Here is a 56939-nt window from a genome sequence, read left to right as displayed (position 1 = left end):
GAACAGGCCTGGCAGCAGGGGCTGACGGAGCCGGATCCCCGCCACGATCTGGACGGCAGCGACGTGATGCGAAAGCTGGTGATTTTAGCGCGTGAATCCGGACTGGCACTGGAGCCTGAACAGGTCAAAGTTGAGTCATTGGTGCCAGAGGAGCTGGAAGCCCTGAGTCTGGACGCCTTTTTTGAGCAAAGTGATGTGCTTGATGAGCGCTTGCAGGCGCGCCTGAGCAAAGCGCAGCGTGAGGGAAAAGTCCTGCGCTATATCGCGCGGCTGGACAAAAATGGTCACGCCGTGGTGGGCCTGGAAGCGCTGGAGCCTGAGCATGCGCTGGCGAACCTGCTGCCGTGCGACAACATCTTTGCGATTGAAAGCCGCTGGTACCGGGACAATCCGCTTGTTATCCGCGGTCCTGGTGCGGGCAGGGATGTGACGGCAGGGGCGTTATTGTCGGATTTGAACCGACTGGCCCGGCTTTTGTAAGATTTTCCCGTTATGAGATAGATCCAAAGGGTAGCCTTGCGCTGCCCTTTTTGTTTCTTGTTGCTGTTTTTTCCCAGCATTGGTGCTGCCTGGCGGGCAATCGGCATAGTAAAACTCTGGACTTGAATAAACTGGGTTTTGATGTTGAGAAAAATTCATGTTAACGCGGTTGACATTAATTTGGTTACAAGACATTCTGTGGACATATAGACGTCTAAATGGTTGTTTGGCGTCAGAGTTCAGAGGGAAGGCCGCAGGCCAGCAGCAGGAAGGTTTCAATTATGGGTTATTCTTACGCCAGTCACTTGGATGCGTTAAATCAAAACATCGCCGATTTGAACGGCGCAATCAATGTTTCATTTGAATTCTTTCCGCCAAGTTCGCCTGCGATGGAAGAAACCCTCTGGTCATCAATCCATCGTCTGAAAACGCTCAAGCCGAAATTTGTGTCTGTGACTTACGGCGCCAACTCAGGCGAGCGTGACCGTACCCACTCGATCATCAAAGACATCAAAGATCAGACCGGCCTGCTGGCCGCACCTCACCTGACCTGTATCGATGCCACGCGTGATGAACTGCGTGCCATCGCCCGTGACTACTGGAAAAGCGGGATACGCAATATCGTGGCGCTGCGGGGCGATTTGCCGCCACAGGGCGGTAAGCCGGATATGTATGCGGTCGATTTAGTCGAGCTGCTGCGTGAAGAAGCGGATTTCGATATTTCTGTGGCGGCTTACCCTGAAGTGCACCCGGAAGCGAAAAGTGCCCAGGCCGACCTGATTAACCTCAAGCGTAAAGTCGATGCCGGTGCCAGCCGTGCAATCACTCAGTTCTTTTTTGATGTTGAAAGCTACCTGCGCTTTCGTGATCGCTGTGTTGCCGCCGGTATTGATGTCGAAATCGTCCCGGGCATCTTGCCTGTGGTGAACATGAAGCAGGCCAAGCGCTTCGCGCAGGCCAACAATGTGAAAATCCCTAACTGGTTAGAGAAACAATATCAGGGGCTGGATGACGATTTACTGAGCCGTCAGATGGTCGGGGCCAGTAACGCGATTGATATGGTGCGGGTACTGAGCCGTGAAGGGGTTAAAGATTTCCATTTCTACACCCTCAACCGTGCTGAGCTGACTTATGCGATTTGCCATACCTTAGGTGTGCGTGCCGAAGCTGACGTCATTGCCTGATGACTGTATCGGGCAGGAAAAGAAAAAGCCGCATTGCGGCTTTTTTTGTATCTGGCTGGCAGATGACGAATCGGCCCTGATGAGTAGCTGAGGAGCCGATAGGTCACTGATGCCAGTGTATCAGGGTCTGCAGGGTTACTCAGCGGCCATGGCGACATTGCTGTCGGCGCTGTCGATATCTTGCAGTTCTACCAGGACTTCTTCCGCCCAGTCGATCCAAGCCTGTCGGTTATGGATACCGCGACGCAGTGTCAGGCGATCGAGGCGCGACTGACGATCCATTTCTTTGTAATTGGCGAAATGGACTTTTTCCAGCTCGTGGTAATGGTTCATCAGGGTGTGTGATTCCTCGATCAGTGCTTCCAACTGGCGCTGCATAGGCAGTGAGTTGTGTACACCGCAAACCAGGAGTTTGGCAGAGAATTCATCACGAATGGTCGGATTGCGGGCAGGCTCCTGGAACCACTCAAACAGCGCCTGACGGCCCAGATCAGTGATAGAGTAGACCTTGCGATCCGGCTTGCCTTCCTGAGGTTCCAGTTTGCAGGTAACCTGATTGTTGGTGGCCATTTTGTTTAGCTCACGGTAAACCTGCTGATGACTGGCTTTCCAGAAATAGCCGATACTGTGAGAAAACTCTTTTGTTATGTCGTAGCCGGTCGCGTCGCGCGAACTCAGCACGGTCAATATGACGTGTGGTAGTGACATCTCTTCTATCCGTTAAAATACTACAAAAAAATAAACCGACCAGGCATAACGTTACCCTTCCGCTCTCAGGCGTTTTTATAATCGTCTTGTTGCAGTGCCCGGTCGAGATCACATAGGATATCATCAATTTATTCTCTGCAACCACTGGAAGCATAAATATTCCATGATGAACAGTGAGCAATTACTTATCTTGTGACGCTCGTCCAATTATGTAGACTGCGCGCAGTGCACAAAGTTTCAATCAAATTGATTCACAGCACTCATATAGACCTTAGTTGAAAGGAAGAAAGTTATGCTGTCTAAATTATGGACAAAAAAACAGGCCACCTGCCGGCGGCCTGTTTGATGTTGCGAAGAGGTGAAGTATTAACCCGTATTACGCATACCGGCGGAAATGCCGGCAATGGTGACCATCAGGGCTTCTTCCAGAATCGGCGATTCGCTCTCCAGCTGGCGGGTACGGTGCAGTAACTCCGCCTGCAGCATGTTGAGTGGCTCAACATACACATTGCGCAGCCGGATAGATTCTGCCCCCCAGGGATCCTGCTCCATCAGGTGATCGCTGTTCTCCACGTTGAGAACCACCTTGATATCCTGTTGCAGTTGATTGCGAAGTTCCTGTCCCAGCGGCCATAAACTCTTATCGGTCAGCCGCTGATCATAGTATTCGGCAATCTGGATATTGGTTTTGCTGTATACCATTTCCAGCATACCTAGTCGCGTTGAGAAGAATGGCCATTCACGGCACATTTCTTCCAGCAGCTCAGAATGGCCCTGATCGATGACATGCTGAATTGCTTTACCGGCACCCAGCCAGGCTGGCAGCAGCAGACGGTTCTGACTCCAGGCGAAAATCCACGGGATGGCGCGTAAGCTTTCTACGCCGCCCTGAGGATTCCGCTTGGACGGGCGAGAACCCAGTGGCAGTTTACCCAGCTCCATTTCAGGTGTGGCGGCGCGGAAATAAGGCACGAAGGAATCATGGCCGCGGACCACCGAGCGATAGGCTTCGCAGGAGACATCTGACAGCACGTCCATCACATCACGCCACTGCTGTTTAGGCGCCGGCGGCGGCAGCAGGTTGGCTTCCAGAATGGCACTGGCGTACAGGTTCAGGCTGTTGACGGCCACATCAGGCAGACCCAGTTTAAAGCGGATCATCTCGCCTTGTTCGGTCACCCGCAGACCACCTTTGAGGCTGCGTGGAGGCTGAGACAGCAGGGCCGCGTGCGCGGGTGCGCCGCCACGACCAATACTGCCGCCACGACCGTGAAACAGGGTCAGTTCAACACCGGCCTCGTCACACACATTGACCAGGGCTTCCATCGCGCGGTATTGCGCCCAGCCTGCCGCGGTGACACCGGCATCTTTGGCTGAGTCGGAATAGCCGATCATCACCATTTGATGATTCTGGATGAAACCACGATACCAGTCGATGCTCATCAGCTGGGTGATCACAGACTCCGCATTATTGAGGTCATCCAGAGTTTCAAACAGCGGGCAGACATCCAGACGGAAGGTGCAGCCGGATTCTTTCAGCAGCAAATGGACCGCCAGTACATCCGAGGCGGTACGGGCCATGGAAATTACATAGGCCCCCAGTGCCTGGCGCGGCTGTTCAGCCACGACACGGCAGGTATCCAGCACTTCCTGTACCGCTTCCGATGGCTGCCAGCTACGTGGCAGCAGGGGACGATTTGACGCCAGCTCACGAACCAGGAAGGCCACTTTGTCCTGCTCGCTCCACTGATCGTAGTCGCCCAGCCCCAGATAGCGGGTCAGTTCAGAAATGACATTCGAATGGCGTGTGCTTTCCTGACGGATATCCAGGCGCACCAGGTGGACGCCGAAGCATTGAATACGGCGCAGGGTATCAAGCAGTAACCCATCGGCAATGATAGACATGCCACACTCATGCAGTGAGCGGTAACAGGCGTGCAGCGGTTGCCACAGCTGATCTATGTCTTCCAGGATGGCCACTTTCGGCACGCTGTCGCTGCCTTTGATCTGAGCATCCAGCACATCGCGGGTCTGGGTCAGTAAAGTCCGCAGGCCTTTGATGATCTCACGATAAGGTTCGTGGGCACCATTGGCCAGTTCGCGCACTTCGCTGTTGCACTCGACCATAGAGAGCTCGCTGACCAGCTCCTGGACATCATTGAGATACAGGTCGGCGGCTTTCCAGCGCGACAGCAGTAAGACTTCGCGGGTAATTTCGGCTGTCACAAACGGGTTACCGTCACGGTCGCCGCCCATCCAGGACGAGAACTTGACCGGTGCCGCGTCCAGCGGCAGGCTTTCGCCAAGGTGCTGGTGCAGTTTCTCATCAAACTGACGCAGAAACTCCGGTACTGCCTGCCACAGTGAATTTTCAACCACGGCAAATCCCCACTTGGCTTCGTCAAGCGGGCTGGGACGTTGTTTACGGATCACATCGGAATGCCAGGCCTGAGCGATCAGTTGCTCCAGGCGGCGCTCGGCTTTCTGGCGCTCACTGTGGGACAGTTCGCTCAGCTCGAGTTTGGACAGGCATTTGTTGATTTGCACCAGCTTGTGAATCATGGTGCGACGCGCAATTTCGGTCGGGTGGGCTGTCAGCACCAGTTCGATATTCAAATCGCGGACCGCTTGCAAGGAGTCGAGCTCGCCGATCTTTTCATCTTTAAGCTTGGCGAACAGCGAGTCCATTTCATCCGGATTACACACCAGCTCCTCGCAATGGCGAGAAATCGTATGATACTGCTCGGCGATGTTGGTCAGGTTGAGGAACTGACTGAACGCGTGAGTCACAGGCAGCAACTGATCGTCCGGCAGGTTCTGCAACTCTGTGATCAGTTTTTCCCGGTCATCGCTGTTGCCGGCGCAGGCCGACTTAGACAGTTTCCGAATGGTTTCTACTTTCTCCAGCAGTTCGCTGCCATGGGCGTCCTTGATTGTATTACCCAGCAAGTGACCAAGCATACTGACATTGCTTTTTAACGCACTGTACTTTTCGTTCATATCGCATCCATATCGTAATTTTGTTACATCCAATCGCCAAGGCGTAGCCAACAATCTAGCCTTCATTGGGGCGAAAGGTCAATAAGTGCACCCTTTTTAGACCAAAATCCCACCAGTTTATCCTGCATAAGGGCGTTACGTGTCTCATTCCTGTAATTTACTTTCTTTATCTTTACAGCTCTAGCGTGCGCTTTAACACTGGTGTTGCGCCAGCAAAGGCATTTTTTCTTCTGCTTCACTTGACACAAAAGGCAGGAAAAGGTAAATATAAAAATTCATAATAAGTGAATAAAAATATTTTCTGCTGTTGTAGGGTTCGCTCGAACCTTTCTCGCCAGAGAATCACGTTTCACAACCCTTTTATCCGAATGACCAGAGGCCATCAGTAGTAGTATGAACCAGGCGATGAATTACAAGCAGTATTCCTTCCGACGACGCTAAGTCTCTATCGCCTGGTGCCTCTGGCACCTTTCTATTGCGCCTGCCGGCGCCACACGCTAATCACAGTAATCATATTTTCTTGATAGTGAATTTCACAACGATGACAACGGGATCCAATATGTTGAACACATCTATCATCGGTGCCAGCGGTTATACCGGCGCAGAGCTGGCCGCTATGGTCCATAAACACCCCCATCTGCAATTGGCCGGACTTTATGTGTCTGAAAACAGTCTGGACGCTAATAAGGCGATCAGTGAGCTGCATGGCCAGTTGCGCGGGCAGATTGACCTGCCACTGCAACCTTTGACGGATGTGGCCGCGGTGGCACAGGCTTCCGATATTGTGCTGTTGGCAACGGCGCATGAAGTCAGCCATGACCTGGCCCCTGTTTTCCTGGCGGCTGGTTGTCAGGTATTTGACCTGTCCGGTGCTTTTCGGGTGAAGGGCGATGAATTTTATACTCAGTATTACGGCTTTGCGCATCAGCACGCGAACTGGCTGGATGCGGCTGTGTACGGTCTGGCGGAGTGGAATGCTGAATCGATAGCCACAGCCCAGCTGGTGGCCGTGCCCGGCTGTTATCCGACCGCGTCGCAACTGGCCCTGAAACCGCTGCTGGCAGCGGGACTGCTCGATACCCAGCAATGGCCTGTGATCAATGCGGTCAGCGGTGTGTCAGGTGCTGGCCGTAAAGCCAGCATGACCAACAGTTTTTGCGAAGTCAGCCTGATGGCATACGGTGTCTTTACTCACCGTCATCAGCCGGAAATTGCCGCGCACCTGGGCACTGATGTCATCTTTACCCCGCATCTAGGCAATTTCAAGCGGGGCATTCTGGCCACTATTACTGCCAAACTGGCACCAGGGGTGACCCCGGAAGCGGTGACCGAAGCGATGGAAGCGGCCTATAACCAGCCGGGTAATCAGGCGGTGCGTCTGCTGGGCAACAACGCAGCACGTTTGCAGGATGTCGTTAATACTTGCTTTTGTGATATTGGCTGGAAAGTGCAGGGGCAGCATGTGATTCTCACGTCGGCTATCGACAACTTATTAAAAGGCGCATCGTCTCAGGCGATGCAATGCATAAATATTCGTAATGGTTTTGCGCCATTGACTGCGCTGGCTGGTTAAGTCTGGCTGTTAGAGGAGAACCGGGATGGAACAGTCGCCGTTAGTAATCAAATTGGGTGGAGCAGTGCTGTCGTGCACCGACACGCTGGAAAAAGTATTTGGTGCCATCAATGCCTATCAGGCCAAGGCCAACCGGCCTTTGGTGCTGGTCCATGGCGGCGGCTATCTGGTCGATGACCTGATGAAAAAACTGAATCTTCCGACGGTTAAAAAGCAGGGGCTACGTGTAACTCCTGCTGACCAAATTGGCGTGATTGCCGGCGCATTGGCGGGCACGGCCAATAAAATGCTGCAGGGCCAGGCCATCAAATCCGGCGTGAAAGCGGTGGGATTAAGCCTGGCAGACGGTGGTCTGTGTCAGGTCACTGAGCTGGACCCTGAGCTGGGTGCAGTCGGCAAAGCCGCACCGGGAAACAGCCACTTAGTGTCCGGCATCATAGCGGCAGGTTATCTGCCGATTGTCAGCTCGATTGGCCTGACGGCTGACGGTGAGCTGATGAATGTCAATGCCGATCAGGCGGCGGTGGCGGTGGCCGCGGCGCTGGATGCCGAGCTGGTGCTGCTGTCGGATGTCAGTGGCGTGCTGGATGGCAAAGGGCATCTGATTGCCTCGTTGAGCGAGCCTCAGGCAGATGCGCTGATCCAGCAGGCCGTGATTACCGACGGCATGATTGTCAAAGTCAAAGCGGCATTTGAGGCAGCCAAAGGGCTGGGACGTGCAGTGGAAATTGCTGGCTGGCGCTACCCGGAACAATTGGTGAATCTGTTTGACGGTGAACAAATCGGCACCCGATTTGTGCTCTGAACCAGCAGAATTGAGTACAAACGCTGGCGGTAACCCGGCGTTTGGATATAAAAATTACCCTTATTTTGTTTGATGTTTCAAACAGTAAAGACTGATATCGCCTGAACGGGTAGACCGTCGAGCAGGCAACAAAGGAGAGTAACAATGAGCAAGGTGAACAAAGTAGTATTGGCTTATTCCGGCGGTCTGGACACTTCGGCCATCATTCCATGGCTGAAAGAGAACTATGACTGTGAAGTGATCGCCTTCGTGGCCGATGTGGGCCAGGGAGAAGAGGAACTGGTCGGCATTGAAGAGAAAGCCCTGGCGTCAGGTGCATCGGCTTGTTATATCGCCGATCTGAAAGAAGAGATGGTCAAAGACTATATCTATCCAAGCCTGAAAACCGGTGCTGTCTATGAAGGTAAATACCTGCTGGGTACCTCAATGGCGCGTCCGATTATCGCCAAAGCACAGGTTGAATGTGCGCTGGAAGTGGGGGCGGATGCCCTGTGTCACGGTTGCACCGGTAAAGGCAACGATCAGGTGCGTTTTGAAAGTGCCTATGCGGCCCTGGCACCACAACTGACTGTGATTGCCCCGTGGCGTGAATGGGATCTGCGCAGCCGTGAAGCCCTGCTGGATTATCTGGCCGAGCGTAAGATTCCAACCACGGCAACGCTGGAAAAAATCTATTCCCGTGACGCGAATGCCTGGCACATTTCAACCGAAGGCGGCGTACTGGAAAACACCTGGAACCAGTCTAATGAGCTGTGCTGGGTGTGGACCAAAGATCCGGAAGATGCGCCGAATACCCCGGAAGAAGTGTCTGTACTGATCGAAAAAGGCGAAATTGTGGCGGTAGACGGCAAAGCCATGTCGCCGTATGAAGCTCTGGTGTACCTGAACAAGAAAGGTGCCGAGCACGGTGTCGGTCGTATCGATATCGTCGAGAACCGTCTGGTCGGTATCAAATCCCGTGGCTGTTATGAGACGCCGGGAGGCACCATCATGATGGAAGCCCTGCGTGCCGTCGAACAGCTGGTACTGGACAAAGAGTCGTTTGAATTTCGTGAAAGTATCGGCCTGAAAGCCTCGCACCTGATTTACGATGGCCGTTGGTTCACGCCTCTGTGCCGTTCGCTGCTGGCTGCCGCGGATGAGCTGGCGCAGGACGTCAATGGCGAAGTGGTGCTGAAACTGTACAAAGGTCAGGTGACTGCTGTTCAGAAACGTTCGCCGAACAGCCTGTACTCGGAAGAGTTCGCTACCTTCGGAGAAGACGAAGTGTACGACCACAGCCATGCGGGTGGTTTTATCCGCCTGTACTCGCTGGCAAGCCGTATCCGTGCCCTGAACGAACAGAAAAAATAATCTAACTAGCGTAAAGCGCATTACTAATAAGACATGTGAGCAAGTCGGTCGTACAGCAAAGGAGAAGTACCATGGCACTATGGGGCGGACGTTTTAGTCAGGCAGCAGATACTCGGTTCAAGCAGTTCAACGATTCCCTGCGTTTTGATTACCGCCTGGCGGAGCAAGACATCGTTGGCTCGGTGGCCTGGTCAAAAGCACTGCGTCAGGTCGGGGTACTGACCGAAGAGGAGCAGCAGAAGCTGGAGCTGGCACTCAATGAGCTGAAGCTGGCTGTGATGGAGGATCCGCAACAGATCCTCCAGTCTGACGCCGAAGACATCCACAGCTGGGTTGAGCAGCAGCTTATCCACCGAGTGGGGGATTTGGGCAAAAAGCTGCACACCGGCCGTTCACGTAACGATCAGGTGGCGACCGATCTCAAGCTGTGGTGTCGTCAGCAGGGACACCAGTTACTTATGATGCTGGATCACCTGCAAAGCCAGCTGACTACGGTGGCCCGTGAGCATCAGGCTACTGTGCTGCCGGGATACACCCACCTGCAGCGTGCCCAGCCGGTAACGTTTGCCCACTGGTGTCTGGCTTATGTGGAAATGTTCGAGCGTGACCATTCACGTCTGAGTGATGCGCTGCACCGGTTAGATACCTGTCCGTTAGGATCCGGTGCACTGGCCGGTACGGCTTACCCGATTGACAGGGAAGCCCTGGCTCACAGTCTGGGTTTCCACCGCGCCACCCGCAACAGCCTGGATTCTGTGTCTGACCGTGATCATGTGATGGAGCTGCTGTCGACGGCGTCGATTTCTATGCTGCATTTGTCCCGTTTGGCGGAAGACATGATTTTCTATAACTCGGGCGAGTCCAACTTTATTGAGCTGGCCGATACGGTGACCTCAGGCTCATCGCTGATGCCGCAGAAAAAGAATCCGGATGCGCTGGAGCTGATCCGCGGCAAGTGCGGCCGGGTCTACGGTTCACTGGCGGGCATGATGATGACGGTCAAAGCGCTGCCGTTGGCGTACAACAAAGACATGCAGGAAGACAAAGAAGGCTTGTTCGACGCACTTGACACCTGGCACGAATGCATGGAAATGGCTGCGTTGTGTTTTGACGGTATCAAGGTCAACAAAGACCGCACCTTAGAAGCGGCAATGCAGGGCTATTCGAATGCTACTGAACTGGCCGATTACCTGGTGGCCAAAGGCATTCCGTTCCGCGAAGCACACCATATCGTTGGCGTGGCTGTGGTGGCGGCTATCGAGAAAGGCTGTGCACTGGAAGAATTGTCGCTGGAGGAGATGCAAGCCTTCTCGCCTGTGATTGCTGAGGATGTGTATCCGATCCTGACGATTGAATCCTGTCTGGAGAAACGCTGTGCCCTGGGCGGCGTGGCGCCCAATCAGGTCGATCACGCCATTTCGCAGACGGAAAAACGGCTGTCGAAACGCCATGCACCGGGTGTGAAAGTGCGTGGTGCACGCCTTACCGATCTGGACGCCATTGAAGGTATGGTGGCGTACTGGGCCGGACTGGGTGAGAACCTGCCTCGTCCGCGGAACGAACTGGTACGTGATATCGGCTCATTTGCGGTGGCAGAAACTCAGGGCGTGGTCACAGGCTGTGCATCGCTTTATGTCTATGACTCAGGTCTGGCGGAAATCCGCTCGCTGGGTATTGAGGCCGGTTGGCAGCATCAGGGGCAGGGCAAGGCACTGATACAGCATTTGCTGGAAAAAGCCAGCCAGATGGCCATCAAGCGGGTGTTTGTGCTGACGCGTGTGCCTGAATTTTTCATGAAGCAGGAGTTTATTCCGACCTCAAAATCGCTGCTGCCAGAGAAAGTCATGAAAGACTGCGATATGTGTCCGCGTCAGCATGCCTGTGACGAGGTGGCACTGGAAGTCAGATTGGATCAGCAGCATGTGATTCCGAGCGTCAACGTCGCCTGATAAGCACACTGCAACTGTGAGTGAATAACAAAGCGCCGGTTATCCGGCGCTTTTTTGTCACCCCTAAACTACCGACTATGGCGGTGGTGATTGTTTCCCGTCAATGTTATTGGGGTTGCATTAACAGCCGGGGCCGCAGTCCATGCAGTGTTTGATCATTTCAGGTCCCAGATGCAGTTTGGCGTTGAGATCACGCAGTGCGGTACGGACACCTTCCTCGATCACCGGATGGTAGAAGGGCATATCCAGCATTTGTGCCACTGTCATTTTGCTCTGGTGTGCCCAGGCCAGTAAGTGCGCCAAATGCTCAGCATTTGGCCCTATCATCTCTGCCCCCAGAAAACGGCCTGTGCCATGTTCGCCGTAAAGGTTCAGTATGCCTTTGTTACGCAGCATCACCCGCGAACGGCCTTGATTCTCGAACGAGACAGTACCTACCTCAAAGCAGCCACAGTTACCGAGCCGCTCGGTAATCTCGCGGCGACTTTCCCCCACCATGGCAATTTGCGGCTCGGTGAACACCACGGAAATTTTCGAGCGACGCAGTCCGGCGCGAATATCCGGGAAGCGGCCGGCGTTGTCACCGGCGATCCGACCCTGATCGGCTGCTTCGTGCAGCAGAGGCAGCTGGTTGCTGGCATCACCGGCAATGAAAATCGACGCCACTGAGGTTTGCAGGGTGAAATGATCGGCGATCGGTACGCCGCGCTCATCCAGTTCCACACTGGTGTTGTCAAGCGCCAGTTTGTCGGTGTTCGGGCGACGGCCAGTTGCGGCCAGCACATAGTCAAACATCTGAGTTTCCAGCTCGCCCGATTTGCTGAGGAATTGAATCTCAACCCTGTCGCCAACACGTTTCATGCTTTCGACTTTGACATCGGCATCCAGGTACAGCTCGTCATTGAAGGCGGTATTGGCATATGACATGACCTCATCGTCTGTCAGCGGGCCAACCTGGCCGCCGAGACCGAAGATCTTGACCTCAACCCCGAGGCGATGCAGCGCCTGACCCAGCTCCAGTCCGATCACACCCGGACCGAACACGGCAACCGAAGCCGGCAAATCGTCCCAGTTAAAGACATCATCGTTAATCACCAGGCGATCACCCAGCTCATGCCATGCGCCCGGATAGGCAGGTCGGGAGCCGGTGGCAATCACAATCCGCTGGGCTTCAATGCGGGTGTGGCCGTCGACCTCAAGCGTTGTGTCATCGATAAATCGGGCGTAGCCGCTGATTTTGTCTTCTGCAGCAATCTCATCGACGCTCTCCAGCACGAAGCCGACGAAGCGGTCACGCTCACGTTTGACACGGTCCATGACTTCGCTGCCGTTGATCTGAATCTCGCCTTGTGGATGAACACCAAAGGCGGGGGCTTTTTCAATGTTGTGGACGCTTTCGGCCGCCGCAATCAGCAACTTTGAGGGCATGCAACCCACACGGGCACAAGTGGTGCCGTATGGGCCACCTTCTATCATGACCACGCTGTCTGTGTGCGCTTTGGCTGCGCGGTAAGCGCCCAGACCAGCCGTTCCACCACCAATGATGGCCACATCCACGGTTAAGGTTTTCATCTTTTCTCTCCAACGACATTCAGTTCAAGGGTGTGCAATACCGGCAGGGCGCTTAGCCCTGCCTTGGGGCATGGATTAGCCCAGGTAGGCTTCCAGCTCTTCGCTGCCACCGATGTGCTTGCCACCAATAAAGACCTGAGGCACAGTGCTACGACCAGAGACAGCGCGCAGGCTTACCGTGGTGGCATCTTTACCCAGAATCACCTCTTCAAACTGAAGACCCTTGTCGATCAGGTTTTGTTTCGCCTTGGCACAGAAAGGACAGCCAGGTTTAGTGAAAACGGTGACCGACTCCTGCAGTTTATGATCAGGGGCGATGTAGTTCAGCATAGTATCAGCGTCAGAAACATTGAACGGGTCGCCCGGCTCGTCGTTCTCGATAAACATTTTTGTGACAACGCCGTTTTTCACCAGCATGCTGTAGCGCCATGAACGGTCACCGAAGCCCAGATCGTTTTTCTTCACCAGCATCCCCATGCCTTGCGTGAATTCTCCGTTGCCGTCCGGGATGAAAGTAATGTTGTCTGCATCCTGATCGGTTTTCCAGGCATTCATCACAAAGGTATCGTTGACTGAGACACACAGGATGTCATCCACGCCGTGTGCAGCAAAGACGGAAGCCAGCTCGTTGTAACGCGGCAGGTGGCTTGACGAACAGGTCGGCGTGAACGCTCCCGGCAGGCTGAACACGACAACGGTTTTGTTGCTGAACAGCTCATCGGTTGTGACGTCAACCCACTGATCGCCCTGGCGGGTACGGAAAGTAACCTGTGGAATTGCGTGACCTTCTTTTGATGTAAACATGTTGTTCTCCTGATAGATGTTTTAATTTCAATATTTTGTGGAACGTTTTTGTCTTGTTCCTGTTGATGGAGCTAGTATGCGAAATTTGGATTGATAGCTCTAATCGTTTGCTGTTATCTTATTAATCGTTAATTTCTATTAAATGAAATGGGAACCGATTGATGAATATCCGAGACCTCGAATATCTGGTGGCTCTGTCTGAGCACCGTCATTTTCGTAAAGCGGCAGAGGCGTGCTTTGTCAGTCAACCGACCCTGAGCGGCCAGATCCGTAAGCTGGAAACCGAGTTAGGGGTGTCTTTGCTGGAGCGGACCAGCCGCAAGGTGCTGTTTACGGATGTCGGGCTCAGTCTGGTGACTCAGGCGAGAAAGGTGCTGCACGAGGTCAAGGTACTGGCAGAGATGGCCAGTCAGCAGGGGGAAAGTATGGCCGGCCCGCTGCATGTCGGCTTTATTCCCACGGTCGGCCCTTATTTATTACCCCTGATTATTCCAGCACTTAAAGCGGCTTTTCCCCAGTTAGAGCTGTATCTGCATGAAGCGCAGACTCAGGTGCTGGTGCAGCAACTAGAAGAAGGTAAACTGGACTGCATCATTCTGGCTGCTGTAAAAGAAAGTGAGCATTTCAAAGAGCTGTCTCTTTACCATGAACCTATGGTGTTGGCGGTGCCAGAGGGGCATCCCTGGGCCGATAAAAGTGAGCTGCCAATGCAGGAGCTGAATGGCCATACTCTGCTGATGCTGGGGGATGGGCACTGCCTGCGCGATCAGGCGATGGGGTTTTGCTTTGCTGCCGGTGCGAAGGAAGACGGCAGTTTCAAGGCGACCAGCCTGGAAACCCTGCGCAATATGGTGGCGGCCGGCAGTGGTATTACCTTGCTGCCTAAGCTGGCAACGCCTCACACGGCCAAGCGGGATGGCGTGTGCTATCTGAAAGCCTGCGATCCTGAACCGAGCCGTTTGATTACACTGGCCTACCGTCCCGGCTCGCCGCTTAAAGGGCGCTATGAGCAGCTGGCAGAGCAGATCAGGCGCAGTATTAGTCTGCACCTGGACAGCTGAGATAAAACAAGCGCGCCCAGGGGCGCGCTTGTTTTTCCTTATTCAGAATCCGTGTTCAGCACAGTGGGTCAGAACAGTTCGTCCGAGCTGTCGGATTCAAAAAGGCCGCCGTCGCTGCCCCCTTCACCGACATAATCTTTCGGTTCACTTCCCTGAATGAAGTACTCGAACATAGAGGTAAAGTCATTTTTCTTGGTCAGCTTGCCCGTGTCACGGTCGATACGCACCTGAACAATGTTGGGCGGTAACTGCTTGCGTTGTTCCGGCACATCCTGCAGCGCCTGCTCCATGAAGCCAATCCAGGCGGGTTGCGCCGTTTTGGCGCCGGCTTCTGCACCGGCCGTTTGATCATCAGTAATGTTAGGGTTAGTGCTGGTGCGGCCCAGCTCGCGGCTGTGATTATCAAAGCCGACCCAGGCGGTGGCAACGATACCCGGCCCGAACCCTGTATACCAGGCATCTTTGGAATCGTTGGTGGTGCCGGTTTTCCCCCCGATATCACGGCGTTTCAGTACCTGACCCCGCCAGCCTGTGCCGTTCCAGCCGCTGCCGTGGCGCCAGTCACCGCCACCCCAGATATTGCTTTCCAGCATTTCACGGACCAGAAAAGCGTTCTGCTCGGTGACAACTTGTGGCGCGATACGAATCGGTTGCTGGTCGGCTTCAGTGGCACTGCCCGTCGGGCCCAGCTCTTCTTCACTGATGGCGATGTCATGCATCACAGCGCGGCTGGCCACCACATGGTTACCGGCCAGCTGTTCTTTTCGCTGGCAATCATCATTACAGACAACATTCGGATGGGCCTGATACACCAGGTTGCCGTAGGCATCTTCTACCCGTTCGATGAAATAAGGCTCAACAAAATAGCCGCCATTGGCAAACACAGAGAAACCCTGCACCATTTCCAGCGGAGTCAGGCTGCCGGCACCCAGAGCAATGGCTTCTGCCCGGGGGATATCTTTACGCTTGAAACCAAAGCGGGTCAGGTAGCTTATGGTGTCATCCAGCCCGACATCCTGCAGGACGCGGACCGCCATGACGTTTTTCGACTGCGCCAGACCGATACGCAGGCGGGTAGGGCCATTGTATGTCGGCGGTGAATTTTTCGGACGCCAGGCGGTGCCCATGCTTTTATCCCAGCTGTTCACCGGTGCATCGTTGATCAGGGTTGCCAGTGTCATGCCAGAGTTGAGGCCGGCTGAATAGATGAACGGCTTGATGCTCGAACCTACCTGGCGGATAGACTGGGTGGCGCGGTTAAATTTGCTGTGTACGAAGTTAAACCCGCCCACCATAGCCTGTACGGCACCATTGTATGGCGAAATGGCGACAAAGGCAGTGTTGGCATCGGGCACTTGGCTCAGCACCCAGCTCTCGCCTTTGTGCTGCACCCAGATTTGCTGGCCGGGTGCCAGGATCTCAGTGGCTGTTTTCGGTGCCGGGCTCTGGCTGGAGTCGGTAATGAAGCGACGCGCCCATTTCATGCCGTCCCAATCCAGATTCTGATGCTGGCCGCTACGCAGGATGACCTCCGCGTTTTTCTGGCCGACCTTAACTACCACGGCAGGTTCCAGTTCACCGTAGCTTGGCTGTTTGGCCAGATGATCTAGAACCATCTGCTCATCCCACACCGCCTGTTCCGGCATCCACAGGGTGGCTACCGCACCACGGAAGCCATGGCGCTGGTCATAATCCATCAGGTTTTGTATGGCGGCATGTTGCGCCGCCCGCTGCAGTTTGGGGTTGACAGTGGTGAAGACTTTCATACCGGAGGTATAGGCATCTTCGCCGTAACGATCCAGCATCCAGGCTCTGGCGCGCTCGGCAAAGTAAGGGGCATTCAGCGCAATTTCCGCACCGTGATAACGGGCTACGATTGGCTCTGCTTTGGCCTGTTCGAATTCGGTCCGGGTGATGTAGCCTTCATCCAGCATACGGCTCAATACCACATTGCGGCGTGTGGTTGCCCGATCCAGCGAGTAGATAGGGTTCATGGTGGAAGGCGCTTTCGGCAGGCCGCCAATGATGGCGATTTCGCTCAGCGTCAGCTGGCTGACATCTTTACCAAAATAGACCTGTGCCGCTGCACCAATACCGTACGCCCGGTAACCCAGGTAAATTTTGTTCAGGTACAGTTCCAGGATTTCATCTTTGCTCAGCAGCTGTTCAATGTGAACGGCGATGAAGATCTCTTTGATTTTACGCATGATTTTTTTCTCATTGCTGAGGAAAAAGTTACGCGCAAGCTGCTGGGTAATGGTACTGGCGCCTTGCTTGGCCGATCCTGAGGTCGCCACCACAAAGGCCGCACGGGCGATGCCGATAGGGTCAATGCCGGGGTGGTCATAATAGCGGCTGTCTTCGGTTGCGATCACCGCGTTGATCATCTGCTGAGGTATTTGATCCAGAGTCAGCGGGATGCGGCGTTTTTCACCAAACTGGGAAATCAGTTCGCCGTCAGCACTGTAGACCTGCATAGGTGTTTGTAACTCAACGTTTTTAAGCGTTGCGACATCAGGGAGATTCGGTTTCAGATAAAGGTAGAAACCAAAAATCGTGCTGACTCCAAGAATGATGCAAATGATTGCAAAAATAAATAATCGCTTTATGAACTTCACTTGAGAATTCCCGTTACACCTTCGTTAGGCCATCCGCGCTATTTCAGTCAGTAGTATAAAGATAACTCAAATAAATTTAACGCCGTCAGAGGTGTTTATTCGAATAATTTTGCCTTGTCTTTACCAGGGGAGCATACCACGCCATGTTGCACAAGCCAGTCTGGACCGGGATAGATATCGGCCACCATAGTGTAAAGGCGGTCGTGCTTAAGCAAAATAAAGGGCGGCTTGCGTTATTGCATTACGCTGAAGTCGTTTTGTCTCCTGCAGAACTTGCCGGGACGTCCCCCGGTGGCGGGTTCCATCACAATAGCCTTTCCGGACCTATCTTGTTGTCAGCCTTGCGTAAAATACGGACTCTGCTTCCAAAGCGTTCTGTTCGCACTGTGCTGTCACTGCCGGACAGTGAGGTGGTGCAGCGGGAACTTACGCTCGAACAACGCTGGGGACAGGATATCGGAAGCGAACTGGCAAAGATACTGGCGGATACCTTGTCGATGGAGCCGGAGGCACTGAGCCTGGACTATTATCCATCCCCGACTCCCGGGCAGGAGGCGGCGGACAGCGGATTGCGCTTTCAGGTCTTTGCGGCCAAAACTCACCTAGTAGAAGCAAGAACCCAGAGTGTGCGTGAGGCGGGTTTTGAACCTGAGATCATGGAATTGCAGGCACGTGCACTCTTGTGGCTGCTGGAATATTGTCATCGGCAGGCAATCACGGCTATGGGAGCGAATCCTGCGCTGGTTTGTTTGGGAGCTGAGGAAGCGGATCTGGCCGCTGGTTTCTCGCACAACCTGCCGCTGCATCGTACCTTTTTGCTGAGCCGGTCTGGTAATGCGCCCTCACCGGAACTGATCCGGCAACTGCAACATTATCATTCCCTGTCGCCGTTAACCGGGCTGTGGCTGACGGGCCGATCTTTGTCTGACAAGGAATTGGCAATGTGGCAGCAAGCGTGCGGATTGCCAGTTGCTTTTTTGACCCCCGGGCAGGTGTTTCCTTTACGACACAACTCGACGGCGGTGGCTGTGCCGCTGGATACCGTCTGGGCCAGAGCGGCGGCTTTGGCGGTCAGAGGGGCGCTGACATGTTGATCCCGGTCAATCTCTTGCCCTGGCGTGAAGCGCAGCGTATCGCGCATGCCCGCCGGTTTTGGTACTGCCTGGCGGCGACAGTGGTGCTGGCGGTATTGAGCATGGGGAGTTTGCGATTTTATTACGGGGAACGGACGGCGCGCCAGACAAGCAGTAACGATCGCATTCAGCAGCAAATACTCGCGCTGGCGCCCGATCTTGCCAAACTGGCTGATTATCAGCGTCAGCATCAGATGTACCAGTCTCGCTTGGCGGCGGTTAGTCGCTGGCATCATGCGCGTTTTCCCTTGATTCACCTGCTTAATCATTTGCCTGATCTCCTGCCGCTGTCCGCCGGGCTGGAGAGGCTGACACTGAAAGGTAATGCCATAGTGCTGGCCGGTCAGACCCGGCAACTGGCGGCGTTGCCGGACTTTCTGGCCCGGATCGAGCGCCAGGAATGGGTGAGTCGCAGCCAGCTGCATTCTGTGCAACGCGATAACTCGGCGGGATCTGGTGAGCCGCTCACAGCCGGCGACGGAGCCTTTCAGCGATTTTCCGTCACTATGACTCTAATGTCGCCGCTATTGGGGGATGTTCATGACTGACTGGCGGGATCTGACACTGGAGTCGATACCCGGCTGGCCACTGCGTTATCAGTTGGTTGCCTGTCTGGGGCTGCTGGGGATGCTAAGTCTGGTGTTTTGGCATTGGAGTATTAAAGCGGTGATCCAGCAAGAGTATGAGCTGCAAGAGCAAGCCCGGTCACTGAGGACGCAGCTTGCCTGGCAACGCACACAGGCGGAGTTATTGCCTGAGTGGTCGGCGCGGACAGATAAGATGATGGCCCTGTACCGGCAGCAATCTGCCCGGCTGCCAGATAAATCAGCCTGGCCGCAAGTACTGGCGGAAATTGAAATACTCAGTGTGGATGCCGACGTAGCCTTGCAGCATCTCCGCTGGGGGAAAAGCGAAAATCACCAGTGGTACAGTGTGCAGCCTTTGCACTTTGAATGGCGGGGCGACTATGACTCGTCAGGGACATTGTTAGCCGGGCTGGCATCCATGCGCTGGCTGCTGGTGGTCAATGAGCTGACAATGCAGTCTGTCGACGGGCAATCAACTGAGCTGCGGGTCACTGGAAGTGCGCACCTGTACCAGATACCTGAGCCGTCCGGAGACACGATTCTGACTGATGAGCAGAGACTGGAGATGCACCAATGATCACTTTTTTCCTCCGCCATTTATTCCTCCGCCCCTTTTTTTACCGTTTCTTTCTTTATCGCATGGGCAGCTTTGCTTTGCTGTTAGTGGCTGTGCCCGTCACAGGGTTCAGTCTGGCAGAGGCGCCTGAATATAACGTCAGTCCGCTTGGTTCTCCGTTTCAGCGCTTTGAGGCGACTGAGGCCGAACCTGTAGCGTGCCAAGCATCGGCAAGCGACATGCTGGTTAAGGGGCTGATGATGAAGGGCAGCGTCAAGGATGAGTACGGATGGGCGGCGCTGCTGAGTGCTGAGGACGGGCGGCTGTTCAAAGCCAGGCCAGATCAGGTTATCGGGCCCAGAGTCAGAGTACTCAGCGTGGATGCCGGGCAAACCGGATTAATTTTACAGACCCGCGGTGTGCCCGGTTGCCCTGTTGTGACTCATCACATTCTTCATCTGTCTCGGCGGGGTGGGCGGTTGATTGCGCCAGAAAACCCCTCCTGACTCCAGTCTGAGCAGAATTATTCAGGAAAGAAAAACATGCATACTTTTTGTGCACTGTTCATGCTGACATACTGCATGATCTCTGTGCTTGGCACTGCCTCGGCAATGGCAGGGTCTGAGGGACTATCTTCTGCGAATGGGAAGCGATTGTCGCTTAATTTTCAGGATGTCCCAGTACGCCAGTTATTACAGGTGATGGCTGAACACCAGCAGCATAACTTGGTGGTTTCCGATGAAGTGCAGGGCAATATTACCCTGAATCTCAAAGATGTGCTCTGGTCTCAGGCGCTGGATATTGTGTTGCAGATGAAAGGACTGGCCTATCAGCGGCACGGCAATATCATGGTGGTGGCGCCAAGAGCGGCAATGGCTGCTCAGGAGCCGCAGGCTATCCGTCAACCCTTGCAGGGCGGGGAACTTAAAACCGAAGTGGTTCTTATCCGTTACGCTAAAGCCACGGATTTAGCGGACATGCTGGCAGGTAAACCCGGCCAATCGGGGTTGCTGACCGAGTATGGTGCTTTGCATGTGGATGACAGAACGAACGCTCTGGTTGTCAAGGAAGTGGCTGACAGCATAGAGACCCTGCTTGCTATCATTGACGCCTTGGATAAACCGGTCAAGCAGGTGCAGATAGAAGCGCGCATTGTCAGTATGAATGAGAAGGATATCACGGATCTTGGCGTACGTTGGGGGATGTTAGATACCAGTGGCAGCGTGACGCTCGGGGGTTCCATTGAAGGAAACCTGGCGGCGCTGGGGGCTGATAACCTTAAACCGGATGTCAGTGATTATCTCAATGTGAACCTTGGCGCTCAGGCTGGCGCTGCCAGAATGGCCTTTCAGGTGGCCAGGTGGGGGGATCAACTGCTGGATCTGGAATTGTCGGCCCTGCAGGCTGAGGAGAAAGCAGAAATCATTTCCAGCCCCCGACTGGTCACAACGAACAAAAAAATGGCCTATATTGAGCAGGGGACAGAGATTCCCTATCTCGAAGCCTCGTCAAGTGGCGCGGTGTCTGTTTCCTTCAAGAAAGCGGTGCTGAGCCTGATGGTGACGCCGCAGATCACCCCGGATGACAAGCTGGTGCTGGATCTTGAAGTCACACAGAATAAGCCCGGCGAGACGGTGATGACAGGCACAGGAGAAGCGGTGGCGATTGATACCCAGCGGATTGGCACCCAGGTGCTGGTGGACAATGGCGAGACCATAGTCCTGGGCGGCATTTTCCAGCACCAGTTCAGTCAGGCCGTGCGTAAAGTTCCCTTGCTGGGGGACATCCCCTTACTGGGCAGTCTGTTCAGGCAAGAGCTTGAACGTGATACCAGACGTGAATTATTAATTTTCGTGACCCCGAAAATCCTCCGATAGTGAGGCCAGGCGCAGGCGCAGGGGGTGTTTATTTTGCTGAGATTAGACGCTTGACTGAGACTGGCTATTGCCAAACAGCAGTGAGTCCTGAGATAATTTTCGGTCTTATCACGAATGAAATGTGAGGAAGTTGGCGCCTCAGGCTTGTAAATCAATAGCCTGTGGGCGGTTTTGTCTATTTTTTAATCGCGCGTATATTTGCTAAACATGGCTGAAAAACGAAATATTTTCTTGGTAGGACCAATGGGGGCCGGTAAGAGCACCATTGGCAGACACCTTGCACAGCAGTTACATATGGAGTTTCTTGACTCAGATACTGTGATCGAAGAGCGTACCGGCGCCGACATCAGCTGGGTCTTCGACGTAGAAGGCGAGGAAGGCTTCCGTGCCCGTGAAGAAGCGGTCATCGACGATCTTACCCAGGAGCAAGGCATAGTCCTGGCGACCGGGGGAGGCTCGGTGAAAAGCAAAGAGAGCCGAAACCGTCTGTCAGCTCGTGGTATCGTGGTGTATCTGGAAACCACCATTGAGAAACAGCTGGCACGTACTCAGCGTGACAAGAAGCGCCCTCTGCTGCAAACCGACAAACCTCGTGAAGTGCTTGAAGCGCTTGCAGAAGAGCGTAATCCATTGTATGAAGAAGTAGCGGATTACACAGTACGTACCGACGACCAGAGTGCTAAGGTCGTTGCTAATCAAATTATCAAAATGCTGGAAGAGCGTTAACGACGGAGAAACAACGAGTCATGGAGCGGATTACAGTCAGTCTGGGTGAGAGAAGTTACGATATTTCAATTGGCACCGGATTACTGTCTGATCCGGACTATTTCACCTCTGTGACTGGTCGACGGGTTGTTATCGTCAGTAATGACACTGTCGCCCCTCTTTATGCCGACACACTGCAGGCCACGCTCAGTCCACTGGCAAAGGACGTGGCCCTGCTCAACCTCCCTGACGGCGAGCAGTACAAAACCCTCGATACTTTTAATCAAATCATGACATTTCTGCTGGAAGGCAGTTACGGCCGCGACGTGGTGCTGGTAGCACTGGGCGGTGGCGTGATTGGCGATGTCGTGGGCTTTGCCGCTGCCTGTTTCCAGCGTGGGGTGGATTTTATTCAGGTTCCGACCACCCTGCTGGCGCAGGTGGACTCATCGGTCGGCGGTAAAACGGCCGTCAATCACCCTTTGGGTAAAAACATGGTCGGGGCATTTTATCAGCCTCAGGCGGTGATCATTGACACTGACTGTCTGAAAAGCCTGCCTGCCCGCGAGTTTGCTGCCGGTATGGCGGAAGTGATCAAATACGGCATTATCGTTGATCAGGATTTCTTCCAATGGCTGGAACAACATCTGGATCAATTGCGTGCGCTGGATGCCAAAGCATTGAGTCAGGCGATTGCCCGATGCTGCCAGATCAAAGCGGATGTGGTTGCTGCTGACGAGAAAGAGTCAGGTGTGCGCGCGCTGCTGAATCTAGGTCACACTTTTGGTCATGCGATTGAAGCTGAGATGGGGTATGGTAATTGGCTTCACGGTGAAGCTGTTGCTGCCGGTACGGTACAAGCAGCACAAACGGCTTGTCTGTTAGGTTTGATGACATCAGCAGAAGCGGAAAAAATCCGTTCATTGCTGGTGCAAGCTGACCTGCCGGTCGTTGCACCGGAAACTATGAACTTTGACCATTATATCAAGCACATGATGCGGGATAAGAAAGTGTTGTCAGGTAAGCTCAGGCTGGTATTACCGACTGGAATTGGTCGTGCTGAGGTCGTTTCTGATGTACCGAATGATATCCTGCGTCAGGTGATAGAACCCTGATGTTGTAATAATACATGACGATAGCCGCTTCTCTGACGTCTCTGGATCTGGACAGCCAGATCCAACTGCTTTCCCGGGTACAGTTTCTGACCCGATTCAGCTCCCATTTGATCCAAATCAGCGGCGAACCCGGGGCCGGTAAATCCTGGCTGGCGCAGCGGTATCTTGAGCAATGGGCCGACTCAGACGGTATTAACAATACCCGACAGGCCTTGCTGATGTGTCACCCGGCACAGAATGACAACCAGCACAGAACCATATTGCTTAACCAACTGATCCCGGGCGCAGTGTTTAACGAGAGTGATCCCCTGCACCAGAGTGTTGAGCGTCTGCTGGCTGGAAAACCGGTCGAGCTGCTGCTTGTGATCGATGATGCCCATATGCTCAGTCCGGCACTGATTGGCGAGCTGTGGGCTCTGGTGGTGAAAGCACAAGATTCAGCAGACTGGCAGGTGAATGTACTACTCTTTAGTCAGACTGGTCGGTTAACCAAAGCCTTGCATCAGGTCTCTCATGGTCAGGGACAGACGCCACTGGAGCTGGAAATTCCCTTACTGTCTGAACAGGAAGTACAGGCGTTTCTGGAATTGGTTCTGGCCACCCATTCACTCGATGCCAACCAACGTCGGGCCCTCAAAGCGCAGGCGGAGGATGTGGCGCCGACACCCGGCGCGTTGTCGGCACTCAATCACACGGAGGTGGTGAATATGGCCAATACAAGCTCCAGAGCTTTTTCCCCGGCCGCACTCTTGCTGTTGTTGCTGGTTATTGCGGCGGCCGGCCTGGTGTTCTGGTACTTCCCCGATCAGACGGCATCATCTCAATCCGATACGGAATCACTCAGCCCGGATATGACGGCAGCAGATGAAGTGCTGGCGCAGTCGGCTGATGGCCTGGCTGTGTTGCCGGATGAGCATGATGAGCTGCCACTTGCAACGGACAGCGGAGCCGCTGGCCTCACAGATAATAGCGATAGCCAGATAGCAGAAGCGGGGTCGTCCGCACCTGCTGAGGCAAATGCGGAGATCTTACCTGAGCCGGTCAAGATTGAAGGATTGACCGTTGGCCGCAGCAATACCGCAGGCCAGCGCGTGGTGGTACCATCGGATGTGGTGGATGCCATGCTCACCGAGCAGGAAACCGGTGGCTCAGGCGAGCTGGCAGTGGCAGCCCAGGGCGCTCTCAGTCAGGCGGCTAATACTCCCGCGGCTGAGGGGGGAGAAACCGGCATTCCCGCCGCCGCTTCGACGCCAGAGCCAACGGCAGACGCGGCTCCAACAGCACCGCAGCTGACCGGCCTGCAGGCAGCAATGGCAGAAGATAAAGATACCCTCAAGTCGGTCAATAGCCGTCATTATGCGCTGCAGCTGGCCGCTATGCATTCGCTGGACGCCACCCGCAGTTTCCTCAATGAATACGGGATTGAAGATACCGCCCAGGTGTATCAGACCCAGCGGCAGGGCGTGCGCTGGTATATTGTGGTCACCGGTGATTACAGCAGCGTAGCTGCCGCCCGCCGGGCACAGGCGCGGTTACCGGCGAAAGTGCAATCGGTGCAGCCTTGGGTGAAATCTTATACGCAGATTCACCGTGAAATCGACCGGGTTCAGTAACCGCATGGCGCCCGGTCGGCAGTAATTCAGTTGTTAGGGGGATAATTGTCCCCAAGCAGTATGGGTCAGGTGAGAAATAGGTTACAATCCGCCACCTTTGAAAAGACAGTCGTTATGGGTGGTAGGTTAACCAAATGAAAAAGCAGCGTGCCTTTCTGAAATGGGCCGGAGGCAAGTTTTCTCTGGTCGAGGACATCAGACGACATCTGCCACCTGCACGAAAACTGGTTGAACCTTTTGTCGGTGCGGGCTCTGTGTTTCTTAACACGGACTACGACGACTATCTGCTGGCTGATATCAATCCGGATTTAATCAATCTTTACAATGTGATTAAGCATGAACCCGAGCGTTATATCGAAGACGCTCGGCAGTATTTCACCCCGGAATACAACCAGAAAGGTGCCTATCTGGCTATCCGCGAAGCGTTTAACCAGACTCAGGATACCTACCTGCGTTCCCTGTATTTTCTCTATATGAACCGCCATGGCTTTAATGGCTTGTGCCGTTACAACAAGAAAGGCGGCTTTAATGTGCCGTTTGGTTCGTATAAAAAGCCTTACTTCCCGGAAGCAGAAATGTACCACTTTGCGGAAAAGGCCAAAAAAGCGACCTTTATCTGTGAAGGCTACCACCAGACCTTTTCCCGCGCCCGCAAAGGCAGTGTGATTTATTGCGATCCGCCTTATGCGCCGCTGTCAACAACGGCCAATTTTACCTCTTATGCCGGTAATGGTTTCAGTCTGGACGATCAGGCGGCACTGGCCGATGTGGCAGAAAAAGCCGCCACAGAGCGTGACATTCCGGTACTGATTTCCAATCACGACACTACGCTGACCCGCCGCCTGTATCACGGCGCGGCGTTGTCAGTGGTGCGGGTAAAACGCACGATCAGCCGAAACGGCGGTGGCCGCAATAAAGTGGACGAGCTGCTGGCGCTGTTCAGCCCGCCACAAAACGACTGATGATCACCAGCATTCCCACAAACAGAAAGATAGCGACCAGTCCTGCCAGAATGAAGGGCAGGGCACTGGGCTGGCTGAAATCCTGTTGCCGGCTGTGATCGGACTGAACCCCCAGCAGAGCAGCGCCCACGCTGCGCCACAGGTTGTTTTTCTTTGATGCGGGTTTGTGCTTCATGAGTAACTCCTGTCGTCTGCGCTTCCTTACGCTTTAGCTTAGCCTGTAAACACAGAGAGGGCTGCGGAACAAATCGGTAAGACATCGGGGTGGATATCGGGTAGAATTTTGCCCATTTACTGCCCCGTATAGCTATACCGCGCGGGAACCCACTCAAGTACAGAGGCTGAACATGACGGATTTTCTGATCGCTCCCTCCATTTTGTCTGCCGATTTTGCCCGTTTGGGTGAAGACGTTGAAAAAGTGCTGGCCGCCGGTGCCGATGTTATCCACTTTGATGTTATGGATAACCACTACGTCCCTAACCTCACCTTTGGTGCCCCCATCTGTAAAGCGCTGCGTGATTATGGCATTACTGCGCCGATTGATGTGCATTTGATGGTCAAGCCGGTGGATCGCATTATTCCGGATTTTGCCAAGGCCGGCGCGACTATGATCACCATTCATGCCGAGGCGACCGAGCACCTGGACAGAAGCCTGCAACTTATCAAAGACCACGGCTGTCAGGCCGGTGTGGTATTCAATCCGGGCACGCCGCTGCATTATCTCGACCACGTGATGGACAAGCTGGACATGATTTTGCTGATGTCGGTCAATCCGGGTTTTGGCGGGCAGTCTTTCATTCCGCATACCTTGGAAAAGCTGCGTATGGTGCGCGAGCGGATTGAGGCCTCTGGCCGTGAAATCCGGCTTGAAATTGACGGTGGGGTGAAAGTGGAGAATATCCGCGAAATCGCTCAGGCTGGTGCTGACATGTTTGTGGCCGGGTCGGCGATTTTTGGTCAGTCGGATTACAAAACCGTGATTGACGAGATGCGGGCAGAACTGGCCAAGGTGAAGCGTTAATGAAAATTGAAGGCATTACCTTTATCGCGTTTGATCTGGACGGCACCTTGCTCGACAGTGTACCGGACCTTGCCGACGCTGCTGATAAAACCATGCAAGCGCTGGGCTTACCCGGCGTGACCGAAGCGCAGACCCAGACCTGGATAGGCAATGGTGCTGAGACTCTGATTGGCCGCGCCCTGAGTCAGAGTATTGAACTGGACCCGGCGCTGGATCCCGAGCTGCATCAAAGAGCACTGGTGATGTTTAACCGTTTTTATCGCGAAGGCGGTCACAAGAAGACAGTGCTCTACCCGGGGGTGACAGAAACGCTGGAAACCCTGCATCAGGCAGGGATCCCTATGGCGATTGTCACCAACAAACCCTCACAGTTTGTGCCGCATATTCTTGCAGAGTACGGGATCAGCCAGTATTTTACCGATGTGATCGGCGGCGATACCTTCCCGAAGAAAAAGCCGGACCCTTACGCGCTGCACTGGCTGATGGAAAAACATTGCCTGAGTTGCAGCGAGATGTTGATGGTCGGCGACTCCCGTAATGATGTTCTGGCGGCTCAGGCGGCCTCATGCTATGTTGTCGGCCTGACTTATGGCTACAACTATGGCCTGCCGATCAGTGACAGTCACCCGGATCGGGTGCTGGATCAGTTCAGCCAGTTGCTGGATGTAGTGGCTATCGCCTAATCGCAGCGTTGACTCGATCGGCGTCAGGTTTAGCCGGTCACTTATTGTTTTCAGGCGGCATAGGTGCCGCCGGATATGTTTAGGACAAACAGGAATATCCCATCATGAGTAAACCCATTGTATTTAGTGGCGTACAGCCTTCCGGTGAGTTAAGTATTGGTAACTACATGGGTGCGCTGCGTCAGTGGGAACAAATGCAGGATGAGTACAACTGCCACTACTGTGTGGTGGACCTGCATGCCATCACAGTCCGCCAGGACCCGGCAGCGCTGTGTGAAGCCACGCTGGATGCGCTGGCGTTGTGTCTGGCGGTGGGCGTCAGCCCGGAAAAGAGCACCTTGTTCGTTCAGTCGCATGCCCGTGAGCATGCTCAGCTGGCCTGGGTGCTGAACTGCTACACCCAGATGGGCGAGCTGAACCGTATGACGCAGTTTAAAGACAAATCACAGCGCCATTCGGAAAACATCAATGCCGGCCTGTTCTCTTATCCTGTGCTGATGGCGGCAGATATCCTGCTGTACGGCGCGCATCAGGTGCCTGTGGGCAATGACCAGAAGCAGCACCTGGAGCTGGCTCGTGACATCGCGATTCGCTTCAACAATCTGTATGGCGATACTTTTGTGGTGCCTGAGCCTTACATTCCGCCAGTTGGCGCGCGTGTAATGAGCCTGCAGGATCCGCTGAAGAAGATGTCCAAGTCAGACGACAACCGCAACAATGTGATTGGTCTGCTGGAAGACCCGAAAGCGATCACCAAGAAGATCAAGCGTGCGGTAACCGATTCTGAAGAGCCACCACGTGTGGTGTTTGATATCGAAAATAAACCTGGGGTGTCGAACCTGATGGGTATCATGTCGGGTGTGACAGGCAAGAGCCTGGCCGACATTGAAGCCGAGTACAGCGATAAAATGTACGGCCATCTGAAGAAAGATACCGCCGAAGCGGTGGTGGCGATGCTGGAGCCGCTTCAGGCGCGCTATCACGCATACCGTGAAGATCGCGCTTTCCTGGATCAGGTGATGAAAACCGGTGCCGAGAAAGCCTCTGCACGTGCCGCCGAGGTGCTGAAGAAGGTTTACCAGGCCGTGGGTTTTGTTGCCCGCCCTTAATCATAAATCTCATTAAGCGTACAAATGTAAGCAGAAGGCAGCACCTTCTGCTTTTTTTGTGCCCGTTTACCGCAAATTACCCCTGCTGTTTTTTAGAGTAAGATCACTAAAATGAAGTCATATGGTGCATATGTGTAGTGTTTGTTAATGCTGTCACATTTATGAGATGTATAAGTGTTAAATAATGCATTCCTTTTTAGATATAGATCTCAATAAATGTAAAGGATTGCAGACATGCTACGAACCACACTTTTGCCATTGGCGGCTGCCGTGGGCTTATTGCCTGTGCAGGCAATGGCCGACACCTTTAGCTGTGACACGCAAACCCTGACCCCGATTTATCAGCTTCAGGGAGACGGCCTCAAGAGCCCAGTGATCCCTGACGGCCAGTACACCAGCTCAGAGGCCTATTACGTGCGCGGGGTGGTGACGGCCAAAACGGACAGCCTCTATAAAGGCTTCTTCATGCAGGATCCGCAGGGTGATGACAACCCTGACACTTCTGACGGTATCTTTGTCTACACCGGCACTAAGGTGGCGGCGGATGTGCAGCCGGGAATGACGGTGTGTCTCAAAGCCAGGGTTAAAGAGCACTACGACCTGACGCAGTTGCTGGCCGAGCAGGACAAGCTGGTGATCGAAGCGCCGGGCGTTGTACCGGCACCTGTTGCCATTAGCGTCAGAGACGGTGAGCAGCTGGCTGATGCCATGGAACGCTATGAAGGCATGCGTGTCCGGCTGGTAACAGACAGTCAGCTGAAAGTGACCCGCAATTTTGGTTTTGATTACTCCTCGTACCGTAACAATATGGTGCTGTCACACGCTGCGCCGCTAATGAAACCCACTCAGCTCTATGTGGCCGGCAGCGAGCAAGCCAAAGCACTGGCGGCAGCGAATGACCGCAATCAGCTCTACATTGATACTGATGCCAAGGCGCCGGATGGCGTGATGCCTTATTTTCCGGCACTGGATGCCGAGCAGGGCTATATTCGGGTGGGCGACACTGTCGTGAATCTTGAAGGGGTGATTGGCTACAGCTACGGCGAGTACCGTCTGCTGCCCACTAACACCCTGTCGGCAGCGGATTTTATCCACCATGACGATCGTACCCCGGCCCCGCAGGCGGTGCCGGATACGCAGCTGAAAGTCGCCAGTTTCAACGTGCTTAATTTCTTTACCAGCGACAGTGACATAGGCGGCGCGCTGAATGCGATGTGTAAAGATCAGGCCGATGCCGATGCGGCCAATGGCTGCAACCGTGGTGCCAACACCCTGAGTGATTTCCAGCTGCAGCGCAGCAAGATAGTCAATGCGCTGACTGCTATGAATGCCGATATCGTCGGTATCATGGAAGTGGAAAATAACGGTTTTGGTGATGACAGTGCGCTGGCCAATCTGGTCACCACGCTGAACCAGCAGTTCAGTGATCCGGCGGATCACTACAGCTTCATCACTATTGAGCAGGCTGACATGCACCAGGGCCGGTTTCTGGGCTCGGATGCCATCACAGTGGCGCTGATTTACCGTCCGGGCAAAGTACAGCCGGCGTCAGCGGCGCAGGTCATTCGGATGCCGGAGCAGCACTTGTCCGGTGAGAGTCCTCAGGGCGAGACGAAACAGCTGGATAAGTACCAGCGTGACAGCCTGATGCAGACTTTCGCGGTGCAAGGCGCGGCGGACGCGCAGCCATTGACCGTGGTGGTGAATCACCTGAAATCCAAAGGCTCAGGTTGCTACGAAGATTGGGTCAGGGGTGAATTTGACAGCGATCCGGCTGATTTACAGGGCCACTGTAATGCGTTCCGGGTCTCTGCCGCTATGGTACTGGCTGAGACACTGAAAAATATCGAGGGTGATCTGCTGGTGCTGGGTGATATGAATGCGTACGCCAAGGAAGATCCTATCCGCATTCTGACTGACTATGATCCGGCCAGTGCAGAGCGCAAGATACTGTCGGCTTCCGGCACTTCGGTAGCCGGTAAAGTGCTGCATGAGCACGGTGTGGAAGCAGGCAAAGGGCTGGGCCTGGTGAATCTGGCCGACAAAGGCCACGACGTGCCGGCTTATTCCTACAGCTATGAGGGAGAGCTGGGCAGTTTGGATCACGCACTGGCTAACCTGTCGCTGGCCGGGAAAGTGGCGGGTATTGAAGAGTGGCACATCAATTCGGTCGAAAGTAGTTTGTTTGAGTACTCAGATAAGCACACAGGGGATCTGGTGAAATCGGCCGGGCCCTTTTCTGCCTCAGACCATGATCCTGTGGTGGTCAGCCTGCGCTATGCACAGCCTGATCCGCGCCGGTTTCAGCTGACGTTCAAAAACAAGAGTGCCCATCCCGTTTATCCGGTATTCAATCGCTGGTACTGGGACAGTACACAAACATGGCTGATGCCGGGCAAGCAGCGTCGCTACCGGGAGGACAATGTGTTCTTAAACCATGTCGGCATTGCTGCCGGCGATCAGGTGAGCCTGAGCCTGCTGGCTTACGGGGTGTTCGAAGTGCCTTGCAGCTACGCGCCGCTGCGCTTAACCGGCCGCCTGAAAGCTGTGTATAACGGTGACAGCTGTCAGATGAAGCACTGATCCTGCGCTTTTGGCGCTAAAAAGGCCGGCAGGAGGCAATCCTGCTTGCCTTTCTCCCTCCCTGTTGCAAAATAGGGCGCCGATTTTGCCAGGGCAGGGAGACTTATGCTGTTGATCATTGATAATTACGACTCTTTTACCTACAACCTGTACCAGTATTTCTGTGAGCTGGGTGCTGAGGTGAAGGTGGTCCGTAATGATGAGATAGATCTGGCGGGGATTGCTGCGCTGGCGCCGTCCCATCTGGTGATCTCCCCTGGCCCGTGTACCCCGGATGATGCCGGTATTTCCCTGGCGGCGATTGCTCATTTTGCTGGCAAACTGCCGATCCTGGGAGTCTGCCTGGGACATCAGTCGATGGCGCAGGTCTTTGGCGCCAAAGTCGTGCGCGCCCGGCAGGTTATGCATGGCAAAACCTCCCCGGTGCGACACAATAACCACAGTGTGTTTTGCGGTCTGAATAATCCCCTGACGGTGACCCGTTATCACTCGCTGGTGGTGCAGGCCGATAGCTTACCTGACTGTTTCGAAGTCACGGCATGGACAGAAAAAGACGGCAAGCCGGATGAGATTATGGGCATCAGCCATCGCACTTTGCCGCTGGAAGGTGTTCAGTTCCACCCGGAAAGTATTCTTACTGAGCAGGGTCATCAGCTGCTGGCTAATTTTCTGCGTCGCTGAAACCGGCTTTTACCTCTCTTGTTATCTGCCCCTTTCTTTCTCTTTTTTCGCTGCCAGGCCTTGTCAAATGTGGCCTGGCTAATGAGCCATTAGTCTTTCTAATGGGTGTTTTTAGCGATTTTGGCTGTCTCACAAGCGCGATCTGCATCACTTTTCTTAACATTGACTGAAAAATATTCATCCGGCCTTTGTCGCAAGCTTATGCATTTGGCCAAATCATGAACAGGGGCATTGATTCCTACAGGGAAAAACACCTTTCCTTAAAATCGTCTTAATAAGTTTTCCTTACTCGCGCATAAATATGTATCCATCGCAGTTATATGACGCACTTTCCGCAAAGGAAAAACATTTTCTGCTATTGGAATCGGTTAAAATTATGTAAATACTATGCGCAAAGCGATATACACAGAAGGAAAGTATAATGGCGACGGATCAAAAAGTAGGACGTCAAACCTTTGATGAGGTCATGGTACCTTGTTATGCCCCAATGCAAATCATCCCGGTGAAAGGTAAAGGTGCCCGTGTGTGGGACCAGGATGATCGTGAGTACATCGATTTCGCCGGTGGTATCGCGGTGAGCTGCTTGGGCCATTGCCACCCGGCTATGGTGTCAGCACTGAAAGAGCAGGGTGAGAAAATTTGGCACCTGAGCAACGTCATGACCAATGAGCCGGCACTGCGCCTGGCGAAAAAACTGACGGAAGTCAGCTTTGCCGAGAAAGTCTTCTTTGCCAACTCTGGTGCTGAAGCGAACGAAGCCGCACTGAAACTGGCGCGCCGTTATGCCGCCGACAAATTCGGTCCGGAAAAAGATGAAATCATCGCCTTTAAACAAGGTTTCCACGGCCGTACTTTCTTCACTGTGACCGTAGGTGGTCAGGCGGCATACTCTGACGGTTTCGGTCCTAAGCCTCAGGCTGTCACACACCTGCCTTACAACGATCTGGACGCGCTGGCAGCACACATCTCTGACCGCACCTGTGCTGTCATGATGGAGCCGTTGCAAGGTGAAGGCGGTATCGTCTCTCCGACTCAGGAATTTATCCAGGGTGTGCGTGAGTTGTGTGACAAGCACAACGCGCTGCTGGTTTTCGATGAAGTACAAACAGGTAACGGCCGTACCGGTGAATTCTATGCGTATCAGGGTCTGGGCGTGACGCCTGACATCCTGAGCACAGCGAAATCGCTGGGTGGCGGTTTCCCGATTGGTGCCATGCTGACCACCACTGAGCTGGCACAGCACCTGAAAATCGGTACTCACGGTTCGACTTACGGCGGTAACCCGCTGGCCTGTGCCGTGGCAGAAGCTGTGGTTGACGAAGTCAGCAAGCCGGAAGTACTGGCCGGTGTTAAAGAGCGTGAGCAATGGTTCCGCGACGGGATTGAGAAAATCAATGCTCAGTACCCTATCTTCGCTGAAGTACGCGGTAAGGGCCTGTTGCTGGGCGCAGCCCTGAATGCTGAGTGGCAGGGCCGTGCACGTGATGTGCTGCTGGCTGCTGGTGAAGAAGGTCTGATGGTGCTGGTAGCCGGTACCAATGTCGTGCGTTTCACGCCTTCTCTGGTGATTGAAAAATCGGATGTCGAAGAAGGTCTGGCCCGTCTGGAACGTGCCATCGCCAAGCTTTACAACCAATAATAAGACAAGGGCAGGCACAATAGCTTGCCCTGCTTGCTGCCCCGGGTGTCGCCCGGGGTAGTTTTTAGAAGAGAAAGAAATTACAGATATTCAGAGTTAGCAACCTGTGTTGCTACCTGCATCAGGAGGGAGTTCGATGCTGGTTATACGTCCAATTACAAAAGCTGATTTACCTGCACTGATGATGTGCGCTGACGAATCAGGTCACGGCTTCACATCATTGCCGGTTAATGAGGAGATCCTCAGCAATCGGATCGCGCATTCAGTGGAAAGCTTTAATAAAGACGTCACTGCACCGGGTCCGGAAGGCTACCTCATGGTGGCGGAAGACACTGAGACAGGCGAAATTGCTGGTACGACCGCCCTGGAAGCGGCAGTCGGACTGGATAACCCATTCTATACTTATCACCTCAGCACCCTGGTCCATAATTCACATCATCTGGATGTGCACAAAGTGCTGAAGGTACTGACGTTCGGTAATGACTACACGGGTGTGAGTGAACTGTGCACCTTATTCCTGCGTCCTCAGTGGCGTCAGGGACTGAACGGTAAGCTGCTGTCCAAGTGCCGTTTCCTTATGCTGGCCGAGCACAGCCACCGTTTTTCTGACACTGTGATTGCCGAAATGCGCGGTGTATCAGATGAGCAGGGAAATTCCCCGTTCTGGGAATGGCTGAAAGAGCACTTTTTCTCGATTGATTTTGTCGAAGCCGATTACCTGACAGGTATCGGTAAGAAAGAATTTATTGCCGATCTGATGCCGAAATTGCCCATTTACGTCAACCTGCTGAGCAAAGATGCCCAGGCCGTGATTGGGCAGGTACACGACAATACGCGCCCGGCGCTAAAATTGCTGGAAGCAGAAGGTTTCGTCAACCGCGGTTATGTCGATATTTTTGATGCCGGCCCCACGGTGGAGTGCGATCTTCGCCATATTGAGTCGGTCCGTGCATCTCAGCGCTGTACGGTTGAGATCGGTGAACATCACAGCTCGCATAATTACATCATCAGTAATACCCGTTTTGCCGGTTTCCGTGCAACGGTAGGTAAAGCGGCACTGGATGGTGAACGTAATCTGGCCATCATTTCTCCGGAAATGGCCAAGGTGTTAGAAGTGAAAAACGGGGATCAGGTTCGCCTGATTGCTCAATAACTAGGGTGGAATACAAAATGACACAATGGATAGCAGGTAACTGGCAAGCCGGTCAGGGCGAAGCGATGCAGTCGCTGAACCCATTCAGCGGTGAAGTGATCTGGGAAGGTAAGAGTGCCACAACCGAGCAGGTTGAGCAGGCTGTGGCCAGCGCGCGTCAGGCACTGGTTACCTGGCGTCATACCCGTCTGGAAGAGCGTCAGGCTATCGTTGAGCGCTTCGCTGCCCTGGTCAAAGACAACAGCGAGCACATTGCCCGCACTATTGCCGAAGAAACCGGCAAACCGCTGTGGGAAACGCGTACTGAAGCCGGTGCCATGGTGGGTAAGATTGCCATTTCTCTGCGTGCTTACAATGAGCGTACCGGCGAGCGTGAAAAAGACGTGGCAGGTACCAAAGCTGTACTGCGTCACCGTCCGCTGGGCGTGATGGCCGTTTTCGGTCCGTATAATTTCCCCGGTCACCTGCCAAATGGCCATATTGTACCTGCGCTGCTGGCGGGGAACACTGTGGTGTTTAAGCCTTCTGATCTGACGCCAAAAGTGGCGGAAGCAACCATCAGATTATGGGAGCAGGCGGGTCTGCCAGCCGGTGTGCTTAATCTGGTTCAGGGTGCACGTGCAACCGGTGAAGCCCTGGCACAGTCTGCCGGTATTGACGGTCTGCTGTTTACCGGTAGCGCTAATACAGGTCATATCCTGCACCGTCAGTTTGCCGGCCAGCCGGGTAAAATGCTGGCGCTGGAGATGGGCGGCAACAACCCTATGGTTATCTCCAAGGCGTACGGTGATCTGAAGTCTACTGTGTACACCATTATCCAGTCGGCTTTCATCAGTGCCGGACAGCGTTGTACCTGTGCCCGTCGCCTCTATGTCCCTGAAGGGGCAGAAGGTGATGCACTGGTTACGGCGCTGGTCGAAGCGGCCAAAGCCATTAAGGTGGACGGTCCGTTTGCCGAGCCGCAACCTTTCATGGGCCCGCAAATTTCGACCCTGGCTGCCGATAATATCGTGGCAGCCCAGGAGCGTCTGATTGCTATGGGCGGCGAGCCGCTGCTGAAAGCCGATCGCGGTCAGGGCGCCATAGTGACTCCGGGCATCATTGAAGTTAGCAAGATAGCCGAACTGCCGGATGAAGAATACTTCGGGCCGCTGCTGCAGGTGGCGCGTTATCAGGAACTGCCTCAGGCGGTCGAGATGGCGAACAATACCCGTTACGGCTTGTCAGCCGGTCTGGTTTCTACTGACGACAGTGAGTGGGAATACTTTATTGATCATATCCGTGCGGGCGTCGTCAACCGTAACCGCCAGTTGACTGGTGCCAGCGGCGATGCGCCGTTCGGTGGTCCGGGTGCCTCGGGTAATTTGCGTCCGAGTGCTTACTACGCTGCGGATTATTGTGCATACCCAATGGCATCTATGGAAGGTGAGGCAACCGAATTGCCGGCCCAGCTGTCTCCAGGGATCCAACTGTAATTCATACTTAACCCGTATTTTCGAAGGGGAACCGCATCATGGAAAGAGTGGAAAAATTGTTTGATGCCCTGTGGCAGGACTTTACTACCCGTCTTTGCCCGTCGGCGGCGCAGGTACACGATCTGCTGACAGAGGAAGAGCCTCTGCAGAATGATCATATTGCGTTGCGTACCTTTAATCTGCCTGGTGTCAGTCTGGATGTTCTGGCTGCACCTTTTATCGCCATTGGCTACAAGCCTTGCGGTATCTATCATTTCGAGCAGAAGAAACTGTACGCGGAGCACTTCGAGCACCCTAATCCGGCTGCCCCGAAAGTGTTTATCAGTGAACTGCTGGTTGGTCAGTGCTCTGCACAACTGCAGAACACGGTGCGTGCGCTGGTAAAGCAGATCCCTGACGGTGCAATGGATGATGCGTCTTTCCTCTATAACGGCCGTTTGTGGGAGCTGGATTTTGCGACCTATGAAATGCTGGCCGCGGAAAGCGAGTATGCCGGCTGGGTGGCCGCTCACGGTTACGGCGCCAATCACTTTACGGTAAGCGTCAATCAGCTGGAGCAGTTCACGGAAGTGGCGGCGGTTAACAGCTTGCTGCGCCACAACGGGTTCAGCATTAATGAAGCCGGCGGCGAAGTGAAAGGCAATCCGGCAGTGATGCTGGAGCAGTCATCCACTATGGCTGACCGTGTTGATGTGTCCTTCATCGACGGTGTTCGCACAATTCCCGGTGGTTTTTATGAGTTTGCCAAGCGCTACCATCAGGCGGACGGGGAACTTTATCCGGGCTTTGTCGAAGCGTCAGCCGACAAAATCTTCGAAAGTACCAATATGTGATTCAGCCTGACTGAAAAACACCTTAAACAGCGGCCTTTTGGTCGCTGTTTTTTTAGGTCAGGCTGTTGGTGTCAGTGCTGCTGATCCAAAGGCAGCACCCAGGCATCGTTGTCACGACTCAGGATCCCGGCGTGCAGACCGGTTTCCTGTTCCAGTAACTGACGGGGTGACTGAAACCCTGTCATTTCCACTGATGCTGTGAGGAAGCGGCCCATAGTGACCACAGGGCGGGTTGGCACCTGGCTGTGCTGCGCATTCGGGGCAAAACGTTCGATATCCATATCGCTGCATCCACATAAAACTGATATGCCAAATGTAGCAATAGGAATGAGGAAGGCAACTGAAAAACTGTGAGGTGACTAGAGGAACACGATGCAAAGCCGGGGGAGGGTGTGCAAATGCAAGAAAAGCCGCACTGGCGGCTTTTCTTATACTCACATTGGCTGCATCACAGCTGAGTGATCAGCGAGTGCCGTAAACCACTATGGTTTTGCCGTGGGCAGAAATCAGGTTCTGCTCTTCCAGCATCTTGAGGATGCGGCCAACGGTTTCACGGGAACAGCCTACGATCTGGCCGATTTCCTGACGGGTGATTTTGATTTGCATGCCGTCCGGGTGGGTCATGGCATCAGGTTGTTTGGCCAGATTCAGCAGTGTCTGGGCAATACGACCGGTAACATCCAGGAACGCCAGGTCGCCAACTTTCTGGCTGGTGACTTGCAGACGACGAGCCATCTGAGCAGACAGTCGCATCAGAATATCCGGGTTGACCTGGATCAGCTGACGGAATTTCTTAAAGGAAATCTCTGCCACTTCACATGGTGTTTTTGCACGAACCCAGGCAGTACGCTCCTGGCCTTCTTCAAACAGGCCAAGCTCACCGATGAAGTCGCCCTGGTTGAGGTAGGACAGAATCATCTCTTTGCCTTCTTCGTCCTTGATAAGAACGGCAACGGAGCCTTTAACGATGTAGTAGAGGGTCTCTGCTTTCTCGCCAGCATGGATCAGTGTACTCTTTGAAGGGTACTTATGAATGTGGCAATGAGAAAGGAACCACTCCAAGGTTGGATCTGTTTGCGGTTTACCTGGAACCATATTACTAACTTCCTCTGCAGTGTGTTGCCCAACAACGTCATTCCTTGAATTGGGGTTGGGTATAACAATATCATTGTTTGCCAACTAGGATATTCAGTCAACGGCTGGGCTGCAAGCGCATGTGAACATTCAGTCCAAGAGTTTAACTTTTTTCGACACGCATTGCTTGATATTGGGTGACGATAAATGCACATTTTGGACGCTTTACTGTGCACATGATCACACAGTTGTGACTTAGTTTTTAAATGCGGGTTTGAGTAGTAAGGAGCATCGCATGCAATCACGTGTTAAATGGGTAGAAGGTTTGACTTTTGTCGGCCAGTCAAACTCGGGCCACAGTGTGGTCATGGACGGCAACGGCGGCAATACGGCACCGAGTCCGATGGAACTGGTGCTGATGGCAGCTGGCGGTTGCAGCTCCGTCGATGTGGTCGACGGCCTGAAAAGTGCCGGCCAGGCCACCACGGCCTGCGAAGCAAACATGACCTCAGAGCGCCGCGAGCAGGCACCGCGTTATTTTACCTCGGTCAATCTGCATTTCGTGGTGACAGGCCATGATCTTGATGAAGCGCTGGTGGCCAAAGCGGTCGGTGATTCGCTGGAAAAATATTGCTCTGTGTGCCTGATGCTGGGCAAAGGTGTCACGCTGACACATTCTTATGAAATCGTCGCCGCTTAATGGTGTTTCGGGAAAGCCGTGTCGGTTTTCCCCCTTATTTTTCGGTGAGTAGTATGATCATCCCCTGGCAAGAATTGGATCCCGAGACACTCGATAATTTGATAGAACACTTTGTTCTGCGCGAAGGCACGGACTATGGCGAACGCGAGCTGAGTCTGGAGCAGAAAGTCGCCAGAGTCAGGCAGCAACTGGACAGCGGCGAGGCCGTGATTATGTTCTCTGAACTCCATGAGACGGTTGATATTAAACTGCGCCGTTCACTGAGCGCAGAATAAAGCTGCCATAATGAAAAGCGGCAGCAGAAAACGGAAGCTGACGCCGATGAACGGGCCCGTGAAACTTGACTGCTTTCTCTGGCCCTGTTACTAACTGATTCCGTTAGGATTAACGACAAGGTATGTCATGTCTGCAAAACACCCGATCATTGCAGTAACAGGTTCCTCCGGAGCAGGAACGTCCACCACCTCAGAAGCCTTCCGTAAAATGTTTAACATGTTGAACATTCATGCGGCCTGGCTGGAAGGGGACAGTTTCCACCGGTTCACCCGTCCTGAAATGGATGTGGAGATCCGCAAAGCCAAAGAGCAAGGCCGTCATATCAGTTATTTTGGCCCGCAGGCCAACGACTTTGCTCAGTTGGGCAACTTTTTCCGCCAGTATGGCGAAGACGGCAGCGGCAAGTTTCGCCGTTACCTGCACACCTTTGACGAGGCCGTGCCGTATAACCAGATGCCGGGCACATTCACCCCCTGGCAGGATTTGCCGGAAAATACCGATCTGCTGTTTTATGAAGGGCTTCATGGCGGTGTGGTGGACGGTGATGTCAACGTGGCACAGCATGTGGATCTGCTGATTGGCATGGTGCCTATTGTTAACCTGGAGTGGATTCAGAAAATCGTCCGTGATACCCGGGATCGCGGCCATTCCCGCGAGGCGGTGATGGAGTCCATTGTTCGCTCGATGGATGATTACCTGAATTACATCACGCCACAGTTCTCCCGTACCCATATCAACTTTCAGCGTGTGCCGACGGTGGATACCTCGAACCCTGTCAGTGCCAAAGCGATCCCCAGTCTGGACGAGAGTTTTGTGGTGATCCGTTTTCGCGGCATCAAAAACGTGGATTTTCCGTATCTGCTGGCGATGATTCAGGGATCGTTTATGTCGCGCCACAATACCCTGGTGGTGCCGGGCGGTAAAATGAGCTTTGCGATGGAGCTGATCATGCGGCCACTCATCCAGCAGTTAATTGACACCGGTAAGATAGGTTAATACTGACAAAACAACGCCTGATTGCAGGCGTTGTTTTGTTATGCCCCCAGTTTGTCCCTGAACCAGGCCGGCACTGTGTGATCCAGCCAGAAGCTCGGCGCCCGCCAACTGCCGCTGATAAATCCTACGTGGCCGCCATGCCGGGTCAGGTGATAGTCAATGTGCGGCGGCAGCGGTTGTCTGGGTATCACGGCCTTGGTCATAAAGGGATCGTCGGCGGCATGAATCACCCGCAACGGCGTCGTGACCAGGGCCAGTTTGCCCAGTCCGCTGCAGCGCAGGTAGTAATCCTCGGCATTGCTGAAACCATGCAAGGGTGCGGTGACGGCATCGTCAAACTGGCGCAGCGAGCGTAGCGCTGTAATCTGATCGGCCTGAAATGGCAGAGTATCCGGTAATGACGCCATTTTTTTTAGCACATTTTTTTTCATAGAGCCCAGCAGGTAGCGCTGATAGACACGCGAAAACCCTTGCTGTATCCGGTCAGAGCAGGCCGCCAGATCCAAGGGCGGTGAGATGACCTGAGCGGCAGTGAGTTCCGACGCGGCGCCGGTTTCGGCAAGATAATTGACCAGCATGTTCCCGCCCAGCGAGACACCGACTGCCAGCAGGGGATTGTGGGGAAAGCGCTCACGCAGGAGGCGGATAAAAAAGGTGGCGTCTGAGGTTTCCCCCGAATGATAGCTTCTCGCCTGACGGTTAATTTCGCCGCTGCAGCCGCGAAAATGCATCATCACCCCCAGCCATCCCTGCTGTTTGGCGGCAAACAGCAGGCTGTGGGCGTAAGGGCTGCGAAAACTGCCTTCCAGGCCGTGAAAGAGGATCATGACAGGTTTGTGCGCCGGATGGTGAGACGGTGTGCCGGTCCAGACCAGATCGAGAAAATCATCATCCGGGGTCTGAATCCGCTCTGCCAGCGGCTCGAACCGGGCCTGACGACGGATAATCCGCGGCAGAATGGTTTGTATATGGGCGTTACGCAGGCCAGCGGCGGGCTCAAAATGATGCATCAGTTTCTCTCTCACAGCGGAAAATCAGGGTATGGCTCCTGAGCCAGCAGCTCAGCAAGGATTGCCAGACCTTGTTCCAGTTTATCATGATTGTGCGGCGCGCTAATGGCCAGACGCACAGCCTGGGGTATGGTGCTGCCCGGCGGCGTAAACAGCTCAGCCGATTTGACTATCACCTCTCTGGCTTGCGCTGCGGCGACAAAATCACTCAACCGCCAGTTGTCCGGCAAGGTGAGCCAGGCATGGAAGCTCTGCGCGTGATGCTGAATGTGATAAGAGTGCAGATAGCGGTCGAGCAACAATTTTCGCTGGGCTATGTCTTCCCGGATCGCGGTCAGCAGCCGATCGGCATCGCCCTGGTGGATCAGCTCGCAGGCCAGAGCACTGAGCAGCGGGCTGATCATCAGGCAGTGATGGTGCAGCGCCGTGTTCAGTCTGTCCTGATGTTTGCCCGGCACCTGGATATAACCCAGTCGTAAACCAGGGGCGAGGCATTTAGACAGGCTGCCGAAGTGGATCACTTGCTCACTGTCGAGGTTGACCATCGGCGGCGGGGCGTCGACAGGCAGCAGGCCATTGACATCATCTTCAATCACCAGTACCTGATGGCGGCGGCACACCGCCAGAATCGCTTCGCGCCTTTCCCGGCTCATGACTGCCGTTGTCGGATTTTGCAGGGTAGGCGTGCAGTAAAGCATCCGCGGCTGATACAGGCGACAGGCGGTATCCAGACTCTCGGGTATCAGGCCTTGCTGATCCATTTCCACCGCTTTGACATTAAGCTGCATCTGACGGGCCAGCCCGAGAAAGCCGGGATAGACCACTTGCTCGGTCAGCAGAGTATCGCCGCTGCGGCAGAACACAGACAGCACCAGCTGAATGGCATGCTGCGCGCCGGAGGTGAAATGCATACGCGCCGGGTCGAGCAGAATGCCATGGCGGTTGAGCCAGTGGCAAATCACGTCTCTGTGTTCGCTCAACCCTTGCGGATCCTGATACAGCATCAGGTGGTTGAGCTGATCCGCTTGCTGTGCGAGTGTCTGCATGGCCTGTGCCAGCGGCGCTGATCTGTCGAGATAAGGCGGGATGTTATAGCCAAAATTGCACTCATCGGGTGCCTGAGAGGGGTAACTGAATACCCAGCCCGGACGGTTACTCTGGCAGACATAAGTGCCGGCTCCCACCCTGGCTTCCACCAGCCCCCGGCGTTCGGCTTCGGCATAGGCGCGGGTAATGGTCCCGACCGTCACCTGCAGTTTATCGGCCATGGCTCTGTGCGTCGGCAGCTTGCTGCCAGCTGTCAGCAGGCCGGATTCAATCAGATGTGCCATGGTTTCGGCCAGGCGACGGTATTTTGGCAGCCCATCGTCACATCTTTCGAAGAAATCTTGCTGAATGATCTCGATTGTCATGGTGACAATAAATCCTTTGATCGCAAATTACACCCTTGGTAGTCTGCATTTTGACCGCTTTGGCGTGGTTAAAGCAAGTGAAAGTTGGAATTGTATCGGTACAATAAGGCGTGAATCACGGAGTGGCAGATGAACCTGGAATGGCAATTTTTGATGTCTCTGGCCGCATTTGCGGCCACTATGACCGGGACACCCGGGCCGAACAATATGATGGTGACGGCCTCAGGGGCTAATTTTGGTTACTGGCGCACTGTGCCGCACATGCTGGGCATTGGCGGGGGGCTGGTGAGTATGATTCTGCTGGTAGCGGCTGGGCTGGGGGTGCTTTTCGTGCGATACCCTGTGCTGCATGAAGCCCTGCGCTGGCTGGGCAGTGGCTATTTGCTGTATCTGGCCTGGAAGATTGCCTCTTCCGGGGGCAGGGTTCAGGCTGAAGGCAATGACGCCAGACCTATGCCTTTTCTCGCGGCGGCTCTGTTCCAGTATGTTAACCCTAAAGCCTGGATGATGTCGGTGACCGCGATCAGTACCTTTACCATGAACGGGGATGGGTACTGGCTGTCAGCGGCGGCGGTCGCCCTGATTTTCTTTGTGGTGGGCTTTCCCTGCGTCTCACTCTGGGCCGGATTTGGCACCATGATTGGCCGCTGGCTGAACCAGCCGAAAGCCAGACGGATATTCAATCTGGTGATGGGAGCGCTGACCGCAGGTTGTGTGGTGATGATATGGTAAGGCAGCCGGGCTGCCTTGATCATACTGCTTTCACCACGGTGGTCAGCCGCGAATCGCTGCTGTCAGGCTGGCGGCATTCAGATGCTGGCAGTACTGGCCCAGGTTGTCGGCTGGCGGCGGCAACGCGGCTCTGGCCTGCTGCGCCTGATGGTTCAGACAGCGAATCAGATCCTGTTGCTGGCTTTGTTCCAGCAGCAGCTCAAAGTCCAGCATCTGCTGATAACCAGGCTGATCCAGCTGAGGTTTCAGCGCGCGGCGCAACTGGCGGTAGGCTTTGAGCTGGCTGTCGCTCGCGGCCAGTGCTTTATCCAGCTGGCGGATTTCTGTCTCTGACAATGAGTACTGCTGGCTGTCGAGCCAGAGCAGTAACAGGGCCAGATTAACGTTGCCACGGAAATCGTCCTGAAGTTGCAGGCAGGCCTGGCTGACGCCGCCCAGGCTGTAGTGCTGCAGACAGAAACGCCAGAACTGATCAGGCTGAAAAGGCTGACGTGTGGTGTGTTCAGAATTTGACATTGAATTCCTGTTCCATACTTTCCAACTGCTCATGCAGTTCCATCCATTCCATCTCAACCTCTTCCAGTGCAGCTTTGGCCTGACTCTGGTCAAGCAAGGTCTGGTTCAGTCGCGCTTTGTTGTCCGCTTCATAGATGCTGGCATCAGACAAGGCGGCTTCCGCTGTCGCCAGTGACTGGCTGAGCTTTTCCATCTTCGCTTCCAGTTTGTCAACCTGCTTGCGCAGTGGTGCGGTTTGTTTGCGGAACTCAGCTTCCAGGCGTTTCAGCTCTTTGCGTGAAGCGGCACTGTTGTCTTTGCTGGCGGTGTCCGGCTTACTGGCTTGCTGCTCGCGGCGCTCACTGCGCTGCTGCTCTGCCAGCCACTTGTGGTAATCATTGAGATCGCCGTCGAACGGTTCGACTTTTCTGTCATGCACCAGATACAAATCGTCTGTGGTCGCGCGCAGCAGATAGCGGTCGTGGCTGACGATGACCATCGCCCCTTCAAAGGACTGCAGGGCCAGCGTCAGCGCCTGGCGCATGTCGAGATCCAGGTGGTTGGTCGGTTCATCAAGCAGCAGCAGGTTCGGGCGTTGCCACACGATCAGTGCCAGTACCAGGCGGGCTTTTTCTCCCCCTGAAAAGGGGCCGACCAGATCCAGTGCCTTGTCGCCTTTGAAGCCAAAACTGCCGAGGTAGTCGCGCAGTTGCTGTTCTGTTGCCTCAGGGGCCAGGCGGTTCATGTGCTGGAGCGGGGTTTCATCCAGACGCAGGGTTTCCAGCTGGTGCTGGGCAAAATAACCAATTTTCACCCCTTGCGAGTACGTCAGCTCGCCGGCCTGTACCGCCAGTTCACCTGAGAGTAATTTGATCAGGGTGGATTTACCGGCACCGTTACGGCCCAGCAGACCAATCCGGCTGCCCGGTACCAGATTAAGGCGGATCTTATCCAGAATGGGGGTGTCACTATAACCGGCCGCGACCTGATCCATCATCATAATCGGGTTAGGCAGCGAGTCCGGCTCGCGGAATTCAAAGTTGAACGGGTTGTCGAACTGGGCCGGCAGCACTTTTTCCAGCCGCTCCAGCGCCTTGATCCGGCTTTGTGCCTGCCGGGCCTTGCTGGCTTTATAGCGGAAGCGATCGATATAGGACTGCATGTGCGACATTTGCTTTTGCTGCTTCTGATACATCGACTGTTGCAGAACCAGTTTTTCCGCCCGCTGATTTTCAAACGATGAGTAGTTGCCTGTGTATTCGTTCAGACGCTGGTTTTCGACATGAATAATGCGCCCGACCACAGGATCGAGAAAATCGCGGTCGTGTGAAATCAGTACCAGGGTGCCCCGGTAATTCTGCAGCCATTTTTCCAGCCACAGTACGGCATCCAGATCCAGGTGGTTAGTCGGTTCATCAAGCAGCAGTAAATCGGAACGGCACAGCAGAGCCTGGGCAAGATTAAGGCGCATCCGCCAGCCACCGGAAAACTGCGTCAGGTTCCACTCCATCTGGGCTTGCGAAAAGCCCAGGCCATCGAGCAGCTCGGATGCCCGGGCTTTGATGCTGTAACCGCCAATGGCGTCGAGCTTGTCGTGCAGCAGGGCTACTTTGTTGCCGTCATCGGCCTGTTCTGCCGCCTGCAGTGCCTGCTCCAGCTGGCGGTATTCCCGGTCACCGTCAATCACATAATCCAGTGCGGTACGTTCTAAAGCCGGTGTTTCCTGTGCTACCCAGGCCAGTTCCCAGTGCGATGGAACAGAATGTTGTCCGGCATCGACGGTCAGCTCGTTTTTGATCAGCGAAAACAGGGTGGATTTGCCACAGCCATTCTTGCCCACCAGCCCGACTTTATCGCCAGGATGAATAGTGGCAGTTGCCTGATCTAAAAGGACATTTCCGCCCCTGAGTAATTGAATATCAGAAAAAGTGATCATCGCCTGTTACTACCGGCTGTTGCCGCTCCACAACAAATAGGTTTCTGGTGCGGCAGTCTATACTAAACCTCGGTTAACTGCGAACAAGGCCGAAGACCCGGGAACGGGCAGCGCATTATTTTGCTGTTGAAATCTCAGGAATTAAGCGATCTTTTGGCGTCAGAATTCGGTATGATGTTTCAAGAGCCGGGACATCCCGTTAATGCTCATGATGTTACTCAGGGAAATGAGGACCAGGCCTATGGAGCACGCCCCACCACGCATTCTGCTGATTTACGCGCATCCGGACCCCGATGCGTCTGTTGCCAATAAAGCCATGCTATCGACAGTGGCTAACCTGTCTCATGTGACATTTCACGATCTGTACGGCAAGTACCCGGATTTTTTCATCGATATCACTTATGAACGTGCCTTGCTGGCTCAGCATGATGTTTTGGTTTTTCAGCACCCTCTTTATATGTACTCATGCCCTTCGCTGCTCAAGGAATGGATTGATGTGGTGCTCAGCAAAGGGTTCGCCCACGGGGATGGCAAGGCCACCAAGGGCAAATACTGGCGTTCAGTGATCACTACGGGCGGGGCAGCCGAAGCCTACACGCCGGATGGTTATAACCGCAGCAGTGTGGGCGACATCCTGAAACCGTTTGAACTCACTGCCGAGCTGTGCCAGATGCACTGGATACCGCCGCTGGTGCTGCATTGGGCACGACGGGTGCCGGATGCTGAACGGCGCGAACATGCGCAGTTGTACCGGGAGTGGCTGCTCTCACCATTGGCTGAGACAGGCGCCGACAGGGAGAAGCGTTATGGCGTCTGATGTATTGAGTGCCGGTGTGGTGTTTCTGGCGGCGGCCGTTGTGGCTGTGCCTGTAGCCCAGCGCCTCGGGCTGGGGTCGGTTTTGGGCTATCTGCTGGCCGGGATCGGCATTGGTCCCTGGGGGCTGGGGCTGATCAATGATGTGGAGGAAGTGCTGCATTTTTCCGAGTTCGGGGTCGTTCTGCTGCTGTTTCTGATTGGACTGGAACTGAACCCCAGCAAACTCTGGCAGATGCGACAACCCATTTTGGGCTTAGGCGGCAGTCAGGTGGTACTGACCAGTTTAGTGATTGCCTCTCTGGTGCTCTTGTGCGGCCAATTTGTCGGAGCGGTGGATTGGCGGGTAGCCCTGGTGATAGGTATGGGGCTGGCGTTATCTTCCACCGCGATAGCACTGCGGATCATTGAAGAGCAGGGCATAGGCGGCTCGCAAACCGGGCAATCCGGCTTTGCTGTGCTGTTGTTTCAGGATATCGCCGTGATCCCTATGCTGGCGGTGTTGCCTCTGCTGGCAGGCAGCGATGGCGGCACCTGGCTGGATTTGGGCGCCATGGTGGCAGGCATAGCCGTGTTGCTGGTCGGCGGCCATTTTCTCCTGCGACCGTTGTTTCGCTGGGTCGTGATGTCCGGGGTGCGTGAGCTCTTTACCGTCACGGCTTTGCTGCTGGTGATAGGTATTGCTCTGGGCATGGAAATCCTCGGCCTGTCTATGGCTCTTGGCACCTTTCTGGCCGGGGTGCTGCTGGCGGAAAGCGAATACCGCCATGAGCTTGAAATCGCCATCGAGCCGTTTAAAGGACTGCTGCTCGGGTTGTTCTTTATCTCTGTTGGTATGGCGGTCAATCTCGGCCTGCTGCTGGAATACCCGTTACAAATTCTCGCGGCTGTGGTGGCTTTGGTGACGGTTAAGGGTTTAATCCTGTATCTGCTGGCTCGCTTGTTCGGTATTCAGGCCAAGTCGCGCAGCCAGATGGCGGCCATTCTCAGTCAGGGCGGTGAATTTGCTTTTGTACTCTTTACTGCTGCACGCAGCGAAGGGTTGTTAGAGGCGGATTTGAGCAGTTTCTTACTGGTGGTGGTGAGTCTGTCTATGATGACCACGCCTTTGATCTTACGTTTGCAGGATAAATGGTTCATACGTACTTTTAAGGTTGAAGCCAGTGATGAACCAGAATCCGATGTGATCGATCGCGAACCCAGGGTGATCATTACCGGGTTTGGCCGTTTTGGTCAGGTCGTCGGCAGGCTGCTGTTTGCCAATAAAATCCGGGTCACTATATTAGAACGGGATCCAAGTCAGATTCAGTTCCTGCGTAAGTTTGGCTATAAGGTGTATTATGGCGATGCCAGCCAGCTCGATTTACTGCGTGCGGCCGGCGCAGAAAAAGCAGAAGCTATCATTATCTGTACCGACAATCCGGAAGAGGTGATGCAGGTGGTTGTCCTTTGTCAGCAACATTTCCCGCGCCTGAAAATACTGGCACGCGCCCGCAGCCGGGTGGAAGCGCATCAGTTGCTCAGCCACGGGGTGGACAGGTTTTCTCGTGAGACCTTTGCCGGCGCGCTGGATCTGGGGCGCCAGGCTCTGGTTGCACTGGGTATGCACCCCTACAAAGCCAAACGGGCAGAAGCACATTTTCGCAAATTAGATACCACCGCCTTGCGGGACTTGTTACCCCAGCATTCGGAAGATGTCCACTTAGCCACCCGGGCCAGAGAAGCCCGTAAAGAGCTGGAAGAGATCTTCGATCGGGAAATGCGGGGCGAACGTGAGCGACACAATGGCTGGGACTGACCGGCCCTCGAATTAACAGAACCTGGCAGTAGCAGGAAAGGAACCATGAGTAAGAAACGTTTTATCGCCGGGGCGGTATGCCCGGCGTGCCAGCAGCAAGACACCCTTCGCTGGTGGCTGGAAAATGAAGTAGAGAAAGTCGAGTGTGTGGCTTGCCATCATACCGATACGCGCCTGCCTAAATCGGTTGAAGACAGCAAACATGTTGCGGGCTCGACATCAGAACAGGTGATCGGCATTTTCAAGCCGGAGTAAAATCGCCGGCACGAACAAAATTGGCGTCATAGCGGGCAGATCCGGTATGATGGCGGATTAAATCCCTGCTCAAATTCGGAGTAAACATGAAAGTCGCTAAAGACACAGTAGTAAGCCTGGCTTATCAAGTGAAAACTGAAGAGGGCGTCGTTGTTGACGAGTCAACCACTGAGGCGCCGCTTGATTACCTGCATGGCCATAACAACCTGATCGTTGGTCTGGAAAATGCACTGGAAGGTCGTGAAGTTGGCGATAAGTTCGAAGTGACTGTGGCGCCAGAAGACGCGTATGGCGAACACCATGAAGAAATGGTTCAGCGAGTACCGGCTGAAGTCTTCCAGGGTGTGGATGAAATTACTGTGGGAATGCGCTTCCTGGCGGATACGGATCAGGGTCCTATCCCTGTTGAAGTGACCGAAGTGGATGGTGATGAAGTGGTGGTTGACGGTAACCACATGCTGGCGGGTCAGACGTTGACTTTCAACGTTGAAATCGTTGCTACTCGTGCGGCGACCGAAGATGAGGTTGCTCACGGCCATATCCATCAGGAAGGCGGTCATGACCACGATCACGACCATGATGGCGGTTGCTGCAACCACTAAGCCATCTTGTCATGACGACAAAAACGGGAAGCTCAGGCTTCCCGTTTTTGTATCATCAGTTTATCAGTGCCTTCTGCGCGGCATCAGTAATGCGGTGGCGGGGTCTCTTCACTTTCACTGGCGATATTGGACGCCTGAGAGCCTTGCACTTTGCCTGCTAAATAGCGTACCTGTACCAGCAGTTTGTCGAGCAGAAACTGCTGCTGGGTCAATGCACTATTTAGCTCTTCAATGGTCTGTTCCTGAAAAGCCTGCTTCATTTCCAGCTCATCAATCTGAGTCTGTAGCTTTTGTTCGATATCTGTCATTGTCAATGTCGGCTGCTGTTTACTGTGTTCAGTCAGTGATATACCAGTCCTGGGCGATGCCGGCTGAGCTGCCTGAGCGAACGTCACCGTCTGGTGTGATGGCGACATCATACACCACCGCCGACCCCGGACGCTCGTTTTCTTGTGTAGCGGCTTTCCAGTAAGCTTCTCTTTCGCCGGTTGAAGTGTTCCACAGCTCTACCCGTTTGGAAGGGGTACCTGTTGCCAGAAAGCTGCCGTCATCAGAAAAACGTGAACTGGAAAAGTTTTGCTGCCTCAGGCGAATGGCCAGTGCCGACTGTTTCTGGCCGTCGGACAAATCCCAGAGAAACGCCTGGTTACCGTTGTCTGCGGTGAAAGCCAGCTTGCCGTCTCGCTGCAGCGCGACCTGGTTGACTCGCGTCGGGTGCTCAAACCGGTAAAGAATCTGGCCGCTGTCCGTATCCCAGAGGTAGGCCAGATTGTCATCCCCACCGGAAAGGGCATAACGGCCGTTGGGGGAGAGGGCGACGGCATTGACTTTTTCTCTGTGGGCAAGGAACTCCAGTCGTCTTCCGTTGCCCAAGTCGACGAACAGCGCTTTGCCGTTTGACAGTGCCAGCAGTACCTGTTTGCCGTCATTGGCGATCGCCGCATCACGTATGATGCCGTCAGAGACAGACCATAATCCCTGTGCCTGACCCCAGGCCAGATCCCATACCGCAAAGTTTTGTGCGGTTACTGTAATGGCAAATCGCTGATTGTCGGATATCTCGCTGTTTGTCACTGTTGTGTGATGTGGATCTTGAGAACCTAAATCAGCTAACTTTTTGTTTTGCTGTAGATCCCAGAGCACGATACCTTGTTGGACGGAATAAAATAGCGCAAAGCGGCCATCCCGGCTCAGGCTGAATGTGGTGGCACCGTCAGCGGCCAGATCCCAGCGCTGGCGTTCCGGGCCGGAAATATCACAACCGGCCAGCGTAAAGAGTGCCAGAATGAAAGTTGCTGCTAAAAATGATTGGCGCATGGGTCGTACTTTCCGTTTTAAGACTATTGCGTCCCGACTGTGACGCATTTGTGTCCGACGCAGTGAATGACGGTAAGAAAATAGTTGGTATTAGTATATTGATATGGCATGGTTTTAACATAGCTGTGTAGAACCTTGCGTAAAATTAAGAGCTTAGACTCTGAATAAATGGAGAGATACATGAAACCAGTTCTGAAACCAGTTCTAAAAATGTCTGTGTTGGCAGCAACAATTCTGCTGGCGGTAGGCTGTCAGGATGAGAAAACGTCAGCACCGGCAGAGACGGCTGAACCAGTGGCAGTTGAGCAGCAGGCTGCGACAGATGCAAAGGCATTCGAGTCTGATGATCAGAAAGCGGCTTATGCTATCGGGGCTTCACTGGCGCAATATCTGTCAGCTAACCTGGAACAGCAAAAAGAGCTGGGTCTGGATCTGAAAAAAGAAGATGTACTGGCTGGGGTGAGCGATGTCTTTGCCGGTAACAGCCGTATGAGCCAGGAAGAAACACAGCAGGCGTTGCAGGATCTGGATCAGCGTGTTTCTGACATGATGGCGAGCAAAGCCAAAGAAGAAGCTGAAAAAAACACCAAAGCCGGTGATGACTTCCGTGCTGATTTCGAAAAACAAGAAGGCGTGAAGAAAACCGAATCTGGCCTGCTGTATCAGGTTGAGACTGAAGGTAACGGCGAGATGCCAAAAGCAACCGATACAGTGCAAGTGCACTATAGCGGTACACTGATTGACGGCACGGAATTTGACAGCTCATATAAGCGTAATCAACCGGCCACTTTCCCGCTTAATCAGGTGATTCCGGGCTGGACTGAAGGTGTGCAGCTGATGCCGGTCGGTTCTAAGTTCAAGTTTGTTATCCCGCCAGAGCTGGCTTACGGTTCGCAAGCCAACCCAAGTATTCCGGCAAACTCTACTCTGGTGTTTGAGGTTGAGCTGCTGGATATCGTCAAAGCGGAGCAGGACGCAGAAGCCACTGCAGAGCAGTAAGCATTGCGTTTAATAAGACATTCAAGCCCGGCTGATGCTGGGCTTTTTGCATTTATAGCGCTGATTTAGGATCATTTTTGTGCGCTGCAGATTTCATTTTCTGAAGACCTGTTTTCATATTCTGATAAACTTGCAAGCAAGAATTGAATTTTTCCCCGTTTCGTTTAAATCGAAGCTTGCCTTCAACAACAGTGGAGCGGGAACAAGCAAGGAAGACTGAAAGTGGTATCGACCGATAACTTTGGCACTGAAGTCATGGTGGAAAGTGACTTAATAGAGACCCGTACTTTTACTGAGCACGACTTTGTTATATTACGCTCATACGAAGCCGTGGTTGATGGACTGGCTACCCTGATAGGGCCTTTTTGTGAAATAGTGCTGCATTCACTGGCTGATCTGAATACCTCGGCGATCAAAATTGCCAACGGCGAAAATACCGGCCGCAAAGTGGGTTCGCCTATTACTGATCTGGCTTTGCGCATGCTGCGTGACATTGAAGGGTCAGAGCGCAATTTCTCCCGGGCCTATTTCACCCGTGCCAAGGGTGGCGCATTGATGAAGTCCATCACGATTGCGATTCGCAATGCCGACGACAATATCATAGGTTTGCTGTGTATCAACGTTAACCTGGATGCTCCTTTTTCCCAGATTCTGCAATCCTTCATGCCAACCGATGAGGCCAAGCAGGCCGCTTCCAGCGTAAATTTTGCCAGCGATGTTGATGAGCTGGTGGATCAGACGGTTGAGCGCACGATCGAAGAAATCAATGCCGACAAGAATGTCTCGAATAATGCCAAAAACCGTCAGATAGTGATGGAGCTGTACGACAAAGGGATCTTCGATATTAAAGATGCCATCAACCGGGTTGCTGACCGCCTGAATATCTCCAAACACACTGTCTACTTATATATACGCCAGCGCAAAACGGAGGATGGCGAAAAATGAGCCTGACGTTTGCCCTGGTGGTCGATGGGCCGGCCTACGGGTCGCAGAATGCACGCAGTGCTTATCAGTTTGCTCAGGCCGTTATTGCCAATGGGCACAGATTGCAACGGGTATTTTTCTATCAGGATGGTGTTCACAACGGTTCTGCACTGGCCGCACCGGCGTCGGATGAGTTTGACTTACTGGCCGCCTGGCAGCTACTGGGCCGTGAGCATCAGGTCGAGTTGCAAACCTGTGTGGCCGCAGCGTTGCGCCGCGGGGTGGTCAGCGAACTCGAAGCCAGCCAGCATGCGCTGCCTGGTTATAATCTGGCCGTTGGCTTTGAACAGGCCGGGCTGGGCGGGCTGGCCGAAGTGTTATTGAGTGCTGATCGCGTGATTCAGTTTTAATTATCCCGGAAAGTATTATGTCTGTCGGATTTGTTTTCACCACCGTACCACAGGGTCTCAACAGCGGCCGTGAAGGGTTAGATGCCGTACTGGCAACTTCTGCTTACAGTGAAGAGTTGCAATTGTTCTTTATTGGCGATGGGGTATGGCAACTGCTTAAAGGCCAGCAGGGTGCGGCGGTGCTGGGGCGTGAATACAGTGCCGCCTTTAAAATGCTGCCACTGTATGATCTTGAAGATGTGTTTGTGTGCCGCGAGTCAATGGCGGAGCGCGGGCTCACACTGGATGATTTGCTGATCGAGGCGGAACTGCTTTCTCCGCAGGATCTGACCGCAAGACTTCACCGTTGCCAGAAAATTCTCAGTTACTAGTTTCTCGGCAACTTATGCTGCGTGCAGTATTCAGGACTTTCTATGTTACACATGATTTTTTCTTCTCCTTTTCAAAATCGGGCTTTACAGCAGTGCGTTGCTCAACTTTTACCCGGTGATGAAATTGTGTTGCTGCAAGACGGCGTTGTCGCCGCCACCTCACCGGGTCAGCTTGAATCTGCATTGAAACAAGCGGCGGCCGTGTACGTACTGGAGACGGATTTACTGGCGAGAGGCCTGGCAGGGCGGGTTGCCGCGGATGTGGATGTGATTGATCACAACATGTTGGTGGAGTTGACGGTACGTCATCCTAACTGCATGAAATGGGCCTGAATAAACGCGGTTAAAAAGGATTCAACCGGCCGGAAAGAGGGTGGTTAAGAAATGATCATAGATGTGATCGCTGTATATATCTTGACACCTTATAGTCCGACGCCTAAAATTTCGCGTCCTCCTGTTGTTGGGAGGCAGATTTTTCACCTTTACGAAAGTAAATAATCAGGAGCTATTTAATGGCAACTATTAACCAGCTGGTACGCAAACCACGTGCAAAGCAAGTTGTTAAGAGCAACGTGCCTGCGCTAGAAGCGTGTCCACAAAAACGTGGTGTATGTACTCGTGTATACACTACTACTCCAAAAAAACCAAACTCCGCACTGCGTAAAGTATGTCGTGTACGTCTGACCAATGGTTTTGAAGTAACGTCATACATCGGCGGTGAAGGCCACAACCTGCAAGAGCACAGTGTTGTTCTTATCCGTGGTGGTCGTGTTAAAGACCTTCCAGGTGTTCGTTACCACACTGTTCGTGGTGCACTTGACTGTGCGGGTGTTAACGACCGTAAACAAGGTCGTTCTAAGTACGGTGTGAAGCGTCCTAAGTCTTAATGGAATCCGTTAAGTAAGGCCAAACACTAAATTATTTGTAATTTTGAAAAAACTGAAAAGTTTTGGATAAAACCTGAAGAAGACAACGGAGAATTTCCATGCCACGTCGTCGCGTAATTGGTCAGCGTAAGATCCTTCCAGATCCTAAGTTCAAATCTGAATTGCTGGCAAAATTCGTCAACATCCTGATGGTTGACGGTAAGAAATCTACTGCAGAGAAAATTGTTTACACTGCACTGGATTCAATGGCTGAGCGCTCTGGTGAAGAGCACCTGTCAATTTTTGAAAAAGCTCTTGATAACGTTCGCCCAGCGGTAGAAGTTAAATCTCGCCGTGTAGGTGGTTCAACTTACCAGGTACCAGTAGAAGTACGTCCTGTGCGTCGTAATGCTCTGGCTATGCGTTGGTTGGTTGAAGCTGCGCGTAAGCGTGGTGAAAAATCTATGGCTGCTCGCCTGGCTGCTGAAATGCTGGACGCTGCCGACAACAAAGGTTCTGCTGTTAAGAAACGTGAAGACGTTCACCGTATGGCAGAAGCGAACAAAGCGTTCGCACACTACCGCTGGTAATTTCATTATTAGCGAATGGGCGCAGCAGGCTTGGCCTGCTGCGCCCGTACCATTTTCTAAGGATAACCTTAGTAAGAGGATTCAACCGTGGCTCGCAAAACTCCTATTGAGCGTTACCGTAACATCGGTATTTGCGCTCACGTAGACGCCGGTAAAACAACCACGACCGAGCGTATCCTGTTTTACACAGGTCTTTCCCATAAAATTGGTGAAGTACACGATGGTGCAGCTACCATGGACTGGATGGAACAGGAGCAGGAGCGTGGGATTACCATAACCTCTGCTGCCACTACAACCTTCTGGCGTGGTATGGACGCTCAGTTTCCTGAGCATCGCATCAATATTATCGACACCCCAGGACACGTTGATTTCACTATCGAAGTAGAGCGTTCCCTACGCGTACTTGATGGTGCAGTGGTTGTTTTCTGTGGCTCATCCGGTGTTGAACCTCAGTCTGAGACAGTATGGCGTCAGGCTGACAAATACGAAGTACCGCGTATGGTCTTCGTCAACAAGATGGACCGTGCAGGTGCTGATTTCCTGCGTGTGGTTGAGCAAATCAAAGTTCGTCTTGGTGCAAATCCAGTACCTATTCAGCTGAATATTGGTGCGGAAGAAGAATTCAAAGGTGTGATCGACCTGATTAAAATGAAAGCGATCAACTGGAATGAAGCCGATCAGGGCATGAGCTTCACTTATGAAGACATTCCGGCAGACATGCAAGAGCTGGCCGAAGAATGGCACACGAATCTGGTTGAGTCAGCGGCTGAGGCATCAGAAGAGCTGATGGATAAGTACCTGGAAGAAGGTACCTTGTCAGAAGATGAAATCAAAGCCGGTCTGCGCCAACGTACGCTGAACAATGAAATCGTACTGGCAACCTGCGGCTCTGCATTTAAGAACAAAGGTGTTCAGGCTGTACTGGATGCGGTTGTGGAATTCTTGCCATCACCAACGGAAGTAAAAGCAATCCGTGGTGAAGATATGGATGGCAATGAAGTGATCCGCCACTCAAGCGATGAAGAACCTTTCGCTGCGCTGGCGTTTAAGATCGCAACCGACCCGTTCGTAGGCACTCTGACATTTATGCGTGTTTATTCCGGTGTTGTGAATTCAGGCGATAGCGTCTACAACACGGTGAAAGATAAGCGTGAGCGCTTTGGCCGTATCGTTCAGATGCACTCCAATAAGCGTGAAGAAATTAAAGAAGTTCGAGCTGGCGACATCGCGGCAGCAATTGGCCTGAAGAACGTTACTACCGGTGATACTCTGTGCGACCCAGAACACAAAGTGATTCTGGAGCGGATGGAATTCCCAGAGCCAGTGATTCAGATTGCTGTTGAACCAAGGTCGAAAGCCGACCAGGAAAAAATGGGTATTGCACTGGGTAAACTGGCTGCAGAAGATCCATCATTCCGGGTAGAAACCGATGAAGAATCTGGCCAAACCCTGATTTCGGGTATGGGTGAGCTTCATCTGGATATCATCGTTGACCGTATGAAGCGTGAGTTCAGCGTTGAATGTAACGTTGGTAAGCCTCAGGTTGCTTTCCGTGAAACTATCCGTGGTAAAACGGAAGTGGAAGGAAAGTTCGTACGTCAATCTGGTGGTCGCGGCCAGTACGGTCACGTCTGGCTGAAGATTGAGCCTTCCGAGCCGAATGCAGGTTTCGTCTTTGTAGACGAAGTCGTCGGTGGCACAGTGCCGAGAGAATATATCGGTGCAGTTGCCAAAGGTATCGAAGAGCAGATGAAAAATGGTGTGCTTGCCGGTTATCCGGTACTGGACGTCAAAGCGACGCTGTTCGATGGTTCATACCACGATGTTGACTCGAGCGAAATGGCGTTTAAGATCGCCGGTTCTATGGCGTTCAGGAAGGGGGCACTTGATGCGCAACCAGTTATTCTTGAACCTATGATGAAAGTTGAAGTAACCACTCCGGAAGACTGGATGGGTGATGTAGTTGGCGATTTAAACCGTCGTCGCGGCATCATTGGCGGTATGGATGAAGGCCCTGCTGGGCTTAAGATTATCCGTGCCCATGTTCCGCTTTCTGAGATGTTTGGTTACGCAACGGATCTTCGTTCTGCTACCCAAGGCCGTGCTTCCTATTCAATGGAGTTCAGCGAATATGCTGAAGTTCCGAAGAATATCGCCGATGGAATCATCGCTGAACGCGGCTAAACATTAGCAGAAATATTGCGTCAGCTTCGGTTGCCGCATAAAATACAACTTCTGACGCGTCCCACCAATATGTGGGGCGAATCACAACTAGGAAGGAACACGATCGTGTCTAAAGAAAAATTTGAACGTACGAAACCGCACGTTAACGTTGGTACTATCGGCCACGTTGACCACGGTAAAACCACTCTGACTGCTGCAATCTGTACTACTTTGTCTAAAGTATACGGCGGTTCTGCGCGTGACTTCGCATCTATCGATAATGCGCCAGAAGAGCGTGAGCGTGGTATCACTATCTCTACTTCTCACGTAGAGTACGATACTCCGACTCGCCACTACGCGCACGTT

56 protein-coding genes (1 of these 56 running past the window's edge) are annotated in these 56939 nt (G+C 53.6%); 42 read left to right on the top strand and 14 right to left on the bottom strand.

What is annotated here, in order from left to right:
* Both KCG43_RS09065 and metF read left to right on the top strand, forming a co-directional pair.
* Positions 1-480: the 3' portion of a bifunctional aspartate kinase/homoserine dehydrogenase II gene (locus KCG43_RS09065; protein WP_218384442.1), read on the top strand. It extends 1926 nt beyond the left edge of the window; 480 of the gene's 2406 nt are visible here — the last part of the coding sequence; its start codon lies off the left edge, out of view; its stop codon occupies positions 478-480.
* A gap of 281 nt (positions 481-761) precedes the next feature.
* The gene (metF, locus tag KCG43_RS09060; RefSeq protein ID WP_192015950.1) at positions 762-1664 is read left to right on the top strand and encodes a methylenetetrahydrofolate reductase; all 903 of its coding nucleotides are present in this window, start codon (positions 762-764) and stop codon (positions 1662-1664) included.
* 135 nt (positions 1665-1799) lie between these two features.
* Here metF and KCG43_RS09055 read toward each other — a convergent pair whose 3' ends face one another.
* Positions 1800-2372, bottom strand: coding sequence for a PadR family transcriptional regulator (locus tag KCG43_RS09055; RefSeq protein ID WP_120513767.1), 573 nt, complete (start codon positions 2370-2372; stop codon positions 1800-1802).
* A gap of 366 nt (positions 2373-2738) precedes the next feature.
* Positions 2739-5372, bottom strand: a complete 2634-nt coding sequence (ppc, locus tag KCG43_RS09050) for a phosphoenolpyruvate carboxylase (RefSeq protein ID WP_218384440.1) — start codon at positions 5370-5372, stop codon at positions 2739-2741.
* A 559-nt stretch (positions 5373-5931) separates the two neighbouring features.
* Between ppc and argC the strand changes: the two genes are divergently transcribed.
* From argC to argH, 4 genes are all read left to right on the top strand, one after another.
* The gene (gene argC / locus KCG43_RS09045) at positions 5932-6945 is read left to right on the top strand and encodes an N-acetyl-gamma-glutamyl-phosphate reductase (RefSeq protein ID WP_192015948.1); all 1014 of its coding nucleotides are present in this window, start codon (positions 5932-5934) and stop codon (positions 6943-6945) included.
* Between the two features lie 25 nt (positions 6946-6970).
* Positions 6971-7750 carry an acetylglutamate kinase gene (gene argB, locus KCG43_RS09040; protein WP_046220340.1) on the top strand — a complete coding sequence of 260 codons (780 nt, stop codon included), beginning with the start codon at positions 6971-6973 and terminating at the stop codon, positions 7748-7750.
* Positions 7751-7894: 144 nt separating this feature from the next.
* Positions 7895-9103, top strand: coding sequence for an argininosuccinate synthase (locus KCG43_RS09035; RefSeq protein ID WP_192015947.1), 1209 nt, complete (start codon positions 7895-7897; stop codon positions 9101-9103).
* A 71-nt stretch (positions 9104-9174) separates the two neighbouring features.
* Positions 9175-11052, top strand: a complete 1878-nt coding sequence (gene argH, locus KCG43_RS09030) for an argininosuccinate lyase (protein ID WP_218384438.1) — start codon at positions 9175-9177, stop codon at positions 11050-11052.
* A 120-nt stretch (positions 11053-11172) separates the two neighbouring features.
* Here argH and KCG43_RS09025 read toward each other — a convergent pair whose 3' ends face one another.
* Together KCG43_RS09025 and KCG43_RS09020 are read right to left on the bottom strand one after the other, a co-directional pair.
* Entirely contained in the window at positions 11173-12624 is a 1452-nt protein-coding gene (locus KCG43_RS09025) for a dihydrolipoyl dehydrogenase (RefSeq protein WP_218384436.1), read from the bottom strand.
* 75 nt (positions 12625-12699) lie between these two features.
* A complete protein-coding gene (locus tag KCG43_RS09020) occupies positions 12700-13428 on the bottom strand; it encodes a glutathione peroxidase (RefSeq protein WP_192015944.1) in 729 nt (242 codons plus the stop codon).
* A 161-nt stretch (positions 13429-13589) separates the two neighbouring features.
* On the opposite strand from KCG43_RS09020, the gene oxyR reads away from it, so the two are divergent.
* A complete protein-coding gene (oxyR, locus tag KCG43_RS09015; protein WP_027250629.1) occupies positions 13590-14489 on the top strand; it encodes a DNA-binding transcriptional regulator OxyR in 900 nt (299 codons plus the stop codon).
* Between the two features lie 68 nt (positions 14490-14557).
* Here the strand turns inward: oxyR and KCG43_RS09010 are convergent, their stop codons facing one another.
* Positions 14558-17107: a PBP1A family penicillin-binding protein gene (locus KCG43_RS09010; RefSeq protein ID WP_218384433.1), complete on the bottom strand. Its 2550-nt coding sequence runs from the start codon at positions 17105-17107 to the stop codon at positions 14558-14560.
* 143 nt (positions 17108-17250) lie between these two features.
* Here KCG43_RS09010 and pilM point away from each other — a divergent pair, with 143 nt between their 5' ends.
* The 9 genes from pilM to dam all read left to right on the top strand — a co-directional run bounded on the left by pilM (position 17251) and on the right by dam (position 25655).
* Positions 17251-18201, top strand: a complete 951-nt coding sequence (gene pilM, locus KCG43_RS09005; protein ID WP_218384431.1) for a type IV pilus biogenesis protein PilM — start codon at positions 17251-17253, stop codon at positions 18199-18201.
* Positions 18195-18788, top strand: a complete 594-nt coding sequence (locus KCG43_RS09000; RefSeq protein WP_218384429.1) for a PilN domain-containing protein — start codon at positions 18195-18197, stop codon at positions 18786-18788. Before pilM ends, KCG43_RS09000 begins: the two co-directional genes overlap by 7 nt.
* Complete coding sequence (locus KCG43_RS08995) at positions 18781-19404, top strand: type 4a pilus biogenesis protein PilO (protein ID WP_218384426.1); 624 nt, start codon at positions 18781-18783, stop codon at positions 19402-19404. The genes KCG43_RS09000 and KCG43_RS08995 overlap by 8 nt, the downstream gene beginning before the upstream one ends.
* A complete protein-coding gene (locus tag KCG43_RS08990) occupies positions 19401-19889 on the top strand; it encodes a hypothetical protein (protein ID WP_218384424.1) in 489 nt (162 codons plus the stop codon). Before KCG43_RS08995 ends, KCG43_RS08990 begins: the two co-directional genes overlap by 4 nt.
* Positions 19890-19925: 36 nt before the next feature.
* The gene (locus KCG43_RS08985) at positions 19926-21260 is read left to right on the top strand and encodes a type IV pilus secretin PilQ (protein WP_218384422.1); all 1335 of its coding nucleotides are present in this window, start codon (positions 19926-19928) and stop codon (positions 21258-21260) included.
* A 207-nt stretch (positions 21261-21467) separates the two neighbouring features.
* Positions 21468-21986 carry a shikimate kinase AroK gene (gene aroK, locus KCG43_RS08980; protein ID WP_027250635.1) on the top strand — a complete coding sequence of 173 codons (519 nt, stop codon included), beginning with the start codon at positions 21468-21470 and terminating at the stop codon, positions 21984-21986.
* A 20-nt stretch (positions 21987-22006) separates the two neighbouring features.
* Positions 22007-23080, top strand: a complete 1074-nt coding sequence (aroB, locus tag KCG43_RS08975; RefSeq protein WP_218384420.1) for a 3-dehydroquinate synthase — start codon at positions 22007-22009, stop codon at positions 23078-23080.
* Between the two features lie 14 nt (positions 23081-23094).
* Positions 23095-24693, top strand: a complete 1599-nt coding sequence (locus KCG43_RS08970; RefSeq protein ID WP_218384418.1) for an AAA family ATPase — start codon at positions 23095-23097, stop codon at positions 24691-24693.
* A gap of 134 nt (positions 24694-24827) precedes the next feature.
* On the top strand, positions 24828-25655 hold the full coding sequence (gene dam / locus KCG43_RS08965; protein ID WP_192015935.1) for an adenine-specific DNA-methyltransferase: 828 nt from the start codon (positions 24828-24830) through the stop codon (positions 25653-25655).
* On the opposite strand, the gene KCG43_RS08960 is transcribed toward dam, so the two are convergent.
* Positions 25633-25830, bottom strand: a complete 198-nt coding sequence (locus KCG43_RS08960; protein WP_192015934.1) for a DUF2970 domain-containing protein — start codon at positions 25828-25830, stop codon at positions 25633-25635. The genes dam and KCG43_RS08960 overlap by 23 nt on opposite strands.
* A 172-nt stretch (positions 25831-26002) precedes the next feature.
* On the opposite strand from KCG43_RS08960, the gene rpe reads away from it, so the two are divergent.
* The 9 genes from rpe to KCG43_RS08915 all read left to right on the top strand — a co-directional run bounded on the left by rpe (position 26003) and on the right by KCG43_RS08915 (position 36833).
* On the top strand, positions 26003-26677 hold the full coding sequence (gene rpe / locus KCG43_RS08955) for a ribulose-phosphate 3-epimerase (RefSeq protein WP_218384416.1): 675 nt from the start codon (positions 26003-26005) through the stop codon (positions 26675-26677).
* Complete coding sequence (locus tag KCG43_RS08950) at positions 26677-27360, top strand: phosphoglycolate phosphatase (protein ID WP_218384415.1); 684 nt, start codon at positions 26677-26679, stop codon at positions 27358-27360. Before rpe ends, KCG43_RS08950 begins: the two co-directional genes overlap by 1 nt.
* A 104-nt stretch (positions 27361-27464) precedes the next feature.
* Positions 27465-28469 (top strand): tryptophan--tRNA ligase, encoded by a 1005-nt coding sequence (gene trpS, locus KCG43_RS08945; protein ID WP_218384414.1) that lies wholly within the window; start codon positions 27465-27467, stop codon positions 28467-28469.
* A 234-nt stretch (positions 28470-28703) separates the two neighbouring features.
* On the top strand, positions 28704-31052 hold the full coding sequence (locus KCG43_RS08940) for an ExeM/NucH family extracellular endonuclease (protein WP_218384413.1): 2349 nt from the start codon (positions 28704-28706) through the stop codon (positions 31050-31052).
* A 105-nt stretch (positions 31053-31157) separates the two neighbouring features.
* Complete coding sequence (locus KCG43_RS08935) at positions 31158-31733, top strand: aminodeoxychorismate/anthranilate synthase component II (protein WP_192015929.1); 576 nt, start codon at positions 31158-31160, stop codon at positions 31731-31733.
* Positions 31734-32154: 421 nt separating this feature from the next.
* Positions 32155-33372, top strand: a complete 1218-nt coding sequence (locus tag KCG43_RS08930) for an aspartate aminotransferase family protein (RefSeq protein WP_192015928.1) — start codon at positions 32155-32157, stop codon at positions 33370-33372.
* Positions 33373-33508: 136 nt separating this feature from the next.
* Positions 33509-34525: an arginine N-succinyltransferase gene (astA, locus tag KCG43_RS08925; protein WP_192015927.1), complete on the top strand. Its 1017-nt coding sequence runs from the start codon at positions 33509-33511 to the stop codon at positions 34523-34525.
* Positions 34526-34542: 17 nt separating this feature from the next.
* Positions 34543-36000, top strand: a complete 1458-nt coding sequence (astD, locus tag KCG43_RS08920) for a succinylglutamate-semialdehyde dehydrogenase (protein WP_218384412.1) — start codon at positions 34543-34545, stop codon at positions 35998-36000.
* Between the two features lie 38 nt (positions 36001-36038).
* Entirely contained in the window at positions 36039-36833 is a 795-nt protein-coding gene (locus KCG43_RS08915; protein ID WP_218384411.1) for a DUF1338 domain-containing protein, read from the top strand.
* A 71-nt stretch (positions 36834-36904) separates the two neighbouring features.
* Here the strand turns inward: KCG43_RS08915 and KCG43_RS08910 are convergent, their stop codons facing one another.
* Entirely contained in the window at positions 36905-37114 is a 210-nt protein-coding gene (locus tag KCG43_RS08910; RefSeq protein WP_218384409.1) for a hypothetical protein, read from the bottom strand.
* A 181-nt stretch (positions 37115-37295) separates the two neighbouring features.
* On the bottom strand, positions 37296-37928 hold the full coding sequence (gene crp, locus KCG43_RS08905) for a cAMP-activated global transcriptional regulator CRP (protein WP_027250650.1): 633 nt from the start codon (positions 37926-37928) through the stop codon (positions 37296-37298).
* 274 nt (positions 37929-38202) lie between these two features.
* Here crp and KCG43_RS08900 point away from each other — a divergent pair, with 274 nt between their 5' ends.
* The 3 genes from KCG43_RS08900 (at position 38203) to KCG43_RS08890 (ending at position 39879) form a co-directional block, all read left to right on the top strand.
* A complete protein-coding gene (locus tag KCG43_RS08900; RefSeq protein ID WP_218384407.1) occupies positions 38203-38607 on the top strand; it encodes an OsmC family protein in 405 nt (134 codons plus the stop codon).
* Between the two features lie 53 nt (positions 38608-38660).
* Positions 38661-38882, top strand: a complete 222-nt coding sequence (locus KCG43_RS08895) for a YheU family protein (RefSeq protein WP_192015923.1) — start codon at positions 38661-38663, stop codon at positions 38880-38882.
* A 127-nt stretch (positions 38883-39009) separates the two neighbouring features.
* Entirely contained in the window at positions 39010-39879 is an 870-nt protein-coding gene (locus tag KCG43_RS08890) for a phosphoribulokinase (RefSeq protein ID WP_027250653.1), read from the top strand.
* A gap of 38 nt (positions 39880-39917) precedes the next feature.
* Here KCG43_RS08890 and KCG43_RS08885 read toward each other — a convergent pair whose 3' ends face one another.
* Complete coding sequence (locus KCG43_RS08885; protein WP_218384405.1) at positions 39918-40889, bottom strand: hydrolase; 972 nt, start codon at positions 40887-40889, stop codon at positions 39918-39920.
* 11 nt (positions 40890-40900) lie between these two features.
* A complete protein-coding gene (locus KCG43_RS08880; RefSeq protein ID WP_192015921.1) occupies positions 40901-42301 on the bottom strand; it encodes a PLP-dependent aminotransferase family protein in 1401 nt (466 codons plus the stop codon).
* A gap of 129 nt (positions 42302-42430) precedes the next feature.
* Between KCG43_RS08880 and KCG43_RS08875 the strand changes: the two genes are divergently transcribed.
* The gene (locus KCG43_RS08875; protein ID WP_192015920.1) at positions 42431-43033 is read left to right on the top strand and encodes a LysE family translocator; all 603 of its coding nucleotides are present in this window, start codon (positions 42431-42433) and stop codon (positions 43031-43033) included.
* Between the two features lie 42 nt (positions 43034-43075).
* Here KCG43_RS08875 and KCG43_RS08870 read toward each other — a convergent pair whose 3' ends face one another.
* Positions 43076-43549 (bottom strand): TIGR02444 family protein, encoded by a 474-nt coding sequence (locus tag KCG43_RS08870; protein WP_192015919.1) that lies wholly within the window; start codon positions 43547-43549, stop codon positions 43076-43078.
* A complete protein-coding gene (locus tag KCG43_RS08865) occupies positions 43536-45464 on the bottom strand; it encodes an ABC transporter ATP-binding protein (protein WP_192015918.1) in 1929 nt (642 codons plus the stop codon). Before KCG43_RS08865 ends, KCG43_RS08870 begins: the two co-directional genes overlap by 14 nt.
* A gap of 241 nt (positions 45465-45705) precedes the next feature.
* On the opposite strand from KCG43_RS08865, the gene kefG reads away from it, so the two are divergent.
* The 4 genes from kefG to slyD all read left to right on the top strand — a co-directional run bounded on the left by kefG (position 45706) and on the right by slyD (position 48933).
* Positions 45706-46281, top strand: coding sequence for a glutathione-regulated potassium-efflux system ancillary protein KefG (kefG, locus tag KCG43_RS08860; RefSeq protein ID WP_192015917.1), 576 nt, complete (start codon positions 45706-45708; stop codon positions 46279-46281).
* A complete protein-coding gene (gene kefB, locus KCG43_RS08855; RefSeq protein ID WP_218384403.1) occupies positions 46271-48076 on the top strand; it encodes a glutathione-regulated potassium-efflux system protein KefB in 1806 nt (601 codons plus the stop codon). The genes kefG and kefB overlap by 11 nt, the downstream gene beginning before the upstream one ends.
* A 45-nt stretch (positions 48077-48121) precedes the next feature.
* Positions 48122-48331, top strand: a complete 210-nt coding sequence (locus KCG43_RS08850) for a YheV family putative zinc ribbon protein (protein WP_027250660.1) — start codon at positions 48122-48124, stop codon at positions 48329-48331.
* An 86-nt stretch (positions 48332-48417) separates the two neighbouring features.
* A complete protein-coding gene (slyD, locus tag KCG43_RS08845; protein WP_192015915.1) occupies positions 48418-48933 on the top strand; it encodes a peptidylprolyl isomerase in 516 nt (171 codons plus the stop codon).
* An 83-nt stretch (positions 48934-49016) separates the two neighbouring features.
* Here the strand turns inward: slyD and KCG43_RS08840 are convergent, their stop codons facing one another.
* Together KCG43_RS08840 and KCG43_RS08835 are read right to left on the bottom strand one after the other, a co-directional pair.
* The gene (locus KCG43_RS08840; RefSeq protein WP_192015914.1) at positions 49017-49241 is read right to left on the bottom strand and encodes a SlyX family protein; all 225 of its coding nucleotides are present in this window, start codon (positions 49239-49241) and stop codon (positions 49017-49019) included.
* A gap of 28 nt (positions 49242-49269) precedes the next feature.
* A complete protein-coding gene (locus KCG43_RS08835; protein WP_218384402.1) occupies positions 49270-50250 on the bottom strand; it encodes a WD40 repeat domain-containing protein in 981 nt (326 codons plus the stop codon).
* 192 nt (positions 50251-50442) lie between these two features.
* Here KCG43_RS08835 and fkpA point away from each other — a divergent pair, with 192 nt between their 5' ends.
* From fkpA to KCG43_RS08790, 9 genes are all read left to right on the top strand, one after another.
* Positions 50443-51249 (top strand): FKBP-type peptidyl-prolyl cis-trans isomerase, encoded by an 807-nt coding sequence (gene fkpA, locus KCG43_RS08830; protein ID WP_192016096.1) that lies wholly within the window; start codon positions 50443-50445, stop codon positions 51247-51249.
* Between the two features lie 255 nt (positions 51250-51504).
* Positions 51505-52194 (top strand): transcriptional regulator, encoded by a 690-nt coding sequence (locus KCG43_RS08825; protein WP_202602059.1) that lies wholly within the window; start codon positions 51505-51507, stop codon positions 52192-52194.
* Entirely contained in the window at positions 52191-52583 is a 393-nt protein-coding gene (gene tusD, locus KCG43_RS08820; protein WP_218384401.1) for a sulfurtransferase complex subunit TusD, read from the top strand. The genes KCG43_RS08825 and tusD overlap by 4 nt, the downstream gene beginning before the upstream one ends.
* Positions 52584-52597: 14 nt before the next feature.
* Entirely contained in the window at positions 52598-52954 is a 357-nt protein-coding gene (tusC, locus tag KCG43_RS08815; RefSeq protein WP_192016095.1) for a sulfurtransferase complex subunit TusC, read from the top strand.
* A 42-nt stretch (positions 52955-52996) separates the two neighbouring features.
* The gene (gene tusB / locus KCG43_RS08810) at positions 52997-53287 is read left to right on the top strand and encodes a sulfurtransferase complex subunit TusB (RefSeq protein WP_192015911.1); all 291 of its coding nucleotides are present in this window, start codon (positions 52997-52999) and stop codon (positions 53285-53287) included.
* Between the two features lie 179 nt (positions 53288-53466).
* Positions 53467-53841 (top strand): 30S ribosomal protein S12, encoded by a 375-nt coding sequence (rpsL, locus tag KCG43_RS08805; protein WP_004399892.1) that lies wholly within the window; start codon positions 53467-53469, stop codon positions 53839-53841.
* 98 nt (positions 53842-53939) lie between these two features.
* The gene (gene rpsG, locus KCG43_RS08800) at positions 53940-54410 is read left to right on the top strand and encodes a 30S ribosomal protein S7 (protein ID WP_027250668.1); all 471 of its coding nucleotides are present in this window, start codon (positions 53940-53942) and stop codon (positions 54408-54410) included.
* Between the two features lie 87 nt (positions 54411-54497).
* Positions 54498-56594: an elongation factor G gene (gene fusA / locus KCG43_RS08795; RefSeq protein ID WP_192015910.1), complete on the top strand. Its 2097-nt coding sequence runs from the start codon at positions 54498-54500 to the stop codon at positions 56592-56594.
* Between the two features lie 105 nt (positions 56595-56699).
* Positions 56700-56939, top strand: a 240-nt coding sequence (locus KCG43_RS08790) for a GTP-binding protein (protein WP_370630677.1), incomplete at its 3' end; no start/stop codon positions are given.

The organism is Photobacterium sp. WH24, from assembly GCF_019204055.1.
GTDB lineage: Bacteria > Pseudomonadota > Gammaproteobacteria > Enterobacterales > Vibrionaceae > Photobacterium > Photobacterium arenosum.
Note: the sequence above shows the minus strand (reverse complement) of the source record. Positions and strands in the feature narration are given on the sequence as shown.

What these genes read in the sequence shown, in the direction of transcription:
- metF (WP_192015950.1), top strand. Translation starts at nt 762, where the DNA reads ATGGGTTATTCTTACGCCAGTCACTTGGATGCGTTAAATCAAAACATC.
- KCG43_RS09055 (WP_120513767.1), bottom strand. Translation starts at nt 2,372, where the DNA reads ATGTCACTACCACACGTCATATTGACCGTGCTGAGTTCGCGCGACGCG.
- ppc (WP_218384440.1), bottom strand. Translation starts at nt 5,372, where the DNA reads ATGAACGAAAAGTACAGTGCGTTAAAAAGCAATGTCAGTATGCTTGGT.
- argC (WP_192015948.1), top strand. Translation starts at nt 5,932, where the DNA reads ATGTTGAACACATCTATCATCGGTGCCAGCGGTTATACCGGCGCAGAG.
- argB (WP_046220340.1), top strand. Translation starts at nt 6,971, where the DNA reads ATGGAACAGTCGCCGTTAGTAATCAAATTGGGTGGAGCAGTGCTGTCG.
- KCG43_RS09035 (WP_192015947.1), top strand. Translation starts at nt 7,895, where the DNA reads ATGAGCAAGGTGAACAAAGTAGTATTGGCTTATTCCGGCGGTCTGGAC.
- argH (WP_218384438.1), top strand. Translation starts at nt 9,175, where the DNA reads ATGGCACTATGGGGCGGACGTTTTAGTCAGGCAGCAGATACTCGGTTC.
- KCG43_RS09025 (WP_218384436.1), bottom strand. Translation starts at nt 12,624, where the DNA reads ATGAAAACCTTAACCGTGGATGTGGCCATCATTGGTGGTGGAACGGCT.
- KCG43_RS09020 (WP_192015944.1), bottom strand. Translation starts at nt 13,428, where the DNA reads ATGTTTACATCAAAAGAAGGTCACGCAATTCCACAGGTTACTTTCCGT.
- oxyR (WP_027250629.1), top strand. Translation starts at nt 13,590, where the DNA reads ATGAATATCCGAGACCTCGAATATCTGGTGGCTCTGTCTGAGCACCGT.
- pilM (WP_218384431.1), top strand. Translation starts at nt 17,251, where the DNA reads ATGTTGCACAAGCCAGTCTGGACCGGGATAGATATCGGCCACCATAGT.
- KCG43_RS09000 (WP_218384429.1), top strand. Translation starts at nt 18,195, where the DNA reads ATGTTGATCCCGGTCAATCTCTTGCCCTGGCGTGAAGCGCAGCGTATC.
- KCG43_RS08995 (WP_218384426.1), top strand. Translation starts at nt 18,781, where the DNA reads ATGACTGACTGGCGGGATCTGACACTGGAGTCGATACCCGGCTGGCCA.
- KCG43_RS08990 (WP_218384424.1), top strand. Translation starts at nt 19,401, where the DNA reads ATGATCACTTTTTTCCTCCGCCATTTATTCCTCCGCCCCTTTTTTTAC.
- KCG43_RS08985 (WP_218384422.1), top strand. Translation starts at nt 19,926, where the DNA reads ATGCATACTTTTTGTGCACTGTTCATGCTGACATACTGCATGATCTCT.
- aroK (WP_027250635.1), top strand. Translation starts at nt 21,468, where the DNA reads ATGGCTGAAAAACGAAATATTTTCTTGGTAGGACCAATGGGGGCCGGT.
- aroB (WP_218384420.1), top strand. Translation starts at nt 22,007, where the DNA reads ATGGAGCGGATTACAGTCAGTCTGGGTGAGAGAAGTTACGATATTTCA.
- KCG43_RS08970 (WP_218384418.1), top strand. Translation starts at nt 23,095, where the DNA reads ATGACGATAGCCGCTTCTCTGACGTCTCTGGATCTGGACAGCCAGATC.
- dam (WP_192015935.1), top strand. Translation starts at nt 24,828, where the DNA reads ATGAAAAAGCAGCGTGCCTTTCTGAAATGGGCCGGAGGCAAGTTTTCT.
- KCG43_RS08960 (WP_192015934.1), bottom strand. Translation starts at nt 25,830, where the DNA reads ATGAAGCACAAACCCGCATCAAAGAAAAACAACCTGTGGCGCAGCGTG.
- rpe (WP_218384416.1), top strand. Translation starts at nt 26,003, where the DNA reads ATGACGGATTTTCTGATCGCTCCCTCCATTTTGTCTGCCGATTTTGCC.
- KCG43_RS08950 (WP_218384415.1), top strand. Translation starts at nt 26,677, where the DNA reads ATGAAAATTGAAGGCATTACCTTTATCGCGTTTGATCTGGACGGCACC.
- trpS (WP_218384414.1), top strand. Translation starts at nt 27,465, where the DNA reads ATGAGTAAACCCATTGTATTTAGTGGCGTACAGCCTTCCGGTGAGTTA.
- KCG43_RS08940 (WP_218384413.1), top strand. Translation starts at nt 28,704, where the DNA reads ATGCTACGAACCACACTTTTGCCATTGGCGGCTGCCGTGGGCTTATTG.
- KCG43_RS08935 (WP_192015929.1), top strand. Translation starts at nt 31,158, where the DNA reads ATGCTGTTGATCATTGATAATTACGACTCTTTTACCTACAACCTGTAC.
- KCG43_RS08930 (WP_192015928.1), top strand. Translation starts at nt 32,155, where the DNA reads ATGGCGACGGATCAAAAAGTAGGACGTCAAACCTTTGATGAGGTCATG.
- astA (WP_192015927.1), top strand. Translation starts at nt 33,509, where the DNA reads ATGCTGGTTATACGTCCAATTACAAAAGCTGATTTACCTGCACTGATG.
- astD (WP_218384412.1), top strand. Translation starts at nt 34,543, where the DNA reads ATGACACAATGGATAGCAGGTAACTGGCAAGCCGGTCAGGGCGAAGCG.
- KCG43_RS08915 (WP_218384411.1), top strand. Translation starts at nt 36,039, where the DNA reads ATGGAAAGAGTGGAAAAATTGTTTGATGCCCTGTGGCAGGACTTTACT.
- KCG43_RS08910 (WP_218384409.1), bottom strand. Translation starts at nt 37,114, where the DNA reads ATGGATATCGAACGTTTTGCCCCGAATGCGCAGCACAGCCAGGTGCCA.
- crp (WP_027250650.1), bottom strand. Translation starts at nt 37,928, where the DNA reads ATGGTTCCAGGTAAACCGCAAACAGATCCAACCTTGGAGTGGTTCCTT.
- KCG43_RS08900 (WP_218384407.1), top strand. Translation starts at nt 38,203, where the DNA reads ATGCAATCACGTGTTAAATGGGTAGAAGGTTTGACTTTTGTCGGCCAG.
- KCG43_RS08895 (WP_192015923.1), top strand. Translation starts at nt 38,661, where the DNA reads ATGATCATCCCCTGGCAAGAATTGGATCCCGAGACACTCGATAATTTG.
- KCG43_RS08890 (WP_027250653.1), top strand. Translation starts at nt 39,010, where the DNA reads ATGTCTGCAAAACACCCGATCATTGCAGTAACAGGTTCCTCCGGAGCA.
- KCG43_RS08885 (WP_218384405.1), bottom strand. Translation starts at nt 40,889, where the DNA reads ATGCATCATTTTGAGCCCGCCGCTGGCCTGCGTAACGCCCATATACAA.
- KCG43_RS08880 (WP_192015921.1), bottom strand. Translation starts at nt 42,301, where the DNA reads ATGACAATCGAGATCATTCAGCAAGATTTCTTCGAAAGATGTGACGAT.
- KCG43_RS08875 (WP_192015920.1), top strand. Translation starts at nt 42,431, where the DNA reads ATGAACCTGGAATGGCAATTTTTGATGTCTCTGGCCGCATTTGCGGCC.
- KCG43_RS08870 (WP_192015919.1), bottom strand. Translation starts at nt 43,549, where the DNA reads ATGTCAAATTCTGAACACACCACACGTCAGCCTTTTCAGCCTGATCAG.
- KCG43_RS08865 (WP_192015918.1), bottom strand. Translation starts at nt 45,464, where the DNA reads ATGATCACTTTTTCTGATATTCAATTACTCAGGGGCGGAAATGTCCTT.
- kefG (WP_192015917.1), top strand. Translation starts at nt 45,706, where the DNA reads ATGGAGCACGCCCCACCACGCATTCTGCTGATTTACGCGCATCCGGAC.
- kefB (WP_218384403.1), top strand. Translation starts at nt 46,271, where the DNA reads ATGGCGTCTGATGTATTGAGTGCCGGTGTGGTGTTTCTGGCGGCGGCC.
- KCG43_RS08850 (WP_027250660.1), top strand. Translation starts at nt 48,122, where the DNA reads ATGAGTAAGAAACGTTTTATCGCCGGGGCGGTATGCCCGGCGTGCCAG.
- slyD (WP_192015915.1), top strand. Translation starts at nt 48,418, where the DNA reads ATGAAAGTCGCTAAAGACACAGTAGTAAGCCTGGCTTATCAAGTGAAA.
- KCG43_RS08840 (WP_192015914.1), bottom strand. Translation starts at nt 49,241, where the DNA reads ATGACAGATATCGAACAAAAGCTACAGACTCAGATTGATGAGCTGGAA.
- KCG43_RS08835 (WP_218384402.1), bottom strand. Translation starts at nt 50,250, where the DNA reads ATGCGCCAATCATTTTTAGCAGCAACTTTCATTCTGGCACTCTTTACG.
- KCG43_RS08825 (WP_202602059.1), top strand. Translation starts at nt 51,505, where the DNA reads ATGGTGGAAAGTGACTTAATAGAGACCCGTACTTTTACTGAGCACGAC.
- tusD (WP_218384401.1), top strand. Translation starts at nt 52,191, where the DNA reads ATGAGCCTGACGTTTGCCCTGGTGGTCGATGGGCCGGCCTACGGGTCG.
- tusB (WP_192015911.1), top strand. Translation starts at nt 52,997, where the DNA reads ATGTTACACATGATTTTTTCTTCTCCTTTTCAAAATCGGGCTTTACAG.
- rpsL (WP_004399892.1), top strand. Translation starts at nt 53,467, where the DNA reads ATGGCAACTATTAACCAGCTGGTACGCAAACCACGTGCAAAGCAAGTT.
- rpsG (WP_027250668.1), top strand. Translation starts at nt 53,940, where the DNA reads ATGCCACGTCGTCGCGTAATTGGTCAGCGTAAGATCCTTCCAGATCCT.